The organism is Ochrobactrum chromiisoli (genome assembly GCF_026241335.1).
Classification (GTDB): Bacteria; Pseudomonadota; Alphaproteobacteria; order Rhizobiales; family Rhizobiaceae; genus Brucella; species Brucella chromiisoli.
Genome location: NZ_JAPHAV010000013.1, coordinates 57672 through 108205 on the forward strand (window position 1 = coordinate 57672; position 50534 = coordinate 108205).

Sequence of the window (50534 nt, forward strand, 5' to 3'; positions counted from 1 at the left end):
GCCTATGATGCGATCCGCTGCGGCGGAATCGTGGTTTCAGTCGGCATCGCGGCCAAGGGCGAAATGGTTGCTCTGCCTGCATCGACACTTCCCAATACCCAGAAGAAAATTGTTGGCAGCAATTATGGCGGCGGCGTTCCCGAGCTCGATTTTGAACGCATCCTCGCGCTCTACAAAGCTGGCAAATACGAACTCGACAAGCAGATCGGCAAGCGCATCCCGCTCGATCAGGTGAATGAAGCCTTCCGTTGGATGGAGCAGGGCGTGCTTGCCCGTACCATCATCTGTTTTGACCGTTAAACTGAGTATCATCGACATGACACAGGTTCAGTATCCTAACACACAGCTTTTCATTAACGGCCAGTGGATCAATTCCTCTGACGGCAAAGATCTTGCGGTCCTCAATCCGGCAACCGGCAAGGAAATCGGTCGCGTGGCACGTGCCACAACGGCAGATCTCGAGCTGGCACTTCATGCTGCCGAAACTGCTTTCAAAAGCTATCGCCGTACCACGGCGCGGGAACGTGCAAAGCTGCTTCACGCAGCCGCAGACAACCTTCGAGCCCGCATCGATGATATCGCGCCAATCATGACCCTTGAGCAGGGCAAGCCTTTGAAAGAGGCGCAGTCAGAATTACGCAATGCCGACGACGTCATTCGCTGGTTTGCGGAGGAAGCTATCCGTTCTTATGGACGTCTTATTCCTGCCCGTAACAATCATACCCAGCAGATTGCAATGAAAGAGCCGATCGGCGTTGTGGCTGCATTCACGCCGTGGAATTATCCGGTAGCACAGGCGATCCGCAAGATTTGCGGTGCTCTGGCCGCTGGTTGTACCGTCATCCTGAAAGCTGCCGAAGAGGCACCAGCGTCGTGCGCGGCCATGGTCAAGGCTTTTGCGGATGCAGGGTTTCCGGTTGGAAGTCTTAATCTGGTGTTTGGAACGCCTGCTGACATTTCTGGCTATCTGGTGCCACACCCAACCGTGCGCAAAATTTCCTTCACGGGATCGACTCCAGTGGGCAAGCAGCTCACCGCAATGGCTGGCGCCAATATGAAACGCGCAACGATGGAGTTGGGCGGCCACGCACCATATATCGTTTGTGCGGATGCTGATCTGGACGCAGCGGCAGCGATGCTGGTTGGTCACAAATACCACAATGCGGGTCAGGTCTGCATTGCTCCGACCCGTATCCTCGTTGAGGAAGGTGTATTTGATACATTCCTCGCACGCGTGACGACGGAAACCGCTAAGGTCAAGGTTGGCGACGGTATGAACCCTGCGACCACCATGGGACCAATGGCCAATGCGCGCCGTCTCGACGCGATGGATCGGCTGATCGCCGATGCAGTCGGCAAAGGCGCAAAATGCCTCACAGGTGGCGCCCGTCACAATGATGATGGCGGCTTCTACTATCAGCCAACCATCCTGACCGACGTTCCGTTGAATGCTGATATCATGCATGAGGAGCCTTTTGGCCCGGTGATGATCGTCAATCGCTTTTCGTCGCTGGACGATGCGATAGAGGAAGCAAACCGCCTTCCTTATGGTCTGGCTGCCTATGGCTTTACCGCATCACAGCTCAAGGCACTGCGTATGACGCAGGAAATCGAAACCGGCATGATCTCCATCAACGAATATGGCCTTGCCTATGCCGAGGTTCCATTCAATGGGGTGAAGGATTCCGGCTACGGTTCGGAAGGTGGCACCGAGGCTTTGGAAACCTTTCAGGTCGTGAAATTCGTTTCACAGCTAAATATTTAGAATTCACCTCCGTGAAATATTGACATTATTTCATCATTTATGTGATGTTAATCGTGTCGAGCAGTCAGGAAGAAGTTGAACATGACATCCGTAGTCTATACCAATCCGCAGAATGCGCCTCTCTATGAAGCGCCGCCTTACGATTATAAATCCTTCACCAAGGTCAGTGTCTTTTGTCGCGTTGATGAGGCTGCCCTGCGCAAAGCGCTGCCAGCCGAGTTCGAAGTGCGTGGTAACGTGATCGAATTCTTCATCATGGACGTACCCAATGGGGGCGCTCTGGGTGCCTATGCCGAAGGTGGCGTTGTTGTGCCGATGAGCTATAAGGGCCAGCCGGGCGGCCACGTTCTTTATGAAATCGTGACCAATGATGACTCAATGGCTGTTGGCCGTGAAGTCTGGGGCTATCCTAAGAAAATGGGTGAGGTGTCGTGGTCACATGACGGAACGTCGATCAAGACGTCGCTGTCGCGTCGCGGCGTCCCGCTCATCGAAATTGAGTTTGACGCAGCTGATGCTGAGTTCGAGAAGCCAGCTTTGCAGCCGCGTTTCCAGACCCGACTTATCCCTTCGCCTGAAGGTGCGACTGCCAAAACCGAAATCATTGAGAATTCGCTGAAAGGCTTTTCGTATTCGACCCATTCGAAGGGTAAGGCGAAGATCACTATAGGTGGAAATGCTGCAGATCCAGTCCACGAACTGGTGATTGAAGAAGTCATCGGTGCGGAGATGATCGTGGCCGATTTCGTTCTTGGCTTCGGTAGGATTGTCGGTTAACACCCCAACTAGAGTGGCTTCATCGTGGCGCAATTATCGAATAAATTCAGTCAAATGCTTTGTTTTCAGGGCAAGACAGTAATTGTCACCGGTGGAGCCCGCGGGATTGGTGCGGCAGCGTCGTCCCTGTTTGCCGAACTTGGTGCAAACGTTGCCGTCCTCGACATGGACCTTGATGTGGCTTTGGAAACATCAGCGCGGCTCAATGCGCAATATCCGGACCGCATTTTTGCTCACGTGATCGATGTTACCAATGAAGTCAGTGTGACAGCTGCATTTCAGGCCGTTGAAGATGCCTTTGGCGGCATTGACGTGCTGGTGAACAATGCAGGCATTTCGATCAGATTGCCGACGGAACAATTGTCACTTGCTGATTGGCAGCGGGTTGTGGATGTCAATTTGACGGGCGTGTTTTTATGCGCCCGCAATGTGGCATCCCGCTGGATTGGCAGTCAAAAACCGGGCCATCCCGGCTGCATTGTTAATCTGGCCTCTATCATGAGCTTTTCGGGTTCTGGCCTGCACCCCAACATATCCTATCAGGCGACGAAGGGCGCGCTTGTTAATCTCACGCGTAGTCTCGCCGTGGAATGGGCCACGCACGGGATACGTGTCAACGCCGTCGCGCCAACCTGGGTGCGCACACCATTGGTGAAGCACCTTATCGATGATGAAGCCACCATGGCGCAGATCAGCGCGCTGACACCGCTTGGACGCATGGCAGAGCCTGAGGAAGTCGCAATGTCGATTGCCTTTCTCGCAAGCCCGGCTGCTTCCATGATTACCGGTCACATTCTGCCTGTTGATGGAGGATATCTGGCCAAATAAGCCCACCCGCATAAAGAATTCACCTATGTGAAAATCCAGCTCTTGAAAACAAGAGGAACAGGGGAACTTAATGATAAAGAAAACCAGAATTTTCGCTATTCTCTCCGTCGCCCTGATGGCGGGCGTAACATTGGCAAAGGCCGAAGACATTGTCATCGGCGGCAGCGCACCTATGTCCGGCGCGCAGGCCGAGTTCGGTCAGTCACAGATTGATGGTGCAGAACTCTTTTTCGACCAGCTCAATGAAAAGGGCGGCATCAAAGGCAACAAGGTTGTCTTGAAGCCACTCGATGATCGTGCCGATCCGCGTCAGGGAACCCTTGTTGCGCAGCAGTTTTGTGATGATACATCTGTTGTTGGCGTCATCGGCCACATGAACAGCGGCGTGACCATGCCAGCGCTCGACATTTATTCCGAGTGCGGAATGCCGCAGATTGTGCCGGCAACCAATCCCGAACTGATGCGCATGGGCTTCAAAACAGTGGTTCGCCCCGTCGCCAACGACTTTATTCAGGGCGCTCTGCCAGCCAAATATGTCGCCAACACACTCGGCCTGAAGAAGGCTGTGACGGTGCACGACAAGACCGTTTTCGGTCAGGGTATCGCAGGTGTGTTCAAGACAAACTTTGAAGAAAGCGGAGGTAAAGTTTCTGGAACCTACGGCGTAAATCCGGAAGATGTCGATTTCTCATCGCTCATTGCCAGCATTAAGCGCGAAAACCCCGATGTTCTCTATATGGGATCAGGCATGCCGCAGCTCGCTTTGTTTCTCAAGCAGATGCGCGAACAAGGCATGACTGCCCAGTTCATTGGCCCGGATATCGGCTTTACGGAAGAACTGATCAAGCAGGCTGGTCCAGCCTTTGCCGAAGGCGCTATCCTCAGCTTCCAGCTTCCACCCTATGACTCGTCCGACGCTTTGAAAGAATTCTCTGACCGTCACAAGAAGCGCTTTGGACGTGAGCCTGGACCTTACGCGGCTCTTGGTTATGTCAATGCACAGGTTATGGCCGCTGCACTGGAAGAAGCCGATCAGTACACGCGTGAAGGCGTTTTGAAGCCGTTGAAGACCATCAAGGCTGACACCTTGCTCGGCCCTGTTGAATTTGACGAAGCGGGTGAAAACAAGTTCGCTCCAATGTTCCTTTACGTCGTCAAGAACGGCAAGTTTGAGCTGATCAAGCAATAACCGCTCTTATGAAATACGCGGCTGACGTCTCACGGCGTCAGCCTGCATGGAAAGTGACAGGGCGATGGTAGAATATTTTCTCCAGCAACTGATTTTTGCGCTCGTGCTGGGTGCAATCTATGGACTGATAGCGCTCGGCTATACGATGGTGTACGGCGTTATGCGGCTGATCAACTTCGCGCATGGCGAATTCTTCATGCTCGGGCCGTATATTTATACGTTCATATTCACCGGATTGATTGGCGCTGGCGGCATCACGCCTGTGGTTGATTCAACATTGGCCATCGTCGGCAGTTTCATTGCCGTGGGCTTGCTGGGTGTCGCCGTGGAGCGCTTCGCTTACCGTCCATTGCGTGCCTATGGCCGACTGGCACCCATGCTCAGCGCGCTTGGCATGTCGATCGTCCTGCAAAGTGCCGTACGCGTTACCGTTGGGCCGCAGCCGGTTCACTTTCCGGCCATTATCAACAGCACCCAGATCCAGATCTTTGGCGGCACCATATCGACAATCCAGATCGGTATTCTTGTATCAGCCGTGTTCCTGATGATTGGATTGACGACTTTTGTGAACAAGACACGCTTTGGCATCTGGATCCGCGCAGCGTCAGAAAGCTGGACCACGTCCGCCTTGCTTGGCATTCGGGTCAACCGCGCTGTCAGCCTCATCTTCTTCGTCGGCCCCGGCCTCGGCGCCATGGCGGGCATCATGTATTCGTCCTATTACGGTATCATGCAGCCAAGCATGGGCTCTGTCATCGGATTGAAAGCATTTACAGCCGCTATTCTCGGTGGCATTGGCTCCATCCCCGGCGCGATGCTCGGCGGGTTTCTGCTGGGTGGTATCGAGGTCTTTGGAACCGCACTTATACCGGTTATTTCGGGTGGTCTTCTGGGCACGGAATATCGCGATGTCTTCGCTTTTGCCGTGTTGATCCTCGTCCTGCTTTTCAAGCCATCCGGGCTTCTGGGCGAGACGGTCTCCGAAGAAACAACCGTAGCCAAGAAGGATTATTGATCCATGGCAACACCCCTCATCATCAGGCGACTGGGATTGATTGCACTGCTCGTGGCCATCATGGTCGGCCTAAGCCTTGTGCCGTCCATGCCGCCCTATTATGTGCGCGTCGTCAATTCGATCCTGCTCTATATCATATTGGCTGTCGGTCTTAACCTCGTGGTTGGCTATGTTGGCCTGCTCGATCTCGGCTTCATCGCGTTCTATGCGGTGGGTGCCTATTGTTACGCGTTCCTCGCAAGCGGACATTTCGGCATCCATCTGCCTTTTATTATCGTGCTCATCGTAGGCGCCATCGCTGGCGCGTTTGCAGGTATTCTTCTGGGCTTTCCCGTTTTGAAGCTCAGAGGGGACTATCTCGCCATCGTCACGCTCAGCTTTGGCGAAATCATCCGCATTGTGATCAACAACGCAGACGAGTTCACCAATGGGCCTCAAGGCATCGCAGCCCTTGATCGCGCCAGAATATTCGACCTTCCCTTGACCAGTCCGGTCAATTTCTACTGGCTCCTGCTGGTTCTTGCGGTCATCGTGTGCGCTGCGGTTTTCTGGATGGAACGGACCATTCTGGGAAAAACCTGGCGCGCCATGCGTGAAGATCAGGACGTCGTGCGTGGCCTTGGCATCAACACCACCAATCTGAAACTGACGGCATTTGCCATCAGTGCGGCAATTGGCGGGGCAGGTGGCGTTATATTCGGTGCTTCACAGCGCTTCGTCAGCCCGGAAAGCTTTACTTTTCAGGAATCCCTGCTGGTCGTGCTCATTATCATCATCGGCGGCGTGGGAAATATTCTAGGTGTGGTGGCCGGTGCAACACTCCTGATCATCCTGCCGGAAGTCCTGCATTTTGCCGCACAATACAGGCTTCTGATCTATGGTCTGGTGCTGGTGTCGGTGATCATCCTGCGTCCGTCCGGTTTGATACCGCAGAAATACAACATCAGTTATCTCCTTCAAAAGGTGCAGTCGCTATGGTCCTCACCCTCAAAGGCGTAAGCAAACATTTCGGTTCTCTCGTCGCCGTTCGCGATCTGTCGCTGAGCTTTGATGTCGGTGGTATCTATTCGATCATCGGCCCAAATGGTGCGGGCAAATCAACCGTTGTGAACATGATTGCCGGGTCTTACCGTGTCACCTCCGGGGAAATTGCGCTGTCGGGAACAGTGTTGAACACACTACCCAAGCACAAAATCGCCCAGAGCGGAATTGCGCGCACCTATCAGAATTTGCGTCTCTTCGACGGCATGACGGTTCTGGAAAATCTGGAAGTCTGTTTTTATCCCCGCTCCAACATCTGGCGTCGGGGAAGCCATGACAGCTTAAGCAAAACGCAGCGGATTGATCTGTGCAAACAATGCCTTGTCGAGTTCGGCCTGTCGAACGTTGAAGAAAATCTGGCTGGCGATCTCCCATACGGAAAACAAAAAGTGCTTGAACTGGCGCGTGCCTTTGTAACCAGAGCGCCGGTGGTTTTGCTCGATGAACCGGCAGCGGGCCTGAACCACACCGAGACCAAGGAAATGACGCAGATGATTGCGGGCCTAAGAGCCCAGGATCGCGCGATCATTCTGGTGGAGCACGACATGGATATGGTCATGTCGATCTCTGATCGTGTGGATGTTTTGAATTATGGGGAACTGCTGGTTTCCGGCACGCCAGAAGAAATTCGGCGCAATGAGAAAGTTCAGGAGGCTTATCTTGGGACAACAGATGAACTCGAATTCGTCAGAGAGCTTGCTCAAAGTCGCTCAGCTGCAGGCCGGGTACGGGCGGACGCAGATATTATTCGGCATTGATCTTGAAGTTAAAGCCGGTGAAATCGTCACGATCATTGGTGCCAATGGTGCTGGTAAAACCACGACGCTCAGAACCATTTCCGGCCTGACAAAGGTCTATTCCGGTTCGATTGAGTTCAAGGGTCGCAGTATAAGCGGGATGTCGCCTGAGGAAATTGCGCGGCTTGGGCTTGCTCATTGTCCGGAGGGTCGCCACATCCTGCAACGTTTAACCGTGGAAGAAAACCTGATCGCCGGTTACATTCCCGGACGCGGTCGGCCGTATGAAGATATTCGTGCGGATGTGTTTGAAATGTTTCCTTTGCTGAAGGAACGTCGCAATTCTCTAGCCAGTCGCATGAGCGGCGGGCAGCAACAGATGCTGGCGATTGGTCGTTCGCTGATGGCATCGCCAGAACTGTTGATGCTTGACGAACCTTCGCTGGGGCTTGCACCGAAAATCATCAATCAGATTTTCGAAATCATTATCCAGCTTTCCAAAGCGGGCATCAGCCTTATCGTGGTTGAGCAGAATGCCGCAGTCGCATTGGAGATCGCTGACTATGGCTATGTCTTCGATGCGGGCAGGTGCACGGTCGAGGGAGGCGCACACAAGGTTCTCCACGATCCGCAATTGCAGGCTGCTTATCTCGGCGGATAGTGGCGAGAAACGAGGATATTGCCAGATATGAATGCACGCCGCTCAGCCTCGTCGGTCCCATCGGTTATTGTCACAGGTGCTGCGTCCGGTATCGGACGCGGCGTCGCAAAGGCGCTGGCCGCGTCAGGTACAACGCTTGGCTTGATCGATATCAATGGGGCAGCCTTGTCATCCCTCGTCAGTGAATGCATTGAACTGGGTGCAGACGCCTATGCCTGTGTTGCCGATGTTTCAGACGCATTGGCGGTAGAAGAAGCCGTTCAGACCTATGTCCAGCAAGCAGGTTATCTCACTGGCGTTGTGTGTTGTGCAGGCATCGCGTTGACGGGTGATGTGCTGTCGCTGTCGATGGATACATGGCAGCAAACGCTCGACATTAATCTGACCGGCGTTTTCATTACAGCGAAATATACGGTTGAACATCTCATCAAATATCCCGGAAGCGCATTCATCGCCATCAGTTCCGATAGTGGCATCAAAGGATCGCAAGGCTATTCCGCTTATTGCGCCTCCAAGCACGGCGTCATCGGCCTCGTGCGCTGCATGGCGCTGGATTATGGGCAACACGGACTGCGCAGCAATGTTATTTGCCCCGGCTTTGTTGATACGCCAATGGCTGCCCGCCTATTTAATGGTGATGATGCAACAAGAAAATCTTACGAGGATCGTGTTCCCTTGGGGCGCTTTGCTCACGTGGATGATATTGCCAATGCCGTTTGTCACTTGCTTTCGCCGCAAGCAAGCTATGCCAACGGAATGGTATATGTTCTGGATGGTGGGACTTCGGTTGGCACCTATGGCGTCCTTACCCGCGCCTAGTTTTGTTTTAGACGCAAATCGGTTAAGAGCCAGAAAGCATTTTTCGCAAGACGTTGAATGACGGCAGGCCTGCATGAAGGCCAAAAAACAAATAGATAGAATGGCTTCAGTAATCCTGTTTTTACCAGAACCATTTTAAAATGAGCAATGATGTGCTTTCCGTTCGACCATCTCCAATCCGTGGTGTGATAATATGGTTTTAAACAGCGATTTTCAGCCGCAAAAAACTCTGCCAAACAACGACAAAGTTGGGCTGGTTTTAAGGTCGCTTCGTAAGTCACGGCACATCACCATTCAGGAACTTGCAAAACTTCTAAACCGCTCAACCGGCTATATCAGCCAGCTGGAGCGCGGGATTTCACAGCCAACGCTTAAAGATCTCTATGCAGCCTGCACGGTTTTTTCCGTTCCGATGACATGGTTCATTGAAGCAGAGCCTGCATCCCCGGAAATGGACCTTGAACGCCAATATGTTGTGCGTGCCCATCAGCGCAAATATCTGTCACTGGAGGGCGCGATTACCGAACTTTTGACGCCCGAACCGGACCCCAAGATCGAGTTCATGATCTCGACCTATGAACCGGGGTTGGAGACTGAGCTGAAAGACGTGCGCACCGAAGGTGCCGAATATGGAATTGTTCTGGAAGGAACACTGGAACTGTGGGTAGACGAAAATTTGTTCACCCTTCACAAAGGTGACAGCTATCGGTTTAGCCGGACATCAACCTATCGTTCTCGCAATCCATCCGATGCAAATATCACCAAAATACTATGGTTTGGTATATATAAAATCGCGTAGTGAAGCCTTAAAAATATTTTCAATTTTATAACTTCATCAACGCATATGCACTCAACTTGCATCAATATCGTTCAATGAATGGACGATGTTTACGGTTGCTATTGCAAAGACCCCGAACCAGCAGCGATCCGATAGCGCATTCGCGCAACCCCCGGCCATGTCAGACGCTTTTCGTTCAGCCCGCTGGATGCAATTGCATTTTCTTGCTACAATTCCAAAATCATTCCAGAACTTAGTCTGGTGTTGTCATGTCTGGATGGCGCCCGTTTGGCAATATGATTTTGGTGATGTTTTAGCTTTGCGGGTCGGGTGCAGTCATGTCTTCGGCCTGTTTATGCGGCACGATATGACCGCTGGCCCTGATGTTGTCCGCGAGAACCGATCCCTATCACATTGTCGCGCTGTTGATGCGCAAGACAACACCACGGGTTCTTCGGCTCGTGCGGTCCATTCCGCTTTGCTGTCACATCATACCATCGTCACTCCGCCAACTGTGGTGCCCCGAAAGGCAAAGCTTCTTCGCTTCTACATGCCTACACTGAAGTCAGCGCCCGGTGATCAGGCACAAAGTCCAGCTGGAATTGTATATTCCGCGCCATGATCGCCCAGGCAACGCGCGCAATCTTGTTTGCGAGAGCGACCGCAACGAGTTTGAAGGGTTTTTTCGCCAACAGGGTTTGCGCCCACTCCGCCAATGGGGACTGGGTCTTGCCATTCTTCATCCTGTAAAGCGCAGCATGTGCCCCAACGACAAGAAGCTTGCGCATGCGTCTGTTGCCCATTTTGGAAATGGAGCCCAGCCTTGGCTTTCCACCCGTTGAATGCTGCCTGGGAACAAGGCCCAACCAGGCTGCAAACTCTCGCCCGCCCTCAAACAGCTTTGCGTCCGGCACGCTGGCGGAAAGACAAGTAGCTATGACAGGGCCGATTCCGGGAATTGTCGAAAGCCGGAGACTGACATCGTCGTTGCGATGCGCAGCGAGGATCGCCTTGTCAAGCTTTGCGATCTGCCCCTTGATCTCTATCAAGGCTGTCGCTAGCGGTCCAAGTGCAATACGAACTGCTTGCGAGGTGTGTCCTTTATCATCTTCCAGAATGGCTATTAGGGGTCGTTTGCGGGAGGGGGCGGAATCCTACGCTAAGCCGAGAACACGCTTTCCGTAACTCCTGAGTTCGCCCTGGGGGCCGACATAGCGATAAAGGGTGACGCGCTCGATCCCGAGTTCCTTACAGAGATCGGAGACGGATGTATCGCGTTGCGCCATGGCGGCCTGAGCGAGGCGCACCTGCGCCTTGGAGAGCGCGAATTTTCTGCCTCCTTTACGGCCGCGCGCCCTGGCCGCTGCGAGTCCGGCCATGGTGCGCTCGCGGATCAGGTCTCGCTCAAATTCGGCCAAGGTTGCGAAGATGCCGAAGACCATACGGCCGGATGCGGTCGTAGTGTCGATTTCGGCGCCCTTTCCGGTCAGCACCCGCAGGCCGATCTTCTGGTCTGATAGACCCTTTACGGTGTTGACGAGATGGGCAAGCGACCGCCCGAGGCGATCGAGCTTCCAGACCACCAGTACATCGCCGACACGTAACGCGGCGTTGGTGCATGGATAGCATTTCCGGTTTACTGATTTTGCAAAGATAGGCTTTATTCGTTGAGTTTTACGTCTTTTGGACTCCACTCATGCCTTTCAAACACAACGCTGCTCAACGCCATAAGATCCCGCCACAGAAGTTCAAGGTTAAGAACTGGCCCAACTATGAAGCGGGCTTACGCCAGCGCGGCAGTGTTACCTTCTGGATCAGTGAGGAAGCTATTGCGGGCTGGTCCGCCCCGCTCCGCACGACACCGGGTGGCCAATTGCGCTATTCTGATTTGGCCATTGAAACATCGCTGATGTGCGGGCTCGTCTTTAATCAGCCCTTGCGTCAGACCGAAGGCTTGATGAGGTCACTGCTGCAATTGATGGGCCTTGATCTGCCAGTGCCTGACCATACGACATTAAGCAGGCGCTGTGCCAGCTTGTCGTCATTGAAGGCTCTGGGGCAGCACACGACAACCGCGCCTGATGAACCCATTCATGTTCTTGTCGACAGCACAGGATTGAAGATTTATGGCGCAGGCCAATGGCTTGAGGATAAGCATGGCAGCAAATCCCCCAGGAAATGGCGCAAACTGCATCTTGGCGTCGATGCTGACACAGGTGAAATTATCGCTGCAGTCCTGACCGATCAGAACAGCAGTGATAGCAGCCAATTCACAGCTTTGCTTGACCAGATTGACCAGCCCATCGCAAGCGTCACTGCTGATGGAGCTTATGACAGTGATGAAACCTACAGGTCTGCCCGCCAGCACAGTCCGGGTGTAAGCGTCATTGTTCCACCGCGGGCCCGACAATTACCAATGGACATGTATGGCCCACCGGATCAGCGGGACTGGCACACGCAAACAATCGCCGAGCATGGCCGGATGAAGTGGCAGGCCGTAACCGGTTATGGAAAACGGTCTCATGTGGAAACGGCCATGGGCCGGTATAAGTCCGTCAATCGCAACCGTCTTCGCTCACGCAAGTTTGCCAATCAGCAAGCCGAAGTCAAACTCGGATGCCGCATTCTCAATCGAATGCTGGCATCCGCACGCCCAGTTTCCGTCCGTGTGAAAGAGTTAAGCCTGTGATCAAACATCAAAGACCGCAATCTGTCTATAATCGGCTCCATGCACCAACGCCCCATCGAGTACTGCGTCAGACCGCCACAAACATGTGGCGTGAAATCGCATGCCTGAAAGCTGCATAATTTCAGCGTCATAGACAAAATTACGGACTTGCTCAGGTTAACGTAACAGTGCCAGTTCAACAGAAGCCAGAAAGAATTGCTCTTGCAGGCGATCTGTCCTTCTGATACATGACCGCCCGGTCCGCAGTTCACCTAGGCATCGCCGCCCTCTGGGCAAGCTAAACCTGCTTCTATTTCTCCTTGACGCATCGACCACCTTGTTCGTGCCGCGTCGGAACGGCGATCACCGATCTCAATTTGACAGGCACGTTTTAAGGATCAGGGACCATGCCCAGGGAATTAATACCATTGCATGTCAATGACATTTCGGCTTTAGCGCGCAGCATCCGCAATGCATATTCCGAACGCGACAAGCCGCTTTCTCACGTCGAAATTTTGAATATCCTTGCAAAAGGCGCGGGATTCAAAAATTTCCAGCACCTGCGAGACGGTGCGAAAGAACCTGTGAAGGCAGATGTACACCCTATCATCAGTCAAGCGAATGTGGAGCGTGTAGCCCGCTGCTTCGATAAGGATGGTGTTCTTACGCGCTTTCCAAGCAAACGTTCGGATCAGATATCGGTTCTATGGGTGCTTTGGTCTCGCTTGCCGGCCCGGACGAAACTGACGGAAGCCGAGGTGAACGCGCTGTTGAAATCCTGGCACAGTTTCGGAGATCACGCCTTGCTACGTCGCGAAATCTGTGATGCCGGTTTGGTATCGAGAACACGGGATGGCAGTGTTTACCTCCGCATGGAGCTGCCGATGCCGCCTCTAGCGCAAGCTATTGCTCGCCAGATCACCAATAAATAACTCAACAGCTAATGTGCTGACGAAAGCAGCTATTGCTGCTGAGGAATTATCATGACTAACTTTAAGACCGGCGTTTTGCTTGGAAGAATTCCCTATATTCGCATGGGTGATCAAAATGACCCTGTGATCGTGATCAATGGCGGGCAAGGTTTTGTCCGCAAACATTGCTTTGACAGGATGCTGCGCGATGCGAAGCGTGTCGCACGCATGCTGCCGCCAAAACAGGGCTTTATCCTGATCGGCTACGATCAGCAGCTCGACACGAAAGCAACAACTGAGACAATCGTGTCGGACTATGAGCGCGCTATCAGAGAACTGAAGGTCTCGGCGTTTTCGCTCATGGGGATATCCTATGGCGGACTGCTAGCGACAAGGCTTGCGGCAGCACGCGAAGGGTGGGTTAAGAGGCTGATTCTGGTGGCGAGCGCTCACCAGTTCAGCATGAATGGCAAAATCAGGATAAATCGACAAATCCAGTTCGCACAACGGGAGCAGTACTACGAGTTGATCAACGAATTTGCAGCAATATTCCGTAATCCCTTGTTGAACTTGTTATTGAAGATAAACCTCTGGGTTGACCGCAACAAACTTCCCGAAAAAATGAATTCCGGTGAAGTTATTGTCCGGTATCTTCAATTGATAATGCAGGCCGAGCCAGTCGATCTAAGCTCGATTACAGCACGGACATTGATTATCGGCGGGGAACTGGATCAGTTTTTTGGCGATGGCATGATGGAAGCTGCCCAAAATGGTATCCCCGACGCTACGCTGCAGCTCCTTAGAGGGCAAACTCATATGGCCCCTGTTGAATGTAGCCAACCGTTTCGGAGATTCCTGACAAATTTTCTGGAATAAGCTGAATCCAGAGTGGTTAAGAAGCCCGCGTTTGCGGGCTTCTTAACGAAGACACACGAAGAAGATGGTGAAAGGGCACAGTTACCTTAACTCTGGCGCAAGCATAAGCTGCGAAAATAGGCCATGATCGAATCTCGTTCCTCACTTTATCACCGCCATCGTTTCCCTGCTGAGATTATCGCGGAGGCGGTATGGCTGTATTATCGCTTTCCTCTTAGCTTTCGCATGGTCGAAGATATGCTGGCTTACCGTGGGATCATCGTCACCCACAAGACGGTACATGAATGAGCGGAGAAGTTTGGACGTGAATATGCCAATACGATCCGTCGCCGTACCCCACGTCTTGGTGATAAATGGCACCTTGATTAAATGGTCATCACGATCAAGGGTGAGAAGCATTTTCTGTGGCGCGCCGTTGATCAGGATGGCTTTGTACTCGATGTTCTTGTTCAGAAGCGCCGTAACACCAGTGCTGCCAAGCGTTTCATGCGTAAACTTCTACGCGGCCAGGGCTGTTCAGCCCGCGTCATGGTCAGCGATAAGCTGAGATCTTATGGTGCTGCCAAACGAAAACTGGGGATGAGCGTTTGCGAGCATCGTCAGCACAAAGGCTTGAACAACCGCGCTGAGAATTCGCACCAGCCCATCCGACGACGAGAGCGGGTCATGAAGCGCTTTAAATCAGCACGACACGTGCAACGCTTCACATCGATTCACGACCCGGTCTACAATCTCCACTACTTTCCCCGCAACCTTCTCTCCTCAGCAGACCATCGCGAGCTGCGTCAGACCGCCACAAACATGTGGCGTGAAATCGCATGCCTGAAAGCTGCATAATTTCAGCGTCATAGACAAAATTGCGGACTTGCTCAGGTTAACGTAACAGTGCCCATGAACCGCCTCTGGATATCAGTGATACCGCGATCTATGCAACAAGGCCACTACCATCTCAATGATGGATCAGATTAATTTTTAGTTTCGACCCTGTGGCCTCTGCGTACCGACGTAGTGTAGAAATGGACGGAGAAACTTTACCGCCTTCAAGCCGAGCAATGGCCGATTGGGTCGTGCCAATACGTTTTGCTACATCAGCTTGCGACATCTTTGCATCGGTTCTCGCTGTCACAAGAGCTTCGACAAGCGCAAACTCTCCATCCGCTTTTTCATATTCCTTCCGGAATTCCGGATCATTCATGAGGCGCTGTTTTAGGTCTGAAATCCTAGTCATGTTTTTACCTGCTTCATTCGCTGCTTTGCTAAATCTAAGGCGCTCTTAGGTGTCTTCTGCGATTTTTTGACAAAAACATGAAGGATAACAACGCGGCGTCCCGTAACACTAACGTAAAAACCCCGCGCAATTCCTTCCGTTGCTTTAGCGCGAAGCTCCCAGAGCTTTCCCTCCAAGTGCTTAACATGAGGTTCATGCAATTGTTCTAAGCCAACGTTCTCGACCATTTCCATCAAACGGATGAGACGAGCCTGCAATCCAGCGGGGAGCCCCTCAATTTCAGCATCTACAGTGTCATCAAGCGTCTCAACTATCCATCGCATATCTGATATATAGCGTAAAAGAGATTGTATTACAAGCCGATATGATCACATTCAATCAGTGCGGAATGAAATGATTGATTTGTTCAACCGTACTGATCGGGACAGCTTGCAATATTTGATAGCCAGCCAAAATTCTGTTTGGGGATATGGAGTTGCCCTCTCCCAATCGAGATAATTACTTTCGTAAATCGAGAATATTGAGCTCACGCCAGATCCACTCGAAACTGTAGGTTGCCATTGGGTCAGTGTGTTGATGACGAACAGCAATCTGGTTCTCAAGATACTTCAGCCATTCGACGAGTTTTTTACGCCCTGCGGCAGTTTTTGCAGCTTGGCGCGGCGTGATGTTACCCAGCATAGGAACGGGTTGATCTAGAGTTTCGCGATATTTTCGATCCAGTACCTGATGAACAATTTCGTGTGCAATGTCAGCAGGCATAGCTGCTTCTACATCTGTCGTATCGTCTTCGGTTTTGTCGGCCATTACCTGATTGACCGTACGAATTTCTGTCAGCGGTACGCGGACGAGATCACCGAGTGCTTGTTTTACAAGTCCCATTCCAACTGCAGAACGTTCTGCAGAATTGGTCATCAGATGCATGAAACGGCCTTTGATCTCAATACTTCCCAAGATACGGTAGCCATCCTCAAGGTCGGTATCGAAAGAGCCAGCTTTGGGCTTGGATTTGTTCTTGGCTTTTGGCTTTACTTCTAGCCAGTTCCAAGATTTTTCCCCATCTTGCGACATGCCTGCAATCGTATTTATCTTTGCTGCAATGTCCTTCTGCGTCACGCCTGAAGCAATAGGGAAGCGAACATCATGGAACATGAAATCGTGCCCATCACTATTCTGGATAGAGGGTATTACCGCGATATTCTCAAGTGCGTCAAACAACCATGAATGTGTAAAAATACGGGCCGCCTCATGCAGCTCATCGTCATCGAAGATTGGTAGCTTTTTTGTCTTCCTCTTTCCAAATACAAGACGAAAACCATCAAAGAGGTCATCACTTGCCTTTTGCGTGAATGGCAACAGAGAGCCCGCAAAGATATGCCTGCCCATGACAGGCACTATACGCGCAGCAATCCTATCCCATTGTTTTATCGATTTTGTAGCGCTGTGCTCATAGACCAGGATAGGCTCACCACCGCGAATGAGATCGCGCGCCAGAACCGATTTTCCTGGCACAATGTCGCTCATCTCATAAAGGCTTATACGGGAATTGCGCAGCGCTTTCATATAGGCCTTCGATTGTGCGCTTTCCTTCCAGCCCCGACGTTTGAGATATTCGTCAACAATATTGCCACCCGGGACATCAAAATCCTGGGTCAGAAAATCTTCAAACGCACAGCCCCAAAGAATATCAGGCCATGCCTCACCGAGCATATCTGCGATGTCTTCAAAATCTATGTCGAAGGCGTCCAGAACAGGCCCAAGATGGTCACCAAATATCTCAGAAAAACAATCGCGCCATTCATCGCGGCTCAGAAACTTCATCAAGCCATCAAGCTCGTGACCGACTGTCATCATTCTTCTCCATGTTCGGGCTGTGACACGCTTTGTATAGGCGTGCTGAACCGACGCATAAAGTAAAAATCAGGCGGCAGCAGAAAATCTGCCGCCCAATGTGTTATCAAATCAAATCCATATGCTCGAGAATAACATTTTCGATGACAGCGATGAGACGTTTGCAGTCCTGAGCATTTTCATTTCGAATGCAGTAAAGCTCAGTTGCCTGGCTGATATCGCATTTCTCACCCGTACCATAATCAGTGTAGCGGTCGATAATATCCGGATTGATGTTTTTGCGCTCAAAATGTGCAATGGCATCTTCCGTCTTGCGCCATTCTATCCAGCTACATGATGACAGCTTTCTCTGAAACCTGTTGCTGAACTGCTGCCGGCTCATGCCTTTTGGAAGGGTAACGCGAAGCCCTCGTGTTAGAGCGCGAACAGGACTATTCTCATGCAACGTTTCAGGGATATAAATTTGAAGCGCAGAATATTCGTCATATCCCTCATCTTGCACCGGCCAATCGCCATTGATCTTATAATAAGATCCGTATTGGTCTTTGCTTTGCTGCTTAATACGATCAGCAATCCTATCCTGCGCACACTCGCCAACCTTAAAGATCGGAATACTAAGCTGGCCTTTGAGATGTTTTAGACCCGGACATCCTGCGATATAGATGTCGCGAATAATCCCAGCCTCAAAATTGGCTGAGAACGCTGCGGAACTCAGAATGGCGCTTGTATCAAGGATGAGATCCTCACCGCCAATGACTGGCCATTGTGTTTGATATTTTGACGATACTTTTGATGACGCGGGAGACGGCAGCAACAATTGCTTCGTGAACGCTTTGTCGTTTGCAGTTTCCGCCGGAGCGGCTTCGTTGCTGGCTGCTGATGATGTCGAAATTCTTGCATAATTGGTTTCCTGGTGCATTGGATGAGGGATAGAAAGGCTCATATGGAGCGGTTTTGTGCTTTCAAAGCACAAGCCTGCTGGCAGCGGCAGAACAATATCGGTTTGTCCCAGCTGAATGCGCATGTTGACAGTTGAAGTGTCATCGCCAGCTTCAAAGCGAATGTTAAGCTGGATGTTTGGTATTGCGGATGTCATGTATGTTAAGCTTTCTTTTTGTAGTTGATTGATTGTTTGTGTTTAGAGCTGACAAACCGCGCGCGAAGGCAGCCTTGAAACATCAAAGCTCCAGGCAGCAATTAGCGAATTGCGCGATATGTCTTTTTGGAAAGAGAGACTAAGACCGCTCAGCCCCGCGGGACAGGATGCTGATTAAATTGCGGCCATCTCAAAAATGCCGATCAGCATAAATGCAGTCAGCAAACTATCAGACGCACAGAATGCGGATGACAATGGCGTCTTCAGGAGGTTTCCTGAATTTGGAAAGAATAGCCTCAAAAAGGCAAAACGCGATCGTTGGTCAGACCGTGAGATTACATAGCGGGGTAAAAGAACCAGTCGGATACAATTAGCTTGAAATGGTTTAGAATGGTTTCGCCTTCGGGCGCTGCCAGACGAGTGCGTATTTACCCCGCTCATCCTTATCCAATAGGCGGGCATAGATGGGCGCTAAAAATGTAGGATCATCAAGCTTGACGGATAGGTAATCTTTCTCTGTATCAAGCGTTTTCCTACGCCAGGCAGAACCGACCACAAAGCTTTCCTTATAAATATCGAAATCGGGGCTGAATTCTCCTTTCTTCTCTCTTGGCCAAAATACCAAGTCAACGCTTTGGTCAATGAAATGTATCTGACCGACGAAGCTGTTACCTCGTAAATCAAACTCTCCAATTTTACGCATGCTTGCTCCTATTATCTGGACGAGCGAAAGCAAAAGGCCCAGATGAAGCTGAAACCTTCAAACCCTCCGCTCTCTGTGTAAAAAACTGCGCGCTTTTATGATCTCTCAAGCGCGCTAATCAATATTTTCGGGAAATCTAAACAAAAGAGATCGCAGATCGACCATCGTTCAAAACATATGAAATTAATTGTAGTATAAATGTTTATACATCTTTTAATCGTAATCCAGAACACAAACTTTCATAAGCAAAAAAATAACACACCTAATGGTAGGTCAATATTATAATTAACACTAGTATGCGATATTTAATAATTGCTTATTGTAGGCCTAATTTATCATCGGACTGGCATATTCAATCGACACCCAAAATGAATCTTTAAAATCGCAGGCCTGCACCCGAAACCCAATCCTGCTGGCTTATATTTATACAATGGCGCTTTATCTCATTGTAAATGCACGTCCAGTTCCCAATCTCATAGAGACCAGTTCGAATACCGCTTCGGCGCCAAAACACCATAATTAACCTGATGCGGAGAATGAGCCCTATCTTCGATAGATCAGCGTGATGAATCGATGCGGCCAGTTTGATTCAAAAGTTTCATTAGACGCGACGACTCGATCGCATCATCCTGCCCATTATGGAAAGCCGCTCAGTAGATTACATAAAGCTCTATAGGGTCACCCGTGAACAAAACATGGCCCGCTTCTATGGCCTATCGGTTGAAAGAGACTTGTTTGGCGTTTGGGTTTTTACGCGCAACTGGGGACGGATCGGCAGCAGAGGGCAATTTAAACACCAGAGCTTTGAGACGGAGCATGCTGCAATCCATATGCTGAATAGTTTTTACACGCGAAAGCTACGGCGCGGTTATCATCTGTAGCTGCAATTCCAAAAGCCTCAGCAGCGTGTCATGCCCCTCACCTATTAGCGCTTTCTTCATTCACGCCAATAATTGCGTCTGGCATAATGTGGCTGTCGCCCTCCCCCATTTCGTAAAGCCATACGGATCTGCAAACAAATTCACATTGAGCGCACTACCCTTTAGTTCGAAAATCCTCTGCAACATTAAAAGCTGCCAGTATAAATCTTCATTAAAATCACCTCTGACAAAATTGAAAAGTTAATATGCTGCCACGCGATAGCGTGTTTCTGGGGCTTGAAAAGCCCAGAAACGCAGCATTTTTAGCCTCCGTCAGGACGAAATACGTTATCAAAAGTGGCGTGTAGCGCCACTTTTGAGGTATTGAGCCCTCCGAAATTGGGTGGAAAGGCACCTAACACATCCCAATTTCTCTTAATTTGACCTAATTTAAGGTCTGTTCTTTGACCCAGTTTTAAAAAGTATATCGGTTAAAATTACCCATCCTTTTTGCGAGACTTACTGAGCTCTTTACTTAAGCTCTTAAAGGGCCAAAACACCACCTTACAGGGATTTTTCCGCGCACCGCGCAGTAACAATACACAAGCCCTCATTTTTGGCCATAAGAGCCCTGCGCTGAAAGCGCTGATATTCTTGCGAAATCTTCCATTTCACAAAAACATTCCGGAAATTGAAGCAGAATTTATAAAAATATGAGTAAAAAAGACCAGAGATACCCTTAATTCCGAACTTTTAAAATTTAGGATAGTGGCCAAGAAATTTTTCAATGAAGGTTTTTTACACGTCTTTGGCCTAAGCGTAATTGTTTCAAAACGCATATTTTTAGCCATCTATCCATTTTTGTAATTTTTCGGAAATAAGAGCTACCTGTTTAGGATTACTTGGGTAATCTTTGAGATGCCGAATTGGATTTTTGATGAAATTGGCCAATCTGATGGCTGATTTTGTTATCTGAAATTTGTATTATTCGGAAACAAGACCTTCGCAACGATGAATAACGTGGCTTTTTTGACGATTGATGCTGGGAAAATCTGCTATCTTTTTGTAAGGAAATGTGCCGATCTTGAACGCTTAGAAGCAGTTGGAATTTATGCCTTTGGTAAACCGTACCGCTGAAGTTGAGCCTGAAAAGGCTTAAGCTACAGCGTCCAGAAAAGAGATGCAGAGCCGTCTTGCCGAGTTTATCACAAGGCTCGACTTCGTCATTATGGACGAGCTTGGCTATCTTCCGTTCGCCCAGGCCGGCGGACAGTTGCTGTTCCACCTCATCAGCAAGCTCTACGAGCGGACTTCAATCATCGTCACCACAAACCTGACGTTCGGCGAATGGCCGACTGTCTTCGGCGACGCAAAAATGACCGCCGCTCTGCTCGACCGGCTTACCCATCATTGGGGTCAGAACAAGATTTGTTCCCCCAGACACGCTAAGGTCGAACGGACCGTGAACCCTCGTCGCGAACCCGCATAATGGTCTGCCGACTGGTCGCGAATTTCCTTGCTATCGCCGAAACGCTCATGCCCTTCGCGAGATCGTTGCGGACACCGTGCTTCTGTTCATCGCTGAGCGTGAAGGGCCGACCGAGGGTCTTGCCTTCCGACTTGGCGCGCTTGAGACCGGATTGCGTTCGCTCGATCAGCAAATCCCGCTCGAATTGGGCGACGGCATTGAGCACGTTCATGGTCATGGTGCCGGCCGAGCTGGTGAGGTCGGCGCCGCCGAGCGCGAGGCAATAGACGCGCACGCCCATTTCGGCCAGCGTTCTGACGGTGGTGCTGACGTCGATCGCATCACGGCCGAGGCGGTCGAGCTTTGTCACGATCAGAATGTCGCCGGATTCCAGCTTGTCCATGAGCCGGGAAAAGCCGCGGCGTTGCGCGATGGCGGTGCTGCCGGAAACCGTCTCGGTGACGATCCGGCGCAGTTCGACCTGGAAGCCGGCGGCTTCGATTTCCCGAATCTGGTTCTCGGTCGTCTGGCCGGTCGTGGAGACTCGGACATAGGCGAAGGTGCGTGGCATGAGGGCAATTTTGTCCGAATAGGCTGTCCAAAATATCGCCTCTGTTCATAAGCCTGTCAAGATAATTTGTGGACAGGCTGTTTTACCCCTGTACGCAATCGCTCGTTTTTGGACAGGACACCCCGCCCTGTTCATCGGGGTGCCGGATGTAAAAGGAGTAGGCGGATGGGGCGAAGGAAACTGATTAGCGCGGCAGAGGCGCAAAATCTTCTCGGGCTGGCAGACAAGGACGGTCTGATCCGGCACTATACGATTGATGCTGCTGATCGCCTCGAATGCGAGTTGCGACGCCGCCCTCATAACAAACTGGGCTTTGCCATCCAGCTTTGCGTCATCCGACAAACCGGCCGGCTCCTGGGTGAGGCTGAACAACCGCCTTCAGCCATAGTTGATTATGTTGCCGATCAGCTCGATGTCGATCCCCGCTCCTACTCCATCTATGCTCACCGTGCGCAAACCCGGTTCGAGCATAGCCGATATCTGACGGATTACCTTGGCCTGCATGCAGCGGATCGCGACGACCGCCGTGCAGCTTTGTTGGCCGCGACCGAGGCGGCCGCCTCCGGGGACAAGGGGCTGCCGATCGCAACGGCCGTCATCGCTGCCTTTCGTGAGCGGAAGGCGCTGCTGCCTTCTCAACACTCCATCGAGAAGATCGGCATTGCGGCCCGCGCCGTTGCTCGCCGTCGTGCTGAGAGTGCGCTGATCTCGGATATCGCTCCGGAAAAACTCGAAGCCCTCGATGCCCTGCTGGCCGTTGATCCTGCAATAGGGCAGACGCGCTTCCATTGGCTGCGTTCCGCATCCGACGCACCGGGAGCGGGGAATCTGGTCGGTTTGACGGAACGTATCATGTTCCTGCGTTCGCTCGGGATCGATCCCCGTTTGCAGGCCCGCATCCCCTCCGGAAGATGGGACCAGATGGTCCGGGAAGGTGATGCAGCACCGGCCTGGCTCGCCGGCGAATTTGGCGCCAGCCGTCGGCGTGCGACGATCGTGGTGCAGATCATCAAGCTCGGCCAGAAGCTCACTGATGATGCAATGACCATGTTCATCAAGCTGATGGGCCGGCTGTTCTCCCAGGCGAACAACCGGAAAAAGCAGCGTCACATGAACGCCCGCATGGAAACGTCCAAGGCGCTGCGACTGTTCCTCGATACGATCGTTGCCTTGCAGGCCGCCAATGATGCCGATGAAGATGCGATCGAGACGGTAAACCGGCAAGTCGGCTGGCATCGGCTGCTGCAGATCAAGCCCGGTCTCGAGGCGATGGTGGAGAGCGCCAACGCTTCGCCGTTGGTGCTGGCGGCCGAGCAACATGGAAACATCCGCAAGTTCGCCGGCGCGTTCCTTCAGGCATTCACGTTCCGCTCACGCCGCCGGCACGATCCGTTGCTTGCGGCGGTCGCGACCCTGAAAATGCTTTATGTGGAGGGACGCCGTGTTCTGCCGGATCGCGTGCCGGTCGGCCATCTGGGTGCGAACGAAAGGAAACTGGTCTTCGAGGATGGCAAGCCGGATCGGCGGCTTTATGAAATCGCCACCTTCGCTCATTTACGGGACCGGCTGCATTCGCGCGATGTGTGGGTCGAGGGCAGCCGGTCATTCCGGCCGATAGACGAAGATCTCATGCCGAAGCCAACCTTTGTCGCCCTGAAGGGGCAAGATCAGCTTGGCCTCGGTGTCCAGACCGACTGCGCTGCCTGGCTCGCGGACGTCCGGGAGATGATGGACGTCAACCTCAAACGGCTGGCCTGGCGCGCCCGTTTCGGCAAGCTCGATGGCGTCAGGATGGAAAACGGCACGCTGATCGTGACGCCGCACACCAGCGATGTTCCCGCCGCGGCGGAAGCCATCAATGCCGAAATCACGGAGATGTATCCTCTGGTCGAGGTGCCCGATCTCCTGCGGGAAGTGCATGAGTGGACCGGGTTTGCCGACCAGTTCACCCATGTCCGGACGGGAGATGCGCCGCAAAACATCGCCGCCATGCTGGCCGGCGTGCTTGCCGATGGCACGAATCTCGGCCCGAAACGCATGGCGGGGGCGTCGAAGGGGATCAGCGCCCACCAGATCGGCTGGATGCGCAGCTTCCATGCCCGCTCCGAAACCTATCGGGCCGCGCAGGCCTGCGTCACCGATGCCCATACGCGCCATCCGCATGCGCAAATCTGGGGCGACGGAACGACAGCCTCATCCGATGGGCAGTTCTTCCGCGCCAGCGACCAGGCCGCCAGGCGCAGCGACATCAACCTGCATTATGGCAGTGAGCCGGGATCGAAGTTCTACAGCGGGCTTTCCGACCAATACGGCTATTACAGCATCTTGCCGATCAGCCCGACCGAAAGCGAGGCCGTCTATGTGCTCGACGGCCTGTTCGACCACGACACGGTTCTGGAGATCGAGGAGCTGTTCACCGATACCGGCGGCGCCAGCGATCATGTCTTTGCGCTGTTCTGCCTGATCGGCAAGCGCTTCGCGCCCCGACTTCGCAATATCAAGGACCGGAAACTGCACACCTTCGAGAAAGCCGATATCTATCCGGCGCTGGCAAATCATATCGGCGTGCCGATCAACACCGCCCTCATCATGGACCATTGGGACGAACTCCTGCGCCTTGCCGCGTCGATCACGACGCGCACCGTCGCGCCGTCGGCGATCCTCAAGAAGTTCTCCGCGTCGTCGAAATCCAGCGATCTGGCCAAAGCCTTGCGCGAACTCGGCCGCATCGAGCGCACCCTGTTCATGATCGAGTGGTATTCTAGCCCGGCGCTACGCCGGCGTTGTCAGGCCGGGCTCAACAAGGGCGAGGCCGCTCACAAACTCAAACGCGCCGTCTTTTTCCACGAGCGCGGCGAGATCCGTGATCGCTCCTTTGACAGCCAGGCATTCCGGGCTTCCGGCCTCAACCTGGTGGTCAGCGCCATCGTCCATTGGAACACCGTCTACCTCAGCCGGGCAACGGCGCATCTGCGCCAGCAAGGCCGAAATATCCCCGACGCGTTGCTGAAACACGTCTCGCCCCTCAGTTGGGAGCACATAAATCTCACCGGTATCTATTCCTGGGACACCGAGCAGCAGATGTCCGAGGGCTTCAGGCCCTTGCGGCTTCCAGGGAAAATCCTCCGGGCCGCGTGACGTTCACTCTCCGTTCGGCCTTAACGTGTCTGGGGGAACAAATCTTGTTCCGCCCCCTCGTCGCGATCCTGCTTCCCGCTTGGCGAGACGCTCGCAGCTCTACCATTGCGGCGGGCCGGCGACCGATCGGCGAGCATTGGACACCCTTGTGGGCTCGCGGTTATCTGGACCTTGTGCTGCTTGCGCTCGCTGCGGCGTTCTACTGGCGTTCGGCAGCGAGCGGATATCAGGTCGTTCTCGCGCCGGAGGGTGTGACGGCCGCGGCCGTCGACTACACCGCCTTCCTTGCGCCTATGATGCTATGGACCGGTCTGGCACTGTTGGCCATGCGGCTCGTCGGGGCCGGGCTGCGGCAAGGCCGACCGCTGATTGCCAAGGGCTTGCGACCTGTCGCCGGGCGTCTGGCGGATGTTGTGGCGGCAACATTTGGGCGCCAAGGCCGCCGATTGACTGCTGGCATCGGCCTGGCTGCGCTTGCTTTCGCCTTTGCATCGTCTACCGCGATTTTCAACGCAACCTATGAGGCTCAGGCGCGGGTCGACGCTGAACTCACCAACGGCGCCGACGTCACCGTCACGGGCACATCCGCCGCACCTGCGTCTCAGGCGCTCGACACCCTTTCCAGGCTACCGGGCGTCGCGGCGGCCCAGCCGATGCAACACCGATACGCGTATGTCGGAACCGACCTTCAGGATCTCTACGGCATCGATCCGGCACGCATCGGGACAGCCACGGCCATGTCCGACGCTTATTTTGCCAATGGCGATGCGAGGGCGACACTCGCCGACCTCGCGCAAACGCACGATGGTGTGCTGGTCTCTCAGGAAACCGTGAACGACTATCAGCTCCGCCGCGGCGACAGCATCAACCTTCGCCTGCAAAACGCGGCCGATCACCAATATCATGTCGTGCCCTTTCACATCGTGGGTGTGGTGCGCGAATTCCCGACCGCCCCCAAGGATTCGTTCTTGGTCGCCAACGCGGCTTACATCGCCCGGCAAACCGGTTCCGCGGCAAACGAGATTGTTCTCATTCGATCGAACGGTGATCCCGCCCGCGTCGCTTTGTCCGCCCGAAATGCGACTGCGGGCCTCCCCGGGCTCAAGGTCAGCCAGATCGGCGATACCGTAGCCCTGATAGGGTCGAGCCTCACCGCAATTGATCTCGCCGGTCTAACGCGGCTGGAACTCGTTTTCGCGCTTGTCATGCTTGCTGCGTCGGGCGGACTGGTCCTTGGCCTTGGCTTTGCCGACCGCGAGCGCTCCTTCGCGGTTCTCGTGGCTCTGGGAGCCCGACCACGACAGCTCGGCGCCTTCGTCTGGAGCGAAGCGGCACTGGTTACCGGCAGCGGCATGGTCCTGGGTCTCGGGGCAGGCACGCTGATTGCCTATGTGCTCGTCAAGCTGCTGACCGGAGTGTTCGACCCGCCACCTGAGGTGCTTTCGGTGCCGTGGCTCTACCTCGTTGCTCTCATCGTCACGGCGGCGGGCGCCGCTCTGGTAGCCGCGACAGGTGAAGCAATGCGCAGCCGGAAACACGTCACGGAGAAGCTCAGAGGCGAGTGAGAACCTGTTTTCTCGCAATCCAGGCCGCCATTGCGGGAAAGGATAGAGATCGGCGGCCGAGACCTTGAAAGGATAAAGCAAATGAAACCGCAAATGATCATGGCCGCGATGCTGGTGCTGGCGCCGATCAGCGCCGCATTCGCTGCCCAGACATCCGGCACGATCACCGCAATCAGCAAGAATGCCGATACGATCACGCTGTCGGACGGCAAGACTTACGCCCTACCCGAAGGGATCGAAGACACCAAACTCCGTGTCGGCGAAAAGGTCCAGCTAACCTATGCGGACAAGGGCGGTAAGGCGGTTGTCTCCCATCTGGTTCCGCAGAAATGAAAATTGCAGCGGCCGGCGTCATTGCCGGCCGCTGCTTTCGCACGCGATTGGCAGCCGTCGACCATGTCCGGCGCCAGGCCGACACCCGTTCTAATTCTCAGCTAATTGAACCTGCGTAGTCACAGTGGGCCGACCGAGCGCGCCAAGTAGAGCGGTGGGCGTATCGAGCTATCGCTGCAGGAGTGCCATTCAACCTTCGAGGAGCGATGCGGAAGCCAAGCATACCTTGCAGTGCCACAATTCAGGGAAATTAACTGATGAAACAGATTTTTCTTGCCATCGCACTCATTACCGCTCCGGTAGCGGCTTTCACCGGCTTTGAGCTCTACGCCAGTACTGCACCAGCCAAAACAGCGAGCCTCGGCGATCTGTCGTCGTTCAAGGCCATCATTGCTGACGTCCAGACCCTCGCTTCCAAGGGCGATCTCCCCGGCGCTGCCAAGCGCATCACCGATTATGAAACGGCATGGGACCAGGCCGAGACCGCGATCCGTCCACTGAACCAGAACGATTGGAACAACATCGACGCGGCCTCTGACGCTGCATTGAAGGCCCTTCGTCAATCGAGCCCGTCGGCGGACAAGGTCAACAAAACACTCGCCGCCCTGATGGCGGTTCTCAACAATCCGGCACAGCCTGCTCAGTAGGCGGGCGACAAACACCGTCACTCTGCAAACCGCCGCCCGAAACTTCGACGCCCTTTCAAGGATACCCACAATGTCTGCACCGGCCACCAAAGCTGCTGTTTACAATCGCGTTCCCCGCGTCACAACCGACTTCTGGCTCATAAAACTGATGGCCGTCACCATGGGGGAAACGGCGGCCGATTATCTCAACGTACAGATGGGCCTCGGCTTGACCTCGACGTCACTGATCATGTCCGCAGTTCTGGCGCTCGCCCTGTTCTGGCAGTTTGCGCAGAAGAAATATGTTCCCGCCGCCTACTGGCTGTCCGTGGTGCTGATCAGCATCGTTGGCACGTTGATCACCGACAATCTGGTCGACAATTTCCATGTTCCGCTGCTGGATACGACGATTGCGTTCTCGGTCGCCCTGGCGCTGACGTCCCTGCTCTGGTTCAGAGCCGAAGGGACGCTTTCGATCCACTCCATCTACACCGGGCGGCGTGAGGCCTTCTACTGGCTGGCCATCCTGTTCACCTTCGCGCTTGGGACGGCCGCCGGCGATCTGGTGGCCGAAAAATTCGCGCTGGGCTATCTGGCGACCGGCGTCCTGTTCGGGATGATCATCCTCTCGCTCAGCATCGGCTATTTTTTCCTCGGCCTCGACGCGATCCTCGGCTTCTGGCTGGTCTATATCCTGACCCGGCCTCTCGGCGCCTCCTTCGGCGACCTGATGTCCCAGCCCGCGCAGTATGGCGGTTTCGGCCTCGGCACGATCATCACCAGCGCGATCTTCCTCGCCGCAATTGTTGCAATCGTCATCTTCATGAGCGTTCGGCACGAGGGCGAGGAACTCGCTGACGTTGATGAGGATAAAAAGATGGCAGCCCCCGGCGAAGGCGAGAAGCTTGCTATTGCCGAGGAAGGACTTTGAGGAGCCGCCCGGCCTTGAGTGATCGTCTGCCAGCTTCAACACCAATATCGCCGAGGACAGTCCGAATGCAGGCGGCAGCACAAGCACTTTCCCGAACTCTAGAAAAATGGGTATCGGCCGGCGCAGCCTTATCAGCTCTTCTGGCAACGGTAGTCCAGCTCCATGCGCTGGAGGAGCTGGTTGATCGTCCTGTTGCGTTGTTCTTTGCAAGTCAGCGTGACGCGACACTGGTGCATATTGCGCGATTTTTGACAGACTTCGGCAAAGCCTACTGGTTCATCGTCCCGGCTGCCGCTCTGTTCATACTGTTCCGGTTCATGTGGAAGAATCCACTTTATGCTTCCAGGTCACTTTTCGTTTTAACGAGCGTGGCATCGACCGGCATTATCGTCGATATTCTCAAAGTCGTATTTGGTCGCGCTCGGCCAGAATTGTTGTTCAATCAGGATATTTTTCAGTTCTTTTTTTTCAGATTCGGGCACGAATATAATTCATTCCCGTCGGGACACACCGCCTGTGCGATGGCAGCGGGCGTCGCTTTGGCCCTGATCTTTCCGCGTTACCGCAGCCTGGCGCTTGCTGGCGCAGCCATTCTGGCATGCACGCGCTTCATCACGACTGCGCACTACATCAGTGACGTGATGGCGTCCTCAATGATCGCCGTCGTTGTCGTTCCGATTATCCAGATTGTTTTTGCGCGATTTGGCTTTCCCTTGAGCGAGCGCGAGGCGTCGATGGACCCGCCCCGCCATCGCCTGGCTGCAAAAATGATCGGCACACCTTTGAAGGCTCGCAGCATCGATGGCGCCGTCATGCGGGCGAGCGCACCAACAATCGTCGGGGTGGTGATTGCCGCGACGATTATGGCGGTGTGCGGTTTGGCTCCCAATCTGGCACTGATCGAATGGCAAGAAGGTTCCTTGCCCGATTATCAGCCTGTACTTGAATGGTGGCTATGGTTGTCCTTGTACGTCTGTCTCGGCTTCGGAGCACTGACCTGGGCATGCCAGCGAAAGCTTAGGCCAATCTGAGGACACGCTTTCCTTGACCTCTGAGTTCCCGTGTAGACCATGGTCATGGGGAAAGGGATGTGCGGTCGATGGTGGGTTCTTGGCTTAGCTTGGGGCCGCCACTCCCTTAAGCGCCTCGGCGTTAAAATCCTGTTCGCAGCAGCAGAACCCCTCCGTCCCAATTCTTGTTCGCTTCAGCGTCGGGGCGTACCGCAATACGCCCTGATCCAAGCATTTGTGCCAGAATGTCGCGCGGCGTGTTGGCATCGGCCTGGGTTGAGACAGCAGAGGATAGCGACAGCGGCCGCTCGATCTGTTCCTGCACGACCGAACCTATCCAGACCGGTGCGAGTTTTTCTCCCATGAGGTTGAGATCTGCATCCCAAAGCCGGAGCACGAACCGAGTGTTGTTCGGTGCAGCTCCGTTTTGCAGGACGAGCGTCAAGCTCGGCAGCCTTCCGCTGGCGAGATGAGGGGTAACCGGCAATTCGACAGGAGTTGTCTTCGCGGAGAGCCAACCCAGTATCCTGGATGACGCCCATGGCGCGGGCAGACGCCATCCCTTGCTCAGCAAATCCTGTCGAATTGCAGAAAGGTCTCCCGCCCACTGGATCGTGAAGGGCTCTTCGATCTCGCCGGTCAGATCGATCCGCCTGGGCGGCAGCCGTTGCCAACCTGACGTCCACCAGTCGTTGGCCATCATCGTGGGGGTCGCTCGGTTTACGGCATAGCGTTCGACATCGAGAGAGTGATGTCGATAGACGTTCAACCCCCCGGCTAGCGCGAGTGCCGCGCCGGCGATCACCATCAATGACGTCGCGCCGACTGATTTTGCCGGCTTTCGCATGTAGAAGAATCCGAGCACTGCCAGCCAGGCCGTACCGAAGGCAAGCCCCCCGACCGCGTCCGAGAACCAGTGAGCGCCCAGATAGACGCGCGAGAACGCTATCAGCAGTGCAAAGGATAGAGCGGTCAAAGCGACCGGAAGGCGCCACATCGGACGAAGTTCACGTCCGATCAGGAAAGCGAGAAAGCCGTAGACGGCGAGATTGACTGTGCTATGGCCGCTGGGAAAGGAAAATGCGCTCCAGCCCGTGTAGAACAACTCGGTCGGCCGGGCGCGATGGAGCGTGACTTTTATGACCGTGTTGAGCACGGATGCACCGCCAACTGCCGCCAGCCAGTAGGCTGCTGGACGCCATGCCCGTCTCCAGGCAAGCCATAGAAACACTGCGATCGTTACCGTCATCACGACCACCGTATCGCCAAGCTCGGTGGTTATCAGCATTACGGAATCGCCCGGAACGGTTCGCAGATCCTGGAGTGCCTGGTAGATCGCGTTATCGGCGCGTACGAGAGGGTCGCCACTGACGACATCTTCGAGAATGCCGAAGAACAGCCAGGCAGAGCCGATCAACAGCAAAGCCAGAAACGCAAGCCCTCGGGCGTCGGGACGCGACGGATCGAGAAGATCGAGCGCGAAGCGACCCCAACGGGAGTGGTTCATGGCCGTGCATTGCCGAAGCCAACCCGACAGAGCCGATGCAAGCGCCGGACCGTGGCGCAGGGCGAACCGGGCGAGACGGAGTAGCACCCAGATGAAGACAACGATGAGAACAACCAGAATAGCGAGGGATTTGGCGGCCGCGCCGCTGAAAGCAGCGCCGACGAACACAGCGGGCAGAACATGCGACGGCGCCCACACCAGCGCGGACAGGATGTTGGCAACGTAGAACCGCCGCACCGAGAGCCCTAACATGCCGGCGATCAGGGGGACGAAGGCTCGCACGCCCGGTGTGAAGCGGGCGATAAAGACGCTTTTGTCGCCGTGCTTTGCGAAAAATGCCTCGCTGCGCGTGATGAGGTCCGGGTGTCGGTTGAGCGGCCATCGTTCAAGGATCTCGCGGTGATAGCGATGGCCGATCCAGAACGAGAGGCCGTCGCCGATGATTGCCCCGGCGGAGGCCGCGCCGAGCAGCGGCCAGAGTTTTACAATGCCGCTGGGTACCAGTGCGCTGATTGCCAGGATTGCGGCAGTGCCTGGAATAAAAACTCCGATGACGGGTATGGATTCCGACAGCGCCAACAGAAGCACCGTCGCATAAGCCAAATGCGGATGCGCCGCGATGAACGCGGTGACGGCGGAGAAGAAAGACGCCACCATCCCGCGCTCCTCTAAAGAACGGAGGTGACGAACCGATCGAGGCGTGTCCCCTCCCGGTAGAGCGCGCGGACCAATATGGCGGCGACGATACCTGTCGCGGCTCCTCCGAGAACGTCGCTCACATAGTGCGTCCCGATATAGACGCGGGAGACTGCCACCAGAACCGCCGCCGCGAAGAGCCACCGTCCCATGCGCCGCATCCCGTGCAGCAAAAACGCCGCCGCGATGGCGAAAGTCGCGGTCGCGTGGTCGGAGGGAAATGACGGATCGGCGCTGGGACTGATCAGCAGATGGGAGATGCCACTGTCATAGGGTCGCATGCGATGAACAAACAGCAGGATAAGCTGATTGATAGCAAGGCCGAGCAGGAAAGAGAGCCCCGTCGCGACGAGAACGTGTCTGTTGTGCGGCCTATCCGATCCTCGCCACCATTGCGCGGCGACCGCCAGCACGAGCAGCGGCACACCGACGGCGGACACCCAGATCATCAGGAAATCGACCGAGGCGCTAGCTCCGGCAAGGCTGTTGACGGCGCGGGTCGCGGCGGCATCGAGATCGTAGAGTTGCAATGCCATATCCTCATAATGTCCTGCCAACGGAATAATCTGATGCAATCGCCTCAATATATATGCATCAGTATTGGCAAAGTCCCGGAATACTGAAGATATTCGATAAATTCGAAGAACGGATAGGCTACGAAAAAGACGAGCCCGTCTGTAAATGTTCGATATATCCGCTCCGGTTTGACAACGAGTTCCTTCTCATCGTGAAACAACGAGAAATCCGGGAAAAACTTTGGAACTTGTGCGAAGTAAGTATCATATACCTCTCCGAAACTAGTCCGTAAAAAATTCTCCTCTGTTCGGATAACAATCATAAAGGCCAGGTAGCATATGACACCGAACCCAACCGCAATGATTATACTTCCCGTTTGCGCTCCAATTCCAAGGGCGCCGATAGCACTGAAAACGTAGAGTGGATTGCGTGATACCGAGTATGGACCACTTTGTACAATCTCGGCGCCTTTGCGCCCACCGATATAAAGAGTACACCACATTCGCCCAATAATAGCCGCGACGATCAGACTCAGGCCAACGGCCTCCAGATACTCATGAAATCGCCCCGTGGAGGATGAGCGAACAAAAAGCAAAGCGATGATCAAAAGAATCATAACAACGCCGATTGCTATGCGGCGTTTCTGTTGAAATTTCCCGAGTTCGGAGATTGTCTTCATTTTGTTTCCGATGTTGTGATTCGGTATCCGCATAGGGAATTCCGCATTTTTACTTTATTTGGCTGAATCATCGGATTCAATTCAATATTTTGACTTTAGTCGTCCTCGAAAGCATAGAGACCCCAGTACGGTCAGCGTCGCGAAGCCCGCGCCCGCCAGAAATGTCCCCTGGGGTCCGGCAGCATCCCACAAGATTCCCGCGATGATGCTGGCGGCGAGTAGGGCCAAACCGCAGATCAGGTTGAACATGCCGAACGCGGTACCGCGCAGTTCCGACGGCGCGGTCTCGGCGACAAGCGTCGAAAGCAGGCCCTGGGTGAAGCCCATGTGAAGGCCCCAGAGTACGACGCCAATTGCGACCGCGACAATGCTGGACGCAAACGCCAGCACGACATCTGCCAGAACGAGCAGAACCAGTCCGACGATCAGGATCATCACCTTGTCCATGCGATCAGACAGGATGCCAATCGGATAGGCCGAGAGCGAATAGGTGAGGCTCATGACGACCATCACAACCGGAATCAGCGCGAGCGGCAGGCCTATCGATTGCGCGCGGAGGACGAGAAACGCTTCGCTGAATCGAGCCAGCGTGAAGACCGCGGCAATCACCACGACCCACCAGTAAACAGCATCCAAACGGCGCAGTTCCTCACGTCGCAAGGGCATCCGAACCTTGCGCAATGCCTTCGGGCGCTCCGGCTCCCTGACGGCGACGATGATGAGCACCAAGGACAGACACGCCGGAATGACAGCGATCCAGAAAACCGTTTGGAAGTGATCCGCGGTGAGCCACATCAGACCGATAGCGAGGAGCGGCCCGACAAAAGCTCCGATCGTATCGAGCGACTGGCGCAGGCCGAAGCTCGCGCCGCGCAGCTCCGGCGGCGCGATATCGGCGACGAGCGCGTCACGCGGTGCGCCGCGAATGCCCTTTCCGACCCGATCGATAAAGCGGGCAGCGATCAGCCAGTCGAGCGAAGAAGCCAGAGGAAAGATCGGTTTGGTAAAGGCGGCAAGGCCATAACCGAGAACTGCAAGGAACTTACGTTTGCCAAGCCAATCGCTAAGCGCCCCGGAAAACACCTTGGTGATCGAGGCGGTCGCTTCGGCAATCCCCTCGATGATGCCGACAGCCAGCGCCGACGTGCCGAGCACCGCCACCATATAGACGGGTAGCAGCGCATGAATCATTTCCGAGGATGTGTCCATCGGCAGGGAGACGAAGCCTAGCGCCCAGATGCCTGCCGGAATACCGCGACGGGTTTCGGCAGAAGACGTTTTCTCGACGGTGATTGTGGGCTTCCCGGCCTGGTCGCTCATTTCAGCGGTTCTCGTCGTGGGCGTCGAAGACGCGCTGGGCATAGCTGTCGAGCAGGGCCTCGCAGGCGCGCAGCCGCTCTGAGGCCTCTTCGGCCAATGTCGCGCCGTAAAAGTCGAGCTTGCTAATCTTCTCGAGCCATCCCTGAAGCTTCTTGAGGTCTGTGTCCTCTTCCTCCAGTTCGGCATAGGTGAACTTGTTGATCGCGATCTCCTTGGCGATCTCGGCCTCGAAATCGGCGCAGCGGCCAAGGAACTCACGATACTGCTCGTCGCGATCGGCCTTGAAGCGGTTGATCACCTTGTCTTTCTGGGCGCGGTCGAGGGCGACTGTTTCCAGGATCACGGCTTCACCGCCCATCTCCGCCACGTCGTTCTCCAGCATCTTGAGCCGTCGCACATGATCGTCGGTCTTCGGCAGGAGGCACACGCCGTTCTGCAGATAGACCGCGCCCATGCCCTTGAGCCGGCGCCATAACGCGATGCGCTTGGCGGCCGGTTCGGGTGGGACTTTGTAGGTCAGAAGAAGCCAGGATGGAGCGGTCATGATTCATCATTAATGAAACGACCGTAACATTACAAGAGAAGCGTCATCGACCGAACCATCGGATCGGCCCGCCTCCGTTCTCCGGTTCTTGCTATTATGATATAGGGGGGTATATTATCTTGGACTGAGACTGGAGGTTCGCATGTCGCACACGACCCGTGAGAAACAGAAGCTGCTCAACCGCGTGCGCCGCATTCGCGGCCAGATGGAGGCGGTCGAACGCGCGCTCGAAGAGGAAAAGGGCTGCGCCGCGGTGTTGCAGCTCATCGCGGGCGTGCGCGGTGCCGTGAACGGCCTGATGGCGGAGGTGGTGGAGGACCACATCCAGCATCATGTGGCCGATGCCGATCTCGACCAGAAACAACGCAATGAGGGCGCCGCCGAACTGATCGATGTCGTGCGCGCCTACCTCAAATAGAACCGGAGTTGGCGCCATGGCCGTTCACGACACCACCCACCCCCGCAGGCTCGCCGATGAGCCTCATGGGCATGCGGCTGAGCCGCATCCTCATGCGCATCACCATCATGATCATGAGCACGACGATCATGAGCACGGTCACGATCACGACCATCCGTTCGAATGGCCGGAAGCAGTGCGGATCGCGCTTGTCGCGGTCGCGGCGGCGGCCGTCTGGTTCCAAATCTGGGAGCCATTCCAGGCTGTCAGCGTCATCGGCGTCGCCGGCCTTCTGATCGGCGGCTGGCCGATCCTGAAGGAGGCATTCGAGAATATCGTCGAGCGGCGCATGACGATGGAGCTGTCGATGACGATCGCCATCGCCGCTGCTGCGGCGATCGGCGAGTTCTTCACCGCACTCGTCATCACGCTCTTCGTCCTCGTCGCCGAGGTGCTAGAGGGGCTGACGGTTGGCCGCGGCCGCAAGGCCATTCGCGACCTGCTCGAATTCCTGCCGCGCGAAGTCTCCGTGCGCCGGGCTGGAGCGATCCGGTCGGTCTCGGCGGAGGAACTCTCGGTGGGCGACGCGATCCTGGTTGCGCCGGGCGGGCGCATACCGGTCGACGGCGCGGTGCTGTCGGGTCACTCCTTCGTCGATGAATCGCGCATCACCGGTGAATCGATGCCCGTCGAGAAGGTCGCGGGCACGCATGTCTTCGCCGGCTCCATCAACCAGTCCGGTGCGCTCGAAGTCTCAGCCGAACGGATTGGCCGCGACACCAGCTACGGCAAGATCATCGAGGCAGTCGAGCGGGCGGAAAAGTCGCGCGCTCCGGTGCAGCGGCTCGCCGACCGCCTGGCCGGCTACCTCGTCTATTTTGCGCTCGGCGCCGCTGTGCTGACCTTCCTTCTAACACGCGACATCTATTCCACGATCTCGGTCATTATCGTCGCCGGCGCCTGCGGCATCGCTGCCGGTACGCCGCTTGCGATCCTCGGCGGCATCGGTCGCTCGGCCAGGCTCGGCGCGATCGTCAAGGGCGGTGTGCATCTAGAGACATTGGGCCAGGTCGACACCGTCGTGCTCGACAAGACCGGCACGCTGACCTTCGGACGCCCGGAAGTACAGCAGGTGGTGCCCGTCGCCGGCAGAACGGAAGAGGAGCTGCTTGATGCGGCGGCAACGGCCGAGCTGCGCTCCGAGCATCCGCTCGGCAAGGCCATTCTTGCCTACGTCCGCCAGCAGGGCCGCGAGATCGCCGAGCCGGGAAGCTTCGGCTACACGCCGGGGCGCGGCATCACCGCCAAGGTTGATGATGCCGTGATCCTCGTCGGCAACCGTGCCTGGATGGCGGATAATGGCATCGGGAACGTCGGCGAGGCGAATACACCCAGCCATGCCAGCGGCGGCGCGGGAACGGAGATCCTCGTTGCCCGTGACGGCATTCTCCTCGGCAGCATCGTCGTTGCGGATACAGTCCGGCCGGAAGCGAGGAATGCTATCGCATCCCTGCAGCGCATGGGCATTCGGACCATTCTGCTGACGGGTGACGCCGAGCGCGTGGCGAGCGCAGTCGGCGGAGCTCTCGGCATCAGGGAGATCGAAGCGGAATTGCTGCCGGAGGACAAGCTGAAACGCATCGATGCCCTCGTGGCGCAGAAGCGTGTCGTCGCCATGGTCGGCGACGGCGTCAACGACGCCCCGGCGCTGGCTCAGGCCAATGTCGGTGTCGCCATGGGGTCCGGCACGGACGTGGCGCAGGAGAGCGCCGACGTGGTGCTGCTCGGAAACGACCTTGAACGCTTCGTCGAAACGCTTGCCGTCGCGCGACGGACGCGCGGAATCATCTGGCAGAACTTCGCCGGCACGATCGGCGTCGACACGCTCGGCATCGTCCTCGCTGCCTTCGGCTTCCTCAACCCGTTGCTCGCCGCTGCGATCCATGTCGTCTCGGAGCTGGTCTTCATCCTCAACTCGGCGCGACTCCTGCCGGCCCGCGCCAATGAGGGCGCAGATAATGCGAAGGTGGCCTCCGAAACTATGATGGCGGCGGAGGGACGGTGATGTTGAATGAGAGCAATACCGTTGGCCTCGCCTCCGGTGACGCGAAACTGATGGAGGCGACATGCGGCCGGCCCTTTTAGAACCGCTGCTTGATCGAACCTATCGCCGCCTCTTTGCGGCGCAGGCTCTGTCCCTTGTCGGAACGGGCCTGACGACGGTTGCGCTCGCGCTGCTTGCTTATGATCTGGCCGGCAAGGATGCCGGCGCGGTGCTTGGCACGGCGCTGGCGCTCAAGATGGTCGCCTATGTCGGCATTGCACCCCTGGTCGGCGCGATCGCCCACCGGCTGCCGCGCCGGAGCTTTCTTGTCGCTCTCGACCTCGTGCGCGCCGGCATTGTTTTGTTCCTGCCCTTCGTGACCGCGATCTGGCAGATCTACGTGCTGATCTTCGTACTCCAGTCGTGTTCGGCCGCCTTCACGCCGACCTTCCAGGCGACGATCCCCGATGTGTTGACTGACGAGAAGCGCTACACCGAGGCGCTTTCGCTCTCGCGGCTTGCCTATGACCTGGAGGCGCTGCTTTCTCCGACGCTCGCTGCCGCGCTGCTCACGATCACCAGCCATAGCACGCTGTTTGTCGGCGACGCCGTGACCTTCTTCGTCTCGGCCGGCCTGGTGCTGTCGACGGTGTTGCCGGCGGCAAAGCCGGTCGAGCGCACCGGCGGCATCTGGTCGAAGACGACCTACGGGATGCGGCTCTATCTGGCGACGCCGCGCCTGCGCGGGTTGCTGGCGCTCAATCTTGCCGTGGCCGCAGCGGGCTCGATGGTGATCGTCAACACCGTCGTCTATGTCCGCAGCATTCTCGGCGGCGACAACAGCGCGGTCGCCTGGCTGATGGCCGCTTCCGGCGGCGGATCGATGCTCGCGGCACTCCTCCTGCCGCGTGTCCTGACATGGGTCCCGGAGCGCACGGCAATGATCGGCGGCGCTGGCCTGCTGGCGCTCGGTCTCGCAGCGGCGGCGACGTTGCCAGGCTTTGCCGTCGCAGCCGGCCTATGGCTGCTCCTCGGCATCGGCTCCTCATTGGTACAGACGCCAGGTGGGCGCCTCCTGCGCCGCTCCTCGCAGAGCGAAGACCGCCCGGCGCTGTTTGCCGCGCAATTTGCGTTATCACATGCTTGTTGGCTCCTAACCTATCCGGCCGCGGGCTGGCTTGGCGCGACGTTCGGCCTCGCAACGGCGTTCGCGGCCATGGTTGCAGCGGTCCTGATTGCCTCGACCCTCGCGTTGATGCTTTGGCCGAGCGTCGATCCGGCGGAGATCGCCCATTCACACGAACCGCATCAGCACGACCACCTGCATGTTCATGACGAGCATCATCAGCACAAGCATGAGGGCTGGGAGGGGCCAGAGCCACATCGTCATCCGCATCGCCACGCACCAACCCGACATATCCACGCCTTCGTGATAGACGACCATCATCCAGCCTGGCCGAGGCATTGACTGTATGACACGCGCGACGAAGACACGTCGCTGTTGGGCTGGCGATGAGCTTTGTGCTGCAGTTATCCAGCAGCGATTTCTATACCAAACTCAAGCAACGCCCAGGACACGCTTACCATAATCCCTGAGCTCACCCTCCGGGCCGACATACCGGTATAGAGTGACGCGCTCGATCCCGAGTTCCTTGCACAGATCGGAAACGGAAGTGTCGCGCTGCGCCATGGCGGCTTGGGCGAGACGCATCTGTGCTTTGGTCAGGGCGAATTTCCGGCCCCCTTTGCGGCCGCGTGCCCGTGCGGCGGCGAGGCCGGCAATAGTGCGCTCTCGGATCAGATCCCGCTCGAATTCGGCTAGCGTGGCGAAAATGCCGAACACCATACGCCCGGATGCGGTGGCTGTGTCGATCTGAGCGCCTTTCCCAGTCAGCACCCGTAGACCGATATTGCGATCCGACAGATCCTTCACAGTGTTGATCAGGTGAGCAAGCGACCGACCGAGGCGGTCGAGCTTCCAGACCACCAGCACATCGCCGTCGCGCAAGGATTTCAGGCAGGCGGCCAGTCCGGGCCGATCGTCGCGGCTGCCGGAAGCGCGATCCTCATAGATATTGTCCTGGTCGACGCCGGCGGCGCGCAAGTCGTCGTGCTGCAGGTCCAGGGACTGCGAGCCATCGGCTTTTGAGACACGTGCGTATCCGATCAGCATGTATCTTAAACGTTGGTTTGAGGCGGCGCGGTGGTCACGAATGGTTTGTTCGCTGGAAATGTATCTCAACCAGCTTCATAAACAAAGCGTCTTGAACGCTACCCCATTTTGAAAAAGGAACATGGATGCCGCGTCGTGTCACTCTAACCGATCGGCAGAAGGACGCGTTATTGCGCCTGCCGACCTCGCAGGCGGATTTGCTGAAGCATTATACACTGAGCGATGAAGATCTCGGGCATATCAGGCAGCGTCGGCGCACTCACAATAGGTTCGGCTTCGCCCTGCAATTGTGCGTCCTGCGCTATCCCGGTCGGGTGCTCGCTCCTGGCGAGTTGATACCGGCGGAGGTGGTCGAGTTCATCGGAGCGCAGCTTGGCCTACTTGCCGACGATCTCGTCGACTATGCCTCCCGTGAGGAGACGCGGCACGAGCATCTTGCCGAGCTGCGGTCGCTCTACGGATTCCGTGCCTTCTCCGGACGTGGAGCACACGAGCTGAAGGACTGGCTGTTCCGGGAAGCCGAGCTGGCGGTGTCAAACGAGGACATTGCCCGTCGCTTCGTGGCCGAGTGCCGTCGCACCCGCACGGTTCTTCCCGCGACATCCACGATCGAGCGACTTTGCGCCACGGCTCTGGTCGATGCGGAGCGGCAAATCGAGACGAGGATCGCCGATCGCTTATCGGTGCTGATCCGGGGACAGTTACTGGCATTGCTCGAGGAGACGGCTGACGATCGGGTCACCCGCTTCGTGTGGCTGCGTCAGTTCGAGCCTGGCTCGAACTCGTCGTCGGCCAACCGGCTACTCGACCGGTTGGAATACCTGCAACGTGTCGATCTTCCCGAGGATCTGCTGGCCGGTGTTCCTGCCCATCGGGTGACACGTCTGCGCAGGCAGGGCGAGCGATATTACGCCGACGGCATGCGTGATCTCCCGGAGGACAGACGGCTGGCGATTCTGGCCGTTTGCGCATCGGAATGGCAGGCGATGCTCGCCGACGCCGTTGTCGAAACCCATGACCGGATCGTCGGCAGGCTCTACCGTGCTTCAGAGCGCATTTGCCAGGCAAAGATCGCCGACGAAGCAAGCGCAGTGCGCGACACCTTGAAATCCTTTGCCGAAATCGGCGGCGCCCTAGTCGATGCACAGGATGATGGCCAGCCACTGGACGCCGTCATCGCGAGCGGATTAGGGTGGGACGGTTTCAAGACCCTTGTTGCAATGGCAACCCGGCTAACCGCTACCATGGCGGACGACCCTCTCAATCATGTGCTCGACGGTTATCACCGTTTCCGCCGTTACGCTCCGCGCATGTTGCGCCTGCTCGATCTGCGGGCTGCGCCTGTCGCGCTCCCGCTTCTCGAAGCGGTGATGACTTTGCGCACCGGTTTGAACGATGCCGCGCTGACCGGCTTCCTGCGTCCGAGCTCGAAATGGCATCGCCATCTTCGGGCTCAGGCGGCTGGTGACGCCCGCCTCTGGGAAATCGCGGTTCTGTTCCATCTTCGCGACGCGTTCCGCTCCGGAGATATCTGGCTGGCCAGGTCACGGCGCTATGGCGATCTGAAACATGCACTCGTTCCGGCGCAGGCTGTCGCGGAAGGCGGTCGCCTCGCCGTGCCATTGCGGCCGGAGGAATGGCTGGCGGATCGTCAAGCTCGCCTTGCCGTCCGGCTACGCGAGCTGAGCCGTGCGGCACGCGCGGGCACGATTCCCGGCGGATCGATCGAAAACGGTGTTCTGCATATCGACAAGCTCGAAGCTGCCGCGCCGGCCGGCGCCGAAGATCTGGTTCTCGATCTCTACAAACAGATCCCACCCACGCGGATCACCGACCTCCTACTGGAGGTGGATGCGGCGACCGGCTTCTGCGAGGCCTTCACCCATCTGCGCACGGGAGCGCCCTGCGCCGACCGGATCGGCCTGATGAACGTCATTCTCGCGGAAGGGATCAACCTCGGTCTTCGCAAGATGGCCGACGCGACGAACACCCATACCTTCTGGGAGTTGATCCGCATTGGACGGTGGCATGTCGAGGGCGAAGCTTACGACCGGGCGCTGGCGATGGTCGTCGAGGCGCAGGCGGAATTACCCATGGCCCAGATATGGGGCATGGGCACCTCGGCTTCGAGTGACGGCCAGTTCTTCACCGCCACAGAGCAAGGTGAGGCCATGAACCTGGTCAACGCGAAATACGGCACTACCCCGGGCCTGAAAGCCTATAGCCACGTCTCGGACCAATACGCGCCGTTCGCGACCCAGGTGATTCCTGCAACGGCGAGCGAAGCCCCTTACATTCTCGACGGCCTGCTCATGAACGATGCCGGCCGCCATATCCGCGAGCAGTTCGCCGACACGGGCGGCTTCACCGATCACGTCTTTGCTGCGTGCGCTATTCTCGGCTACCGGTTCGCTCCGCGCATCCGCGACCTGCCATCCAAACGGCTCTATGCGTTCGATCCGTCGGCCGCCCCAGCCCACTTGCGGGCCATGATCGGCGGAAAAATCAATCAGGCCATGATCGAGCGCAACTGGCCCGATATCCTGCGCATCGCCGCCACCATCGCGGCCGGGAGCATCGCGCCCAGCCAGATTCTGCGCAAGCTCGCCTCCTATCCGCGGCAGAACGAACTGGCCACAGCTTTGCGCGAGGTCGGTCGCGTCGAGCGGACCCTGTTCATGATCGACTGGATTCTGGATGCCGAACTGCAACGCCGCGCCCAGATCGGGCTCAACAAGGGCGAGGCACATCACGCGCTGAAGCGGGCCATCAGCTTCCACCGGCGCGGCGAAATCCGCGACCGTTCCGCCGAAGGCCAGCACTACCGGATCGCCGGCATGAACCTGCTCGCCGCGATCATTATCTTCTGGAACACCATGAAGCTCGGCCAAGTCGTTGCCAACCAGAAATGCGAGGGAAAACTGCTATCGCCTGATCTGCTGGCTCATGTCTCGCCGCTCGGATGGGAACATATCAATCTCACCGGAAAATATCGTTGGCCAAAAACCTTAGACCAGATGAGCGATTTTTCGCGGCAAAGCCGCTAAGTTTTCCTTGTTGAGCCAATATTGGTTTTGAAAGGAACGACCATGGAGAAAATAGTTTATGTAGGCCTCGACGTCCATGCTGATACGATTGCTGTTGCCATTGCAGATGACGGGCGGAATGGGGAGATCCGTTTTCACGGTGTGAGCGACAATACCGCTGATAGTGTTCGGCGTCTTACCAAGCGCCTTGTCGCGACAAATACGCATCCCACCTTCTGCTATGAAGCCGGTCCATGCGGATATGGTTTACATCGATTGCTGACGAAGCTTGGTTTTGATTGTGCTGTCGTCTCTCCGGCCATGATACCAAGACGTACTGGTGATCGGATCAAGACTGATCGGCGAGACGCCGAAATGCTGGCGCGACTGTGGCGAGCAGGCGAGTGGACCCCAGTCTGGACGCAGGATGAAGAACAGGAAGCTATACGAGACCTGATCCGGACCCGCACACAGTCTCTGGACGCGCTGAAGATTGCGAAACAGCAACTGCAAAGCTTCCTGTTGCGACATGGCCTTCGCTACACTCGACCGACCTACTGGACAAAAATGCATTGGCGCTGGATCAATGATTTTCGCAAATTCCGCTTTCCGCACCAGCAACTGGCTTTTGAGGAATTGAAGCGAACTATTCGGCAGATTGAAGAGCGTATTTCCACAGTGGATAAAGCCCTTGAAGATGCGGTAAAGGACTGGCGCTTTGGTGATCTGGTCGATGCTCTGCGATCATTGCGCGGCGTCAACACAACTATCGCTGCGACCCTGGCCGCGGAGATAGGCGATATCAGTCGCTTCGAAAATCCCCGCCAGCTCATGGCCTGGCTGGGACTGGTACCCAGTGAACATTCCAGCGGCTGTACAGTCAGACGCGGCCGTATTACGAAGACGGGAAATGCGCTGGCTCGAACCATGATGGTTGAAGCAAGCTGGTCATATCGCCACCCGGCTCGAGAAGGACAGCCATACCTGAAGCGCTGCCAGCATCAACCTCAGGAGATTAAAGATATCGGATGGAAGGCACAGACGCGTTTATGCAAGAGATACCGGGACCTTTCAAAAACCGGAAAACCGCAACCTCGTGTTCTGACAGCTGTTGCACGTGAACTTGCAGGCTTCATCTGGGACATTGCGCGGCACGTACCGATCCAAGCCAGGTAATCTGCAACTTGCCAGACTTTTCTGCCTGTGCAGTATGCTGAAGATGACGACCAGAGATCAGGGAACCCTCGACGTACGTTGGGATAAACATCCGTCCTTAGAGAGAGGCAAGCCCGCATCGAATATGGTCAGGCGGTAGAATCCGCGGATGAGAGTATGATAACCATCGGTTCGGCTCGTCATCTCCAGCACCGTGCACAGGCTACTAAGTTGACCACCCTCGTGAAAACGGGGTAATTTAAACGCGGCCGGAAAACCTAAATCGCTCATGAGAGCGTAGGATTCCGCCCCCTCCCGCAAACGACCCCCTCATGCTCGACCGGGAGATCGTCGTGCGCGCCGATAAACGGCTGACCGCGCGTCTGGTGGCCGCAAAGCTGCGCTTCCCGCAGGCCTGTGTCGAAGATATCGACTTCCATGCGGCGCGTAATCTCGACCGTCGGGCGACAATGGCGCTGGCGCAGGGACAATGGCTTAAGAACCAGGAGAATTTGATCGTGACAGGGAAAACCGGCACGGGAAAGTCATGGCTGGCCTGTGCACTGGGACGTCAGGCGGCCCGACATGACCATTCCGTTCTCTATATTCGCGCGCCCCGCCTCTTCGAAGATCTCGCCATGGCCAAGCTGGACGGTCGCTATCCAAGGCTCATGAACCGTCTTATGAAGGTCCAGTTGCTGATCCTTGACGACTTCGCCACGCACACGCTCAACGATCAGCAGCGCTTCCATCTCTTTGAAATCATCGAAGAGAGATACCAACGCAGGTCGACACTCATTACCGCACAGGTTCCGGTAAATACCTGGCACGACCTAATCGGGGACGAAACCGTTGCCGATGCGATACTCGACCGCGTCGTGCACAATGCTCACCGCATCAATTTGGAAGGGGATAGCATGCGCAAAGCCAAATCCGGCATTGACATAACGCTCAGCGCGGACAACGAAAGAACGTAAGTCTGATCAACAACAGGCCTGAAAAACGCCGCGGCTGAACTGTCCGCGAATTAGCGAAACAAGTGTCCGCGATTTACTGAAATCGCTGTCCGCGAATTCTGAAATACGCAATAGTGCCCAGTGCGGAGAAGACAACACCACAACGCCACCAGATGTGCCCCTTCAGGGCATGGCTCGTAAAATTCGCGAACGCGTTGACTGAAACAGCAAGTGCACCCGTACCGATGGCGACATGGGGCTGGCTCACACCGACGACATAAAGGAGCAACGGTGTAGCGAGGATGGAGCCGCCGCCGCCAAGCAATCCCAGCATAAAGCCAACAACACTTCCGGAACCCACCGCCGCAAGGATGGAGTTACTCAGCACCATAGGATCCTAACTCTCTCACGCACTGTCAGCGCTCATTTCGCCTTCTCCACGCAGAAGATGTCGTAAAGGGAGGCGACCAGTTGCGCTGCCTTTTCTTCTGTGAGGCGATAAAAAATCTGTTTCCCCTCCCGTCGCGTCTCGACTATTCCGGAACTGCGCAACACCGTTAGATGCTGCGACAGGTGCGGTTGATGAACCCCGATCTTTTCTTCCATCCTACCAACGGAATACTCGCCTTCCACCAAGGTACAAACGATCATCAGACGCGCTGGATGGGACAGCGTCTTGAGCAGGTCTGCGACTTCGTTCGCGCGCAGAGATAATTCAACTGAAGATAGTCCATCTTTCATCATCGTTATGCTGTTCACGGTCATTCCCATGCGGCCCCTTCCAGAGCATCCAGCGGAAACCTCAGATAGCGCTTACCGTTGGCTTCTGGCTCAGGTAGACGTCCACCACTTATGTTCACCTGCAACGCATGCAAGATGAGCCTTGGCATTGGCAGCGTTTTGTCGCGCTTGGTCCGTAAGGCAACGAAGGCTTCTTCCGATACGCCCGCCAGGTGCGGATTGTGCTTCTTTTGATCAGCCACGGTGCATTCCCAACGCGGCGCACGACCGCCCGGCTGGTAATCATGTCCGGTGAATAGCCGCGTCTCATCGGGAAGTGCCATGATATTCTGGATTGACCCCCACAATGCTCGCGCATCGCCGCCGGGAAAATCGGCCCGTGCCGTACCGCTGTCGGGCATAAAAATTGTGTCGTGGACAAATACCGCGTCGCCAATCACGTAAGTGATTGAAGCGAGAGTATGGCCAGGCGAGAACATAACTCTGGCATCGATGGAACCAACCTTAAACGTCTCACCATCGGCAAAGAGCCGATCCCATTGCGAGCCATCTGTAGCTAGTTCGGGCCAGTTGTAGATCTCCTTCCACAGCTTCTGGAATCTGATTACATGCTCGCCTATCGCCGTCTTTGCGCCCGTTTTCTCCTTGAGATACTGAGCTGCGGAAAAGTGGTCGGCGTGTGGATGAGTGTCGAGAATCCATTCGACCGTCAGGCCACTATTGCGGACGTAATTGAGTATTGCGTCTGCGTTGATCGTCGCCGTGGCCCCCGACTTTTCATCAAAGTCGAGAACGGGATCTACAATTGCGCACATACCGGTCGCCGGATCGGACACCACGTACTGAACACTGGAGGTTCGCCTATCGAAAAAGCCTTTTACCTGCGGGCGACGGTCAGCGAAGCGTTGAAGCCACGATGCTGCGACACTGGTATCAAAGCCGAGCTGATGTCCGAATGGTACGACGTCTTCAACAGACATGCGTCCGTCCAACACCTCACCGATCAGATAAAGGCTGAGCGAACGCGTACCTGTTTTGCAATGCGCAAGCACGGGGCCATCGGATTTTCTGACCGCCGCCTGAAACGCTCGCACATCAGCTTCAGTGATCGTATTCATTGTGACCGGAATATACGCATAAGAGAGATCGCATTGGTGGGCTGCATCGCATTCCGCTTCGTTTCCCGGCTGGTCTGCGCTTTCGTTATCGGGGCGGTTGTTGATCAGCGTTTTGAAGCCGCTTCGATCGAGTACACTGAGTTCTTGCGCGCTTGGCTGCGAAGATACCGACAGCTTCTCAGATATTCTGGTGACGGGCATTTATGCCTCCAACATAACATTATATAATATACTATAATGTATAATGTTAACGTTTTCAAGCCTCCCTCGAAAACGCAGATTTTTAAAATCCGCGCAGGAGCTCTAACGAAAAAGGTAAAAGCCCAATCGCCGGAGAAGAATTCTATAACTTCAAATTTTCAGTCCACTGGCAAAGGGCCTCGATATAGGTATGATGATATGCATCCAATGCCCGGAGGTACCTCAATGAGCCGATTGCATACAGAAAACCACCTCGTATCGCGGATCGGTTGGCTTCGCGCAGCGGTACTCGGCGCCAATGATGGTATTGTCTCAACGGCGAGCCTCATTATGGGCGTCGCATCTGCTTCAACGGGAACGACGCAGATCTTGATCGCTGGCATCGCAGGCCTTGTTGCAGGCGCGATGTCCATGGCGGCGGGTGAGTATGTTTCTGTCAGCTCTCAATCCGATACGGAGTTGGCAGATCTTGCCAGAGAGCGCAAGGAACTCAAAACTCAGCCCGAAGCAGAGCTCGATGAATTGATGCAAGCCTATATTGATCGCGGCCTAACTCCGGAACTGGCGCGGCAGGTGGCAATACAGCTGACCTCACACAATGCTCTGGCAGCTCATGCTCGTGACGAACTGGGAATTGTCGAACACATGGAGGCACGGCCAGTGCAAGCAGCGCTGACCTCAGCGGCCACGTTCTCGATTGGGGCCGCCCTACCCTTGCTGATGGCGGTCATCGCGCCTCCCTCGATCTTGCTTTATGCGGTTGCTATCTCTTCCTTGCTGTTTCTAGCGTTACTAGGCGCAATCGGCGCCAAGGCGGGAGGAGCTAATATGCTTAAGGCAACCGTTCGCGTCACTTTTTGGGGCGCATTGGCCATGGCAATCACGGCTGGTATTGGGGCCCTCGTCGGCACATCGGTCTGACCGTGGATCTGAGTTTATAGGGAATACATATGTAAAGAAGAATTACTGTAGTCGGTCAGAGGCAGGGCTCTATAATTTGCTCATTCTATAGGTCGGGGAGACGCTAAAGATGCGGTTTTCAGGTGAAGATCGATCAAAGACAATCCTTTTGATTTTTGCCTTGTGCGGACTTGTTATCGGGCTCGGCCTGCACTTCTCCGGCTACTCATACGGCGCGCGGCTAGCCTGGACTATTGCCACTTTGCCTGTGCTGGCGACTTTGCTCGTCGAAATTCTCCGGAGTTTATGGCGAAAGGAGTTCGGGCTGGATATTGTCGCGGCGATGTCGATGACGGCCGCGCTGGCATTCGGGGAAATGCTGGCGGCTTCGATCGTCGCCCTCATGTATACTGGGGGAGCCTTTCTTGAAAGCTTTGCCGAAGGGCGGGCACGCCGTGAGATGCATGCCTTGCTGTCCCGTGCGCCGCGAACGACAATGCGTTATATCGATGACCATCTCGAAGAGATTGCCGTGGATACGGTTCGTCCGGGTGACCGCCTCCTGATCCGTCAAGGGGATGTCATTCCCGTTGATGGGCGTATCGCCTCCGCAAAGGCCTTCGTAAACACGTCTGCGCTCACGGGAGAGTCACTTCCGGTTTCGCTTGCGTCGGGAGCGGATGTGCTGAGCGGCTCGATGAATGCCGGCGATGCTTTCGATATCGTTGCCAAGCACGAAGCGAAGGATAGCACCTACGCTGGCATCGTTCGCCTCGTGGAAGAAGCACAGCATTCCAAGGCTCCAATGTCGAGACTGGCAGACCAGTGGTCTGTCGGCTTTCTGATCGTGACCGTCATAATCGCCTTCGGAGCATGGTGGTTCACGGGAGACCCGATAAGGTCGGTCGCCGTTCTCGTCGTGGCGACACCATGTCCTCTCATTCTGGCGGTGCCCGTCGCTCTTGTTGCGGGACTGTCGCGTTCGGCTCATTTCGGGGTGTTGGTGAAAGGCTCCCGTCCATTGGAGAATATGGCCCGTATCAATACACTGGTGCTGGACAAGACCGGAACGCTGACCGACGGTCGTCCGCAAATCACCTCAATCCACCTTGAGCCGGGATTCAGTGAAAACGAGGTATTGCGGTTCGCTGCTTCCCTTGACCAGGTGTCCAAACACCCTATGGCACAGGCCCTTGTACTGGCCGCTCAGGGGCGCGATATAGATCTTGTATTGCCGACTGACGTCAGCGAACTGGCAGGGGATGGCGTGGCGGGCTGGGTCGATCGCAAAAGCGTCGTTGTCGGCGGACATAGCTTCGTTGAGAGACAGGTCAATGCAAAACTGAGCGAAATCCCCCATACAGAAGCTGGAGCGGCCCTGGTTGCAGTCGCGATAGACGGCAGGATTGCGGGCTATATCGTTATGGCCGACCCCTTGCGCGGCGAAGTTGTTGATACGTTACAGGAACTGCGCAAGGACGGCGTAAAGCGCATAGTGCTGGCGACAGGCGATCGTGCTGCGGTGGCCAGGCGCATCACCAAGGGCTTGGGGCTTGACGCCATCTACTCCGAACTTTCACCCGATCAAAAAGTGCTGACCGTACTCAGCGAGCGCAAGAACGGTGCTGTGATGATGGTCGGAGACGGCGTCAACGACGCGCCCGCACTTGCCGCGGCTGATGTCGGCGTTGCGATGGGTGCAAGGGGAGCGGCAGCGTCGGCTGAGGCAGCCGACGTCGTTCTTCTCGTTGACAGGATAGACAGGCTTCGCACCGGGATGGAGATTGCGAAGCGGTCAAGGCGCATTGCGATCGAAAGTGTTGTGGTGGGCATCGGCCTTTCCGTGATCGCCATGATCGCGGCAGCGTTCGGTTATCTGTTACCTGTCCAGGGTGCATTGCTCCAGGAAGTGATCGATGTCGCTGTTATCCTCAATGCGCTCCGGGCGTTGAGAATCTCTCCCAACATCGGCTAAAGGGCGTCGTGGTTTACCAGAATGTGAACTGGTGAATAATTCACCTACAGCTTCGCACTGAATTACTGTTCCTCCAGCACGCAATAAGAACAGAACATTGAAGCTTAACCGCCTGGCCAGCGTCACACCGATCTGCGAGCCGAGTACCATTAGCGCTGTTGCCCATGCATCCGCTTCGGCACAGGTACGTGTCACGACGGTGACTGACGCCGGAGGCTCCATGACGGGAGCACCGCGACGTGGGTCCATGGTGTGCGACAGGCGATAATCGTTGACATTAATCCAATGCCGATAATCGCCCGACGTGGCGACCGACGCATCCTGAAGAGCGAGAACCGAATGAGCTGCGCGACGATCATAGTCAGGAGCCTCTACTGCAATCGACCAAGGACTCCCATCTGGCCGCAACCCGAGCGCCCGCATCTCCCCATCGATTCCGACGAGGCCTGACGAAATCCCGAAAGACAGCAATGTCTCCGCCAGACGATCCACGCCATATCCCTTGGCAATTCCATTGAGATCAAGCGTGATGGGAGCCAACTTTCGCACCATTCCCAGCTCGACGTCCAGTTCCAGAACGTCATGGGCTGGTCGGCGCTCGCGCTCAAGCGCTGCTCGTATCTGCTCAGGGACCGCCTCTGACGCCCCGAAACCCCAGGCGCTTACGGCATCCCCCATGCCGATATCAAACGCGCCGCCCGATGCACGGCCAATGTCGAGCGCAAGGCGCAAAACGTCCAGCAGTTGCTGCGGCACCTTTATCCAGTGTCCCACCGGCGCGGCGTTCACCTGCATTAGAATACTATCCGGCTTCCATGTTGACATTTGCATGTCCACCGCGTCCATTGCCGCCTGAAGTGCGGCCCGAACGGATTGTGGATCGAACCCCGCTGCTTGGTAAAACAACGCTGACCAACGTGTACCCATGGTAGGCCCGCTCAAAGCGTGACGTTGCATCTCAGTAGACGTCTTCGACATAACGTCCCTCCGCCCTGAGTTTGGCCAATGTCAGCCCCGTGGAACCCAGAATATCGGCAAGAACCAACGAGACTCCGTTGGCCATATCGCGTCCGCCACATACCATGATCCGCGCCCCCTCCTGAATCAGCCGAGTGACTTCATCGGCATCCTCCCGAAGAAC

At 55.8% G+C, this 50534-nt stretch carries 42 protein-coding genes and 8 pseudogenes (1 of these 50 only partly in view); 31 read left to right on the forward strand and 19 right to left on the reverse strand.

Going from position 1 to position 50534, the window contains the following annotated elements:
- The 11 genes from OPR82_RS18415 to OPR82_RS18465 all read left to right on the forward strand — a co-directional run.
- Positions 1-300, forward strand: the 3' portion of a protein-coding gene (locus OPR82_RS18415) for a zinc-binding dehydrogenase (protein ID WP_265986368.1). It extends 804 nt beyond the left edge of the window; 300 of the gene's 1104 nt are visible here — the last part of the coding sequence; its start codon lies beyond the left edge, outside the window; the stop codon is at positions 298-300.
- Positions 301-316: 16 nt separating this feature from the next.
- The gene (locus OPR82_RS18420; protein WP_265986393.1) at positions 317-1765 is read left to right on the forward strand and encodes an NAD-dependent succinate-semialdehyde dehydrogenase; all 1449 of its coding nucleotides are present in this window, start codon (positions 317-319) and stop codon (positions 1763-1765) included.
- Positions 1766-1846: 81 nt separating this feature from the next.
- On the forward strand, positions 1847-2542 hold the full coding sequence (locus OPR82_RS18425) for an acetoacetate decarboxylase family protein (protein WP_265986369.1): 696 nt from the start codon (positions 1847-1849) through the stop codon (positions 2540-2542).
- 24 nt (positions 2543-2566) lie between these two features.
- Positions 2567-3370: an SDR family NAD(P)-dependent oxidoreductase gene (locus tag OPR82_RS18430; RefSeq protein WP_265986370.1), complete on the forward strand. Its 804-nt coding sequence runs from the start codon at positions 2567-2569 to the stop codon at positions 3368-3370.
- A gap of 70 nt (positions 3371-3440) precedes the next feature.
- The gene (locus OPR82_RS18435) at positions 3441-4559 is read left to right on the forward strand and encodes a branched-chain amino acid ABC transporter substrate-binding protein (RefSeq protein WP_265986371.1); all 1119 of its coding nucleotides are present in this window, start codon (positions 3441-3443) and stop codon (positions 4557-4559) included.
- Positions 4560-4605: 46 nt separating this feature from the next.
- A complete protein-coding gene (locus tag OPR82_RS18440) occupies positions 4606-5574 on the forward strand; it encodes a branched-chain amino acid ABC transporter permease (RefSeq protein ID WP_265986372.1) in 969 nt (322 codons plus the stop codon).
- A 3-nt stretch (positions 5575-5577) separates the two neighbouring features.
- Complete coding sequence (locus OPR82_RS18445; protein WP_265986373.1) at positions 5578-6573, forward strand: branched-chain amino acid ABC transporter permease; 996 nt, start codon at positions 5578-5580, stop codon at positions 6571-6573.
- Positions 6549-7373 carry an ABC transporter ATP-binding protein gene (locus tag OPR82_RS18450; RefSeq protein ID WP_265986374.1) on the forward strand — a complete coding sequence of 275 codons (825 nt, stop codon included), beginning with the start codon at positions 6549-6551 and terminating at the stop codon, positions 7371-7373. Before OPR82_RS18445 ends, OPR82_RS18450 begins: the two co-directional genes overlap by 25 nt.
- The gene (locus tag OPR82_RS18455) at positions 7288-8013 is read left to right on the forward strand and encodes an ABC transporter ATP-binding protein (RefSeq protein ID WP_323054568.1); all 726 of its coding nucleotides are present in this window, start codon (positions 7288-7290) and stop codon (positions 8011-8013) included. Before OPR82_RS18450 ends, OPR82_RS18455 begins: the two co-directional genes overlap by 86 nt.
- Positions 8014-8040: 27 nt before the next feature.
- A complete protein-coding gene (locus OPR82_RS18460; protein WP_265986375.1) occupies positions 8041-8832 on the forward strand; it encodes an SDR family NAD(P)-dependent oxidoreductase in 792 nt (263 codons plus the stop codon).
- Between the two features lie 193 nt (positions 8833-9025).
- Positions 9026-9631, forward strand: coding sequence for a helix-turn-helix domain-containing protein (locus OPR82_RS18465; RefSeq protein ID WP_265986376.1), 606 nt, complete (start codon positions 9026-9028; stop codon positions 9629-9631).
- Positions 9632-10164: 533 nt separating this feature from the next.
- Here the strand turns inward: OPR82_RS18465 and OPR82_RS18470 are convergent.
- Positions 10165-10743 (reverse strand): annotated as a pseudogene (locus OPR82_RS18470) (IS110 family RNA-guided transposase); the annotation flags it as partial.
- A 21-nt stretch (positions 10744-10764) separates the two neighbouring features.
- Positions 10765-11217, reverse strand: a pseudogene (locus tag OPR82_RS18475) (recombinase family protein); the annotation flags it as partial.
- A gap of 89 nt (positions 11218-11306) precedes the next feature.
- On the opposite strand from OPR82_RS18475, the gene OPR82_RS18480 reads away from it, so the two are divergent.
- The 4 genes and pseudogenes from OPR82_RS18480 to OPR82_RS18495 all read left to right on the forward strand — a co-directional run bounded on the left by OPR82_RS18480 (position 11307) and on the right by OPR82_RS18495 (position 14902).
- Positions 11307-12299, forward strand: coding sequence for an IS5 family transposase (locus OPR82_RS18480; RefSeq protein WP_265986377.1), 993 nt, complete (start codon positions 11307-11309; stop codon positions 12297-12299).
- 386 nt (positions 12300-12685) lie between these two features.
- Complete coding sequence (locus OPR82_RS18485) at positions 12686-13210, forward strand: DUF2087 domain-containing protein (protein WP_265986379.1); 525 nt, start codon at positions 12686-12688, stop codon at positions 13208-13210.
- A gap of 51 nt (positions 13211-13261) precedes the next feature.
- Positions 13262-14065: an alpha/beta fold hydrolase gene (locus OPR82_RS18490; protein WP_265986380.1), complete on the forward strand. Its 804-nt coding sequence runs from the start codon at positions 13262-13264 to the stop codon at positions 14063-14065.
- 123 nt (positions 14066-14188) lie between these two features.
- Positions 14189-14902: pseudogene (locus OPR82_RS18495) on the forward strand (IS6 family transposase).
- A gap of 112 nt (positions 14903-15014) precedes the next feature.
- Here the strand turns inward: OPR82_RS18495 and OPR82_RS18500 are convergent.
- The 5 genes from OPR82_RS18500 to OPR82_RS18520 form a co-directional block, all read right to left on the reverse strand.
- Positions 15015-15260 (reverse strand): helix-turn-helix domain-containing protein, encoded by a 246-nt coding sequence (locus tag OPR82_RS18500; RefSeq protein WP_265986381.1) that lies wholly within the window; start codon positions 15258-15260, stop codon positions 15015-15017.
- Between the two features lie 29 nt (positions 15261-15289).
- Positions 15290-15616 carry a type II toxin-antitoxin system RelE/ParE family toxin gene (locus tag OPR82_RS18505; protein ID WP_265986382.1) on the reverse strand — a complete coding sequence of 109 codons (327 nt, stop codon included), beginning with the start codon at positions 15614-15616 and terminating at the stop codon, positions 15290-15292.
- Positions 15617-15791: 175 nt separating this feature from the next.
- Positions 15792-17114, reverse strand: a complete 1323-nt coding sequence (locus OPR82_RS18510; protein WP_323054570.1) for a hypothetical protein — start codon at positions 17112-17114, stop codon at positions 15792-15794.
- A gap of 136 nt (positions 17115-17250) precedes the next feature.
- A complete protein-coding gene (locus OPR82_RS18515; protein ID WP_265986383.1) occupies positions 17251-18087 on the reverse strand; it encodes a hypothetical protein in 837 nt (278 codons plus the stop codon).
- A gap of 538 nt (positions 18088-18625) precedes the next feature.
- Complete coding sequence (locus OPR82_RS18520) at positions 18626-18943, reverse strand: DUF736 domain-containing protein (RefSeq protein ID WP_265986384.1); 318 nt, start codon at positions 18941-18943, stop codon at positions 18626-18628.
- A 638-nt stretch (positions 18944-19581) separates the two neighbouring features.
- On the opposite strand from OPR82_RS18520, the gene OPR82_RS18525 reads away from it, so the two are divergent.
- Entirely contained in the window at positions 19582-19824 is a 243-nt protein-coding gene (locus OPR82_RS18525) for a WGR domain-containing protein (RefSeq protein WP_265986385.1), read from the forward strand.
- A gap of 1183 nt (positions 19825-21007) precedes the next feature.
- Positions 21008-21292 (forward strand): annotated as a pseudogene (locus tag OPR82_RS18530) (ATP-binding protein); the annotation flags it as partial.
- Here the strand turns inward: OPR82_RS18530 and OPR82_RS18535 are convergent.
- The gene (locus tag OPR82_RS18535; protein ID WP_265986386.1) at positions 21249-21842 is read right to left on the reverse strand and encodes a recombinase family protein; all 594 of its coding nucleotides are present in this window, start codon (positions 21840-21842) and stop codon (positions 21249-21251) included. The pseudogene OPR82_RS18530 and the gene OPR82_RS18535 overlap by 44 nt on opposite strands.
- Positions 21843-22007: 165 nt before the next feature.
- On the opposite strand from OPR82_RS18535, the gene OPR82_RS18540 reads away from it, so the two are divergent.
- The 6 genes from OPR82_RS18540 (at position 22008) to OPR82_RS18565 (ending at position 29466) form a co-directional block, all read left to right on the forward strand.
- Positions 22008-24980 (forward strand): Tn3 family transposase, encoded by a 2973-nt coding sequence (locus tag OPR82_RS18540; protein ID WP_265986387.1) that lies wholly within the window; start codon positions 22008-22010, stop codon positions 24978-24980.
- Positions 24981-25024: 44 nt separating this feature from the next.
- On the forward strand, positions 25025-26545 hold the full coding sequence (locus tag OPR82_RS18545; protein WP_265986388.1) for an ABC transporter permease: 1521 nt from the start codon (positions 25025-25027) through the stop codon (positions 26543-26545).
- 81 nt (positions 26546-26626) lie between these two features.
- A complete protein-coding gene (locus OPR82_RS18550) occupies positions 26627-26878 on the forward strand; it encodes a DUF1344 domain-containing protein (protein WP_094574532.1) in 252 nt (83 codons plus the stop codon).
- 257 nt (positions 26879-27135) lie between these two features.
- On the forward strand, positions 27136-27525 hold the full coding sequence (locus tag OPR82_RS18555; protein WP_112590822.1) for a hypothetical protein: 390 nt from the start codon (positions 27136-27138) through the stop codon (positions 27523-27525).
- Between the two features lie 70 nt (positions 27526-27595).
- The gene (locus tag OPR82_RS18560; RefSeq protein ID WP_112590821.1) at positions 27596-28435 is read left to right on the forward strand and encodes a COG4705 family protein; all 840 of its coding nucleotides are present in this window, start codon (positions 27596-27598) and stop codon (positions 28433-28435) included.
- A gap of 65 nt (positions 28436-28500) precedes the next feature.
- Positions 28501-29466 carry a phosphatase PAP2 family protein gene (locus OPR82_RS18565; RefSeq protein WP_151592611.1) on the forward strand — a complete coding sequence of 322 codons (966 nt, stop codon included), beginning with the start codon at positions 28501-28503 and terminating at the stop codon, positions 29464-29466.
- Between the two features lie 121 nt (positions 29467-29587).
- On the opposite strand, the gene OPR82_RS18570 is transcribed toward OPR82_RS18565, so the two are convergent.
- From OPR82_RS18570 to OPR82_RS18590, 5 genes are all read right to left on the reverse strand, one after another.
- Positions 29588-31609, reverse strand: coding sequence for a bifunctional DedA family/phosphatase PAP2 family protein (locus tag OPR82_RS18570; RefSeq protein ID WP_112590818.1), 2022 nt, complete (start codon positions 31607-31609; stop codon positions 29588-29590).
- 11 nt (positions 31610-31620) lie between these two features.
- Complete coding sequence (locus tag OPR82_RS18575) at positions 31621-32184, reverse strand: phosphatase PAP2 family protein (protein WP_112590816.1); 564 nt, start codon at positions 32182-32184, stop codon at positions 31621-31623.
- A gap of 44 nt (positions 32185-32228) precedes the next feature.
- A complete protein-coding gene (locus OPR82_RS18580) occupies positions 32229-32843 on the reverse strand; it encodes a methyltransferase family protein (protein WP_112590833.1) in 615 nt (204 codons plus the stop codon).
- Between the two features lie 81 nt (positions 32844-32924).
- Entirely contained in the window at positions 32925-34163 is a 1239-nt protein-coding gene (locus OPR82_RS18585) for an MFS transporter (RefSeq protein ID WP_112590815.1), read from the reverse strand.
- Position 34164: 1 nt separating this feature from the next.
- Positions 34165-34707 (reverse strand): Chromate resistance protein ChrB, encoded by a 543-nt coding sequence (locus tag OPR82_RS18590; protein ID WP_112590813.1) that lies wholly within the window; start codon positions 34705-34707, stop codon positions 34165-34167.
- Between the two features lie 142 nt (positions 34708-34849).
- Between OPR82_RS18590 and OPR82_RS18595 the strand changes: the two genes are divergently transcribed.
- From OPR82_RS18595 to OPR82_RS18605, 3 genes are all read left to right on the forward strand, one after another.
- Positions 34850-35125 (forward strand): metal/formaldehyde-sensitive transcriptional repressor, encoded by a 276-nt coding sequence (locus OPR82_RS18595; protein WP_112590812.1) that lies wholly within the window; start codon positions 34850-34852, stop codon positions 35123-35125.
- A 16-nt stretch (positions 35126-35141) separates the two neighbouring features.
- Positions 35142-37169 carry a heavy metal translocating P-type ATPase gene (locus tag OPR82_RS18600; protein WP_112590810.1) on the forward strand — a complete coding sequence of 676 codons (2028 nt, stop codon included), beginning with the start codon at positions 35142-35144 and terminating at the stop codon, positions 37167-37169.
- A gap of 61 nt (positions 37170-37230) precedes the next feature.
- Complete coding sequence (locus OPR82_RS18605; protein WP_112590808.1) at positions 37231-38616, forward strand: MFS transporter; 1386 nt, start codon at positions 37231-37233, stop codon at positions 38614-38616.
- A gap of 90 nt (positions 38617-38706) precedes the next feature.
- Here OPR82_RS18605 and OPR82_RS18610 read toward each other — a convergent pair whose 3' ends face one another.
- A complete protein-coding gene (locus OPR82_RS18610) occupies positions 38707-39321 on the reverse strand; it encodes a recombinase family protein (RefSeq protein ID WP_112590807.1) in 615 nt (204 codons plus the stop codon).
- Between the two features lie 125 nt (positions 39322-39446).
- On the opposite strand from OPR82_RS18610, the gene OPR82_RS18615 reads away from it, so the two are divergent.
- From OPR82_RS18615 to istB, 3 genes and pseudogenes are all read left to right on the forward strand, one after another.
- Positions 39447-42368 carry a Tn3 family transposase gene (locus OPR82_RS18615; protein ID WP_247997861.1) on the forward strand — a complete coding sequence of 974 codons (2922 nt, stop codon included), beginning with the start codon at positions 39447-39449 and terminating at the stop codon, positions 42366-42368.
- Positions 42369-42410: 42 nt separating this feature from the next.
- Positions 42411-43523, forward strand: a complete 1113-nt coding sequence (locus tag OPR82_RS18620; protein WP_112593105.1) for an IS110 family RNA-guided transposase — start codon at positions 42411-42413, stop codon at positions 43521-43523.
- A 308-nt stretch (positions 43524-43831) separates the two neighbouring features.
- A pseudogene (gene istB, locus OPR82_RS18625) lies at positions 43832-44479 on the forward strand (IS21-like element helper ATPase IstB); the annotation flags it as partial.
- A gap of 109 nt (positions 44480-44588) precedes the next feature.
- Here the strand turns inward: istB and OPR82_RS18630 are convergent.
- From OPR82_RS18630 to blh, 3 genes and pseudogenes are all read right to left on the reverse strand, one after another.
- A pseudogene (locus OPR82_RS18630) lies at positions 44589-44849 on the reverse strand (TSUP family transporter); the annotation flags it as partial.
- A gap of 32 nt (positions 44850-44881) precedes the next feature.
- The gene (bigR, locus tag OPR82_RS18635; protein WP_112591132.1) at positions 44882-45229 is read right to left on the reverse strand and encodes a sulfite-sensing transcriptional repressor BigR; all 348 of its coding nucleotides are present in this window, start codon (positions 45227-45229) and stop codon (positions 44882-44884) included.
- Positions 45220-46518 carry a bifunctional sulfur transferase/dioxygenase Blh gene (blh, locus tag OPR82_RS18640; RefSeq protein ID WP_112591134.1) on the reverse strand — a complete coding sequence of 433 codons (1299 nt, stop codon included), beginning with the start codon at positions 46516-46518 and terminating at the stop codon, positions 45220-45222. Before blh ends, bigR begins: the two co-directional genes overlap by 10 nt.
- 225 nt (positions 46519-46743) lie before the next feature.
- Between blh and OPR82_RS18645 the strand changes: the two genes are divergently transcribed.
- Both OPR82_RS18645 and OPR82_RS18650 read left to right on the forward strand, forming a co-directional pair.
- Positions 46744-47439 carry a VIT1/CCC1 transporter family protein gene (locus OPR82_RS18645; protein WP_109366319.1) on the forward strand — a complete coding sequence of 232 codons (696 nt, stop codon included), beginning with the start codon at positions 46744-46746 and terminating at the stop codon, positions 47437-47439.
- A gap of 109 nt (positions 47440-47548) precedes the next feature.
- Positions 47549-49393: a heavy metal translocating P-type ATPase gene (locus OPR82_RS18650; RefSeq protein WP_151591326.1), complete on the forward strand. Its 1845-nt coding sequence runs from the start codon at positions 47549-47551 to the stop codon at positions 49391-49393.
- Here the strand turns inward: OPR82_RS18650 and OPR82_RS18655 are convergent.
- A pseudogene (locus OPR82_RS18655) lies at positions 49379-50371 on the reverse strand (FAD:protein FMN transferase); the annotation flags it as partial. The gene OPR82_RS18650 and the pseudogene OPR82_RS18655 overlap by 15 nt on opposite strands.
- Positions 50352-50534, reverse strand: a pseudogene (locus tag OPR82_RS18660) (hypothetical protein); the annotation flags it as partial. The pseudogenes OPR82_RS18660 and OPR82_RS18655, both read right to left, overlap by 20 nt.

Bases quoted from the DNA above. Each gene is read 5' to 3' on its own strand.
- OPR82_RS18420 (WP_265986393.1), top strand. From the start codon at position 317: ATGACACAGGTTCAGTATCCTAACACACAGCTTTTCATTAACGGCCAG.
- OPR82_RS18425 (WP_265986369.1), top strand. From the start codon at position 1,847: ATGACATCCGTAGTCTATACCAATCCGCAGAATGCGCCTCTCTATGAA.
- OPR82_RS18435 (WP_265986371.1), top strand. From the start codon at position 3,441: ATGATAAAGAAAACCAGAATTTTCGCTATTCTCTCCGTCGCCCTGATG.
- OPR82_RS18440 (WP_265986372.1), top strand. From the start codon at position 4,606: ATGGAAAGTGACAGGGCGATGGTAGAATATTTTCTCCAGCAACTGATT.
- OPR82_RS18445 (WP_265986373.1), top strand. From the start codon at position 5,578: ATGGCAACACCCCTCATCATCAGGCGACTGGGATTGATTGCACTGCTC.
- OPR82_RS18450 (WP_265986374.1), top strand. From the start codon at position 6,549: ATGGTCCTCACCCTCAAAGGCGTAAGCAAACATTTCGGTTCTCTCGTC.
- OPR82_RS18455 (WP_323054568.1), top strand. From the start codon at position 7,288: ATGAACTCGAATTCGTCAGAGAGCTTGCTCAAAGTCGCTCAGCTGCAG.
- OPR82_RS18460 (WP_265986375.1), top strand. From the start codon at position 8,041: ATGAATGCACGCCGCTCAGCCTCGTCGGTCCCATCGGTTATTGTCACA.
- OPR82_RS18465 (WP_265986376.1), top strand. From the start codon at position 9,026: ATGGTTTTAAACAGCGATTTTCAGCCGCAAAAAACTCTGCCAAACAAC.
- OPR82_RS18480 (WP_265986377.1), top strand. From the start codon at position 11,307: ATGCCTTTCAAACACAACGCTGCTCAACGCCATAAGATCCCGCCACAG.
- OPR82_RS18485 (WP_265986379.1), top strand. From the start codon at position 12,686: ATGCCCAGGGAATTAATACCATTGCATGTCAATGACATTTCGGCTTTA.
- OPR82_RS18490 (WP_265986380.1), top strand. From the start codon at position 13,262: ATGACTAACTTTAAGACCGGCGTTTTGCTTGGAAGAATTCCCTATATT.
- OPR82_RS18500 (WP_265986381.1), bottom strand. From the start codon at position 15,260: ATGAATGATCCGGAATTCCGGAAGGAATATGAAAAAGCGGATGGAGAG.
- OPR82_RS18505 (WP_265986382.1), bottom strand. From the start codon at position 15,616: ATGCGATGGATAGTTGAGACGCTTGATGACACTGTAGATGCTGAAATT.
- OPR82_RS18510 (WP_323054570.1), bottom strand. From the start codon at position 17,114: ATGAAGTTTCTGAGCCGCGATGAATGGCGCGATTGTTTTTCTGAGATA.
- OPR82_RS18515 (WP_265986383.1), bottom strand. From the start codon at position 18,087: ATGAGCCTTTCTATCCCTCATCCAATGCACCAGGAAACCAATTATGCA.
- OPR82_RS18520 (WP_265986384.1), bottom strand. From the start codon at position 18,943: ATGCGTAAAATTGGAGAGTTTGATTTACGAGGTAACAGCTTCGTCGGT.
- OPR82_RS18525 (WP_265986385.1), top strand. From the start codon at position 19,582: ATGGAAAGCCGCTCAGTAGATTACATAAAGCTCTATAGGGTCACCCGT.
- OPR82_RS18535 (WP_265986386.1), bottom strand. From the start codon at position 21,842: ATGCCACGCACCTTCGCCTATGTCCGAGTCTCCACGACCGGCCAGACG.
- OPR82_RS18540 (WP_265986387.1), top strand. From the start codon at position 22,008: ATGGGGCGAAGGAAACTGATTAGCGCGGCAGAGGCGCAAAATCTTCTC.
- OPR82_RS18550 (WP_094574532.1), top strand. From the start codon at position 26,627: ATGAAACCGCAAATGATCATGGCCGCGATGCTGGTGCTGGCGCCGATC.
- OPR82_RS18555 (WP_112590822.1), top strand. From the start codon at position 27,136: ATGAAACAGATTTTTCTTGCCATCGCACTCATTACCGCTCCGGTAGCG.
- OPR82_RS18560 (WP_112590821.1), top strand. From the start codon at position 27,596: ATGTCTGCACCGGCCACCAAAGCTGCTGTTTACAATCGCGTTCCCCGC.
- OPR82_RS18565 (WP_151592611.1), top strand. From the start codon at position 28,501: ATGCAGGCGGCAGCACAAGCACTTTCCCGAACTCTAGAAAAATGGGTA.
- OPR82_RS18570 (WP_112590818.1), bottom strand. From the start codon at position 31,609: ATGGTGGCGTCTTTCTTCTCCGCCGTCACCGCGTTCATCGCGGCGCAT.
- OPR82_RS18575 (WP_112590816.1), bottom strand. From the start codon at position 32,184: ATGGCATTGCAACTCTACGATCTCGATGCCGCCGCGACCCGCGCCGTC.
- OPR82_RS18580 (WP_112590833.1), bottom strand. From the start codon at position 32,843: ATGAAGACAATCTCCGAACTCGGGAAATTTCAACAGAAACGCCGCATA.
- OPR82_RS18585 (WP_112590815.1), bottom strand. From the start codon at position 34,163: ATGAGCGACCAGGCCGGGAAGCCCACAATCACCGTCGAGAAAACGTCT.
- OPR82_RS18590 (WP_112590813.1), bottom strand. From the start codon at position 34,707: ATGACCGCTCCATCCTGGCTTCTTCTGACCTACAAAGTCCCACCCGAA.
- OPR82_RS18595 (WP_112590812.1), top strand. From the start codon at position 34,850: ATGTCGCACACGACCCGTGAGAAACAGAAGCTGCTCAACCGCGTGCGC.
- OPR82_RS18600 (WP_112590810.1), top strand. From the start codon at position 35,142: ATGGCCGTTCACGACACCACCCACCCCCGCAGGCTCGCCGATGAGCCT.
- OPR82_RS18605 (WP_112590808.1), top strand. From the start codon at position 37,231: ATGCGGCCGGCCCTTTTAGAACCGCTGCTTGATCGAACCTATCGCCGC.
- OPR82_RS18610 (WP_112590807.1), bottom strand. From the start codon at position 39,321: ATGCTGATCGGATACGCACGTGTCTCAAAAGCCGATGGCTCGCAGTCC.
- OPR82_RS18615 (WP_247997861.1), top strand. From the start codon at position 39,447: ATGCCGCGTCGTGTCACTCTAACCGATCGGCAGAAGGACGCGTTATTG.
- OPR82_RS18620 (WP_112593105.1), top strand. From the start codon at position 42,411: ATGGAGAAAATAGTTTATGTAGGCCTCGACGTCCATGCTGATACGATT.
- bigR (WP_112591132.1), bottom strand. From the start codon at position 45,229: ATGGGAATGACCGTGAACAGCATAACGATGATGAAAGATGGACTATCT.
- blh (WP_112591134.1), bottom strand. From the start codon at position 46,518: ATGCCCGTCACCAGAATATCTGAGAAGCTGTCGGTATCTTCGCAGCCA.
- OPR82_RS18645 (WP_109366319.1), top strand. From the start codon at position 46,744: ATGAGCCGATTGCATACAGAAAACCACCTCGTATCGCGGATCGGTTGG.
- OPR82_RS18650 (WP_151591326.1), top strand. From the start codon at position 47,549: ATGCGGTTTTCAGGTGAAGATCGATCAAAGACAATCCTTTTGATTTTT.